General features: G+C 69.3%; 61 protein-coding genes (2 of these 61 only partly in view). 40 read left to right on the forward strand and 21 right to left on the reverse strand.

Annotated elements, in window-relative coordinates; genetic code table 11:
- The 3 genes from KLK06_RS51680 to KLK06_RS51690 form a co-directional block, all read right to left on the reverse strand.
- A protein-coding gene (locus KLK06_RS51680; protein WP_214643232.1) for an ABC transporter substrate-binding protein crosses the window boundary here: on the reverse strand, window positions 1-1,043 show its 5' portion. It extends 205 nt beyond the left edge of the window; 1,043 of the gene's 1,248 nt are visible here — the first part of the coding sequence; its start codon is at window positions 1,041-1,043; the stop codon falls past the left edge of the window.
- Between the two features lie 25 nt (window positions 1,044-1,068).
- A complete protein-coding gene (locus KLK06_RS51685; RefSeq protein ID WP_214643233.1) occupies window positions 1,069-2,511 on the reverse strand; it encodes an aminobutyraldehyde dehydrogenase in 1,443 nt (480 codons plus the stop codon).
- Between the two features lie 241 nt (window positions 2,512-2,752).
- The gene (locus KLK06_RS51690; protein ID WP_214643234.1) at window positions 2,753-3,991 is read right to left on the reverse strand and encodes a CdaR family transcriptional regulator; all 1,239 of its coding nucleotides are present in this window, start codon (window positions 3,989-3,991) and stop codon (window positions 2,753-2,755) included.
- A gap of 255 nt (window positions 3,992-4,246) precedes the next feature.
- On the opposite strand from KLK06_RS51690, the gene ureA reads away from it, so the two are divergent.
- The gene (gene ureA / locus KLK06_RS51695) at window positions 4,247-4,858 is read left to right on the forward strand and encodes an urease subunit gamma (RefSeq protein ID WP_214643235.1); all 612 of its coding nucleotides are present in this window, start codon (window positions 4,247-4,249) and stop codon (window positions 4,856-4,858) included.
- A gap of 5 nt (window positions 4,859-4,863) precedes the next feature.
- Window positions 4,864-6,534, forward strand: coding sequence for an urease subunit alpha (locus KLK06_RS51700; RefSeq protein ID WP_250907385.1), 1,671 nt, complete (start codon window positions 4,864-4,866; stop codon window positions 6,532-6,534).
- Between the two features lie 12 nt (window positions 6,535-6,546).
- Here KLK06_RS51700 and KLK06_RS51705 read toward each other — a convergent pair whose 3' ends face one another.
- Entirely contained in the window at window positions 6,547-7,314 is a 768-nt protein-coding gene (locus KLK06_RS51705; RefSeq protein WP_214643237.1) for a trans-aconitate 2-methyltransferase, read from the reverse strand.
- Window positions 7,315-7,414: 100 nt separating this feature from the next.
- Here KLK06_RS51705 and KLK06_RS62780 point away from each other — a divergent pair, with 100 nt between their 5' ends.
- Window positions 7,415-7,954 carry a CGNR zinc finger domain-containing protein gene (locus tag KLK06_RS62780; RefSeq protein ID WP_308168850.1) on the forward strand — a complete coding sequence of 180 codons (540 nt, stop codon included), beginning with the start codon at window positions 7,415-7,417 and terminating at the stop codon, window positions 7,952-7,954.
- Between the two features lie 9 nt (window positions 7,955-7,963).
- Here the strand turns inward: KLK06_RS62780 and KLK06_RS51715 are convergent, their stop codons facing one another.
- The gene (locus KLK06_RS51715) at window positions 7,964-8,890 is read right to left on the reverse strand and encodes a D-2-hydroxyacid dehydrogenase family protein (protein WP_250907365.1); all 927 of its coding nucleotides are present in this window, start codon (window positions 8,888-8,890) and stop codon (window positions 7,964-7,966) included.
- Between the two features lie 161 nt (window positions 8,891-9,051).
- Between KLK06_RS51715 and KLK06_RS51720 the strand changes: the two genes are divergently transcribed.
- The gene (locus KLK06_RS51720) at window positions 9,052-9,537 is read left to right on the forward strand and encodes a CHRD domain-containing protein (protein ID WP_214643240.1); all 486 of its coding nucleotides are present in this window, start codon (window positions 9,052-9,054) and stop codon (window positions 9,535-9,537) included.
- A 206-nt stretch (window positions 9,538-9,743) separates the two neighbouring features.
- On the opposite strand, the gene KLK06_RS62090 is transcribed toward KLK06_RS51720, so the two are convergent.
- Both KLK06_RS62090 and KLK06_RS51730 read right to left on the reverse strand, forming a co-directional pair.
- Window positions 9,744-10,103, reverse strand: a complete 360-nt coding sequence (locus tag KLK06_RS62090) for a ClpX C4-type zinc finger protein (protein ID WP_214643241.1) — start codon at window positions 10,101-10,103, stop codon at window positions 9,744-9,746.
- Between the two features lie 17 nt (window positions 10,104-10,120).
- Window positions 10,121-10,480: a hypothetical protein gene (locus tag KLK06_RS51730; protein ID WP_214643242.1), complete on the reverse strand. Its 360-nt coding sequence runs from the start codon at window positions 10,478-10,480 to the stop codon at window positions 10,121-10,123.
- Between the two features lie 332 nt (window positions 10,481-10,812).
- Between KLK06_RS51730 and KLK06_RS51735 the strand changes: the two genes are divergently transcribed.
- The 10 genes from KLK06_RS51735 to KLK06_RS51780 all read left to right on the forward strand — a co-directional run bounded on the left by KLK06_RS51735 (window position 10,813) and on the right by KLK06_RS51780 (window position 19,528).
- On the forward strand, window positions 10,813-12,639 hold the full coding sequence (locus KLK06_RS51735; RefSeq protein ID WP_214643243.1) for a glycosyltransferase family 2 protein: 1,827 nt from the start codon (window positions 10,813-10,815) through the stop codon (window positions 12,637-12,639).
- A 76-nt stretch (window positions 12,640-12,715) separates the two neighbouring features.
- On the forward strand, window positions 12,716-13,735 hold the full coding sequence (locus tag KLK06_RS51740; RefSeq protein WP_214643244.1) for an energy-coupling factor ABC transporter permease: 1,020 nt from the start codon (window positions 12,716-12,718) through the stop codon (window positions 13,733-13,735).
- Between the two features lie 29 nt (window positions 13,736-13,764).
- Window positions 13,765-14,520 (forward strand): cobalt ECF transporter T component CbiQ, encoded by a 756-nt coding sequence (gene cbiQ / locus KLK06_RS51745; protein WP_214643245.1) that lies wholly within the window; start codon window positions 13,765-13,767, stop codon window positions 14,518-14,520.
- A complete protein-coding gene (locus tag KLK06_RS51750) occupies window positions 14,517-15,257 on the forward strand; it encodes an energy-coupling factor ABC transporter ATP-binding protein (protein ID WP_214643246.1) in 741 nt (246 codons plus the stop codon). Before cbiQ ends, KLK06_RS51750 begins: the two co-directional genes overlap by 4 nt.
- 117 nt (window positions 15,258-15,374) lie before the next feature.
- Entirely contained in the window at window positions 15,375-15,713 is a 339-nt protein-coding gene (locus KLK06_RS51755) for an STAS domain-containing protein (protein ID WP_214643247.1), read from the forward strand.
- Window positions 15,714-15,761: 48 nt separating this feature from the next.
- Window positions 15,762-16,535, forward strand: coding sequence for an SDR family NAD(P)-dependent oxidoreductase (locus KLK06_RS51760; protein WP_214643248.1), 774 nt, complete (start codon window positions 15,762-15,764; stop codon window positions 16,533-16,535).
- A 6-nt stretch (window positions 16,536-16,541) separates the two neighbouring features.
- On the forward strand, window positions 16,542-17,306 hold the full coding sequence (locus tag KLK06_RS51765) for a crotonase/enoyl-CoA hydratase family protein (protein WP_214643249.1): 765 nt from the start codon (window positions 16,542-16,544) through the stop codon (window positions 17,304-17,306).
- A 103-nt stretch (window positions 17,307-17,409) separates the two neighbouring features.
- Window positions 17,410-18,027 (forward strand): rhomboid family intramembrane serine protease, encoded by a 618-nt coding sequence (locus KLK06_RS51770; RefSeq protein ID WP_214643250.1) that lies wholly within the window; start codon window positions 17,410-17,412, stop codon window positions 18,025-18,027.
- A gap of 74 nt (window positions 18,028-18,101) precedes the next feature.
- Window positions 18,102-18,662, forward strand: coding sequence for an RNA polymerase sigma factor (locus KLK06_RS51775; protein WP_214643251.1), 561 nt, complete (start codon window positions 18,102-18,104; stop codon window positions 18,660-18,662).
- The gene (locus KLK06_RS51780) at window positions 18,659-19,528 is read left to right on the forward strand and encodes a hypothetical protein (RefSeq protein ID WP_214643252.1); all 870 of its coding nucleotides are present in this window, start codon (window positions 18,659-18,661) and stop codon (window positions 19,526-19,528) included. Before KLK06_RS51775 ends, KLK06_RS51780 begins: the two co-directional genes overlap by 4 nt.
- Here the strand turns inward: KLK06_RS51780 and KLK06_RS51785 are convergent, their stop codons facing one another.
- Window positions 19,529-20,065, reverse strand: coding sequence for a TIGR00645 family protein (locus tag KLK06_RS51785; protein WP_250907366.1), 537 nt, complete (start codon window positions 20,063-20,065; stop codon window positions 19,529-19,531).
- 133 nt (window positions 20,066-20,198) lie between these two features.
- Between KLK06_RS51785 and KLK06_RS51790 the strand changes: the two genes are divergently transcribed.
- Entirely contained in the window at window positions 20,199-20,573 is a 375-nt protein-coding gene (locus KLK06_RS51790) for a BlaI/MecI/CopY family transcriptional regulator (protein WP_214643254.1), read from the forward strand.
- Here the strand turns inward: KLK06_RS51790 and serC are convergent.
- Complete coding sequence (gene serC, locus KLK06_RS51795; protein WP_214643255.1) at window positions 20,552-21,661, reverse strand: phosphoserine transaminase; 1,110 nt, start codon at window positions 21,659-21,661, stop codon at window positions 20,552-20,554. The genes KLK06_RS51790 and serC overlap by 22 nt on opposite strands.
- A gap of 410 nt (window positions 21,662-22,071) precedes the next feature.
- Between serC and KLK06_RS51800 the strand changes: the two genes are divergently transcribed.
- Window positions 22,072-22,212: a hypothetical protein gene (locus KLK06_RS51800; RefSeq protein WP_214643256.1), complete on the forward strand. Its 141-nt coding sequence runs from the start codon at window positions 22,072-22,074 to the stop codon at window positions 22,210-22,212.
- Between the two features lie 53 nt (window positions 22,213-22,265).
- Here KLK06_RS51800 and KLK06_RS51805 read toward each other — a convergent pair whose 3' ends face one another.
- Window positions 22,266-23,372 carry a citrate synthase 2 gene (locus KLK06_RS51805; protein ID WP_214643257.1) on the reverse strand — a complete coding sequence of 369 codons (1,107 nt, stop codon included), beginning with the start codon at window positions 23,370-23,372 and terminating at the stop codon, window positions 22,266-22,268.
- A 176-nt stretch (window positions 23,373-23,548) separates the two neighbouring features.
- Between KLK06_RS51805 and pdxH the strand changes: the two genes are divergently transcribed.
- The 5 genes from pdxH (at window position 23,549) to KLK06_RS51830 (ending at window position 29,475) form a co-directional block, all read left to right on the forward strand.
- Entirely contained in the window at window positions 23,549-24,202 is a 654-nt protein-coding gene (pdxH, locus tag KLK06_RS51810; protein WP_214643258.1) for a pyridoxamine 5'-phosphate oxidase, read from the forward strand.
- A gap of 10 nt (window positions 24,203-24,212) precedes the next feature.
- A complete protein-coding gene (locus KLK06_RS51815) occupies window positions 24,213-25,448 on the forward strand; it encodes an MFS transporter (RefSeq protein WP_308168852.1) in 1,236 nt (411 codons plus the stop codon).
- Between the two features lie 185 nt (window positions 25,449-25,633).
- Window positions 25,634-26,338 (forward strand): metal-dependent transcriptional regulator, encoded by a 705-nt coding sequence (locus KLK06_RS51820; RefSeq protein ID WP_214643259.1) that lies wholly within the window; start codon window positions 25,634-25,636, stop codon window positions 26,336-26,338.
- Window positions 26,339-26,461: 123 nt separating this feature from the next.
- Window positions 26,462-28,681 carry a SpoIIE family protein phosphatase gene (locus KLK06_RS51825; protein ID WP_214643260.1) on the forward strand — a complete coding sequence of 740 codons (2,220 nt, stop codon included), beginning with the start codon at window positions 26,462-26,464 and terminating at the stop codon, window positions 28,679-28,681.
- Between the two features lie 17 nt (window positions 28,682-28,698).
- Entirely contained in the window at window positions 28,699-29,475 is a 777-nt protein-coding gene (locus tag KLK06_RS51830; RefSeq protein WP_214643261.1) for an alpha/beta fold hydrolase, read from the forward strand.
- On the opposite strand, the gene KLK06_RS51835 is transcribed toward KLK06_RS51830, so the two are convergent.
- A complete protein-coding gene (locus tag KLK06_RS51835) occupies window positions 29,472-29,840 on the reverse strand; it encodes a hypothetical protein (RefSeq protein WP_214643262.1) in 369 nt (122 codons plus the stop codon). The genes KLK06_RS51830 and KLK06_RS51835 overlap by 4 nt on opposite strands.
- Window positions 29,841-29,899: 59 nt before the next feature.
- Here KLK06_RS51835 and KLK06_RS51840 point away from each other — a divergent pair, with 59 nt between their 5' ends.
- Window positions 29,900-30,289, forward strand: a complete 390-nt coding sequence (locus tag KLK06_RS51840; RefSeq protein ID WP_250907369.1) for a MarR family winged helix-turn-helix transcriptional regulator — start codon at window positions 29,900-29,902, stop codon at window positions 30,287-30,289.
- Here KLK06_RS51840 and KLK06_RS51845 read toward each other — a convergent pair.
- The 3 genes from KLK06_RS51845 to KLK06_RS51855 form a co-directional block, all read right to left on the reverse strand.
- Entirely contained in the window at window positions 30,286-30,447 is a 162-nt protein-coding gene (locus KLK06_RS51845; protein ID WP_214643264.1) for a hypothetical protein, read from the reverse strand. The two genes, KLK06_RS51840 and KLK06_RS51845, sit on opposite strands and share 4 nt — an antisense overlap.
- 40 nt (window positions 30,448-30,487) lie before the next feature.
- Window positions 30,488-31,087 carry a hypothetical protein gene (locus KLK06_RS51850; RefSeq protein WP_214643265.1) on the reverse strand — a complete coding sequence of 200 codons (600 nt, stop codon included), beginning with the start codon at window positions 31,085-31,087 and terminating at the stop codon, window positions 30,488-30,490.
- 254 nt (window positions 31,088-31,341) lie between these two features.
- A complete protein-coding gene (locus tag KLK06_RS51855) occupies window positions 31,342-32,487 on the reverse strand; it encodes an acyl-CoA dehydrogenase family protein (protein ID WP_214643266.1) in 1,146 nt (381 codons plus the stop codon).
- 160 nt (window positions 32,488-32,647) lie between these two features.
- On the opposite strand from KLK06_RS51855, the gene KLK06_RS51860 reads away from it, so the two are divergent.
- Both KLK06_RS51860 and KLK06_RS51865 read left to right on the forward strand, forming a co-directional pair.
- The gene (locus tag KLK06_RS51860) at window positions 32,648-34,006 is read left to right on the forward strand and encodes a hypothetical protein (RefSeq protein WP_214643267.1); all 1,359 of its coding nucleotides are present in this window, start codon (window positions 32,648-32,650) and stop codon (window positions 34,004-34,006) included.
- On the forward strand, window positions 34,003-34,776 hold the full coding sequence (locus tag KLK06_RS51865; protein ID WP_214643268.1) for a class F sortase: 774 nt from the start codon (window positions 34,003-34,005) through the stop codon (window positions 34,774-34,776). The genes KLK06_RS51860 and KLK06_RS51865 overlap by 4 nt, the downstream gene beginning before the upstream one ends.
- 273 nt (window positions 34,777-35,049) lie before the next feature.
- On the opposite strand, the gene KLK06_RS51870 is transcribed toward KLK06_RS51865, so the two are convergent.
- Window positions 35,050-35,325 (reverse strand): hypothetical protein, encoded by a 276-nt coding sequence (locus KLK06_RS51870; protein ID WP_214643269.1) that lies wholly within the window; start codon window positions 35,323-35,325, stop codon window positions 35,050-35,052.
- Between KLK06_RS51870 and KLK06_RS51875 the strand changes: the two genes are divergently transcribed.
- The 4 genes from KLK06_RS51875 (at window position 35,324) to KLK06_RS51890 (ending at window position 38,764) form a co-directional block, all read left to right on the forward strand.
- Entirely contained in the window at window positions 35,324-35,782 is a 459-nt protein-coding gene (locus KLK06_RS51875) for a hypothetical protein (protein ID WP_214643270.1), read from the forward strand. The two genes, KLK06_RS51870 and KLK06_RS51875, sit on opposite strands and share 2 nt — an antisense overlap.
- Before the next feature lie 5 nt (window positions 35,783-35,787).
- Window positions 35,788-36,540, forward strand: a complete 753-nt coding sequence (locus KLK06_RS62785; RefSeq protein WP_308168854.1) for a class F sortase — start codon at window positions 35,788-35,790, stop codon at window positions 36,538-36,540.
- Between the two features lie 25 nt (window positions 36,541-36,565).
- Complete coding sequence (locus tag KLK06_RS51885) at window positions 36,566-37,546, forward strand: hypothetical protein (RefSeq protein WP_214643271.1); 981 nt, start codon at window positions 36,566-36,568, stop codon at window positions 37,544-37,546.
- A 72-nt stretch (window positions 37,547-37,618) separates the two neighbouring features.
- A complete protein-coding gene (locus KLK06_RS51890) occupies window positions 37,619-38,764 on the forward strand; it encodes an acetyl-CoA C-acetyltransferase (RefSeq protein WP_214643272.1) in 1,146 nt (381 codons plus the stop codon).
- A 135-nt stretch (window positions 38,765-38,899) separates the two neighbouring features.
- On the opposite strand, the gene KLK06_RS51895 is transcribed toward KLK06_RS51890, so the two are convergent.
- The 3 genes from KLK06_RS51895 to KLK06_RS51905 form a co-directional block, all read right to left on the reverse strand.
- On the reverse strand, window positions 38,900-39,037 hold the full coding sequence (locus KLK06_RS51895) for a hypothetical protein (protein WP_214643273.1): 138 nt from the start codon (window positions 39,035-39,037) through the stop codon (window positions 38,900-38,902).
- 252 nt (window positions 39,038-39,289) lie between these two features.
- Entirely contained in the window at window positions 39,290-39,901 is a 612-nt protein-coding gene (locus tag KLK06_RS51900) for a TetR/AcrR family transcriptional regulator (protein ID WP_214643274.1), read from the reverse strand.
- Window positions 39,898-40,329 carry a hypothetical protein gene (locus KLK06_RS51905; protein WP_214643275.1) on the reverse strand — a complete coding sequence of 144 codons (432 nt, stop codon included), beginning with the start codon at window positions 40,327-40,329 and terminating at the stop codon, window positions 39,898-39,900. Before KLK06_RS51905 ends, KLK06_RS51900 begins: the two co-directional genes overlap by 4 nt.
- 109 nt (window positions 40,330-40,438) lie before the next feature.
- Here KLK06_RS51905 and KLK06_RS51910 point away from each other — a divergent pair, with 109 nt between their 5' ends.
- The 4 genes from KLK06_RS51910 (at window position 40,439) to KLK06_RS51925 (ending at window position 44,295) form a co-directional block, all read left to right on the forward strand.
- The gene (locus tag KLK06_RS51910; RefSeq protein WP_214643305.1) at window positions 40,439-40,981 is read left to right on the forward strand and encodes an RNA 2'-phosphotransferase; all 543 of its coding nucleotides are present in this window, start codon (window positions 40,439-40,441) and stop codon (window positions 40,979-40,981) included.
- Between the two features lie 90 nt (window positions 40,982-41,071).
- Window positions 41,072-42,616: a serine hydrolase gene (locus KLK06_RS51915; protein WP_214643276.1), complete on the forward strand. Its 1,545-nt coding sequence runs from the start codon at window positions 41,072-41,074 to the stop codon at window positions 42,614-42,616.
- 3 nt (window positions 42,617-42,619) lie between these two features.
- Window positions 42,620-43,648 carry a histidine kinase gene (locus KLK06_RS60980; RefSeq protein ID WP_214643277.1) on the forward strand — a complete coding sequence of 343 codons (1,029 nt, stop codon included), beginning with the start codon at window positions 42,620-42,622 and terminating at the stop codon, window positions 43,646-43,648.
- Window positions 43,645-44,295, forward strand: coding sequence for a response regulator transcription factor (locus KLK06_RS51925; RefSeq protein WP_214643278.1), 651 nt, complete (start codon window positions 43,645-43,647; stop codon window positions 44,293-44,295). Before KLK06_RS60980 ends, KLK06_RS51925 begins: the two co-directional genes overlap by 4 nt.
- On the opposite strand, the gene KLK06_RS51930 is transcribed toward KLK06_RS51925, so the two are convergent.
- Window positions 44,284-44,763: an Lrp/AsnC family transcriptional regulator gene (locus tag KLK06_RS51930; protein WP_214643279.1), complete on the reverse strand. Its 480-nt coding sequence runs from the start codon at window positions 44,761-44,763 to the stop codon at window positions 44,284-44,286. The genes KLK06_RS51925 and KLK06_RS51930 overlap by 12 nt on opposite strands.
- Window positions 44,764-44,843: 80 nt before the next feature.
- On the opposite strand from KLK06_RS51930, the gene KLK06_RS51935 reads away from it, so the two are divergent.
- From KLK06_RS51935 to KLK06_RS51955, 5 genes are all read left to right on the forward strand, one after another.
- Complete coding sequence (locus KLK06_RS51935; protein ID WP_214643280.1) at window positions 44,844-46,031, forward strand: APC family permease; 1,188 nt, start codon at window positions 44,844-44,846, stop codon at window positions 46,029-46,031.
- 100 nt (window positions 46,032-46,131) lie between these two features.
- A complete protein-coding gene (locus KLK06_RS51940; RefSeq protein ID WP_214643281.1) occupies window positions 46,132-47,994 on the forward strand; it encodes an acyl-CoA dehydrogenase family protein in 1,863 nt (620 codons plus the stop codon).
- A 188-nt stretch (window positions 47,995-48,182) separates the two neighbouring features.
- Window positions 48,183-49,442: an extracellular solute-binding protein gene (locus KLK06_RS51945; RefSeq protein WP_250907371.1), complete on the forward strand. Its 1,260-nt coding sequence runs from the start codon at window positions 48,183-48,185 to the stop codon at window positions 49,440-49,442.
- Window positions 49,443-49,512: 70 nt separating this feature from the next.
- Entirely contained in the window at window positions 49,513-50,397 is an 885-nt protein-coding gene (locus KLK06_RS51950) for a carbohydrate ABC transporter permease (RefSeq protein ID WP_250907372.1), read from the forward strand.
- Entirely contained in the window at window positions 50,397-51,281 is an 885-nt protein-coding gene (locus KLK06_RS51955; RefSeq protein WP_250907373.1) for a carbohydrate ABC transporter permease, read from the forward strand. The genes KLK06_RS51950 and KLK06_RS51955 overlap by 1 nt, the downstream gene beginning before the upstream one ends.
- Before the next feature lie 91 nt (window positions 51,282-51,372).
- Here the strand turns inward: KLK06_RS51955 and KLK06_RS51960 are convergent, their stop codons facing one another.
- Window positions 51,373-52,107 carry a bifunctional 2-polyprenyl-6-hydroxyphenol methylase/3-demethylubiquinol 3-O-methyltransferase UbiG gene (locus KLK06_RS51960; RefSeq protein WP_214643282.1) on the reverse strand — a complete coding sequence of 245 codons (735 nt, stop codon included), beginning with the start codon at window positions 52,105-52,107 and terminating at the stop codon, window positions 51,373-51,375.
- A 108-nt stretch (window positions 52,108-52,215) separates the two neighbouring features.
- Between KLK06_RS51960 and KLK06_RS51965 the strand changes: the two genes are divergently transcribed.
- Complete coding sequence (locus KLK06_RS51965) at window positions 52,216-52,773, forward strand: RNA polymerase sigma factor (RefSeq protein WP_308168855.1); 558 nt, start codon at window positions 52,216-52,218, stop codon at window positions 52,771-52,773.
- Entirely contained in the window at window positions 52,760-53,512 is a 753-nt protein-coding gene (locus KLK06_RS51970) for a hypothetical protein (RefSeq protein WP_214643283.1), read from the forward strand. The genes KLK06_RS51965 and KLK06_RS51970 overlap by 14 nt, the downstream gene beginning before the upstream one ends.
- Here the strand turns inward: KLK06_RS51970 and KLK06_RS51975 are convergent.
- The gene (locus KLK06_RS51975) at window positions 53,501-54,520 is read right to left on the reverse strand and encodes an adenosine deaminase (protein WP_214643284.1); all 1,020 of its coding nucleotides are present in this window, start codon (window positions 54,518-54,520) and stop codon (window positions 53,501-53,503) included. The genes KLK06_RS51970 and KLK06_RS51975 overlap by 12 nt on opposite strands.
- Before the next feature lie 68 nt (window positions 54,521-54,588).
- Here KLK06_RS51975 and KLK06_RS51980 point away from each other — a divergent pair, with 68 nt between their 5' ends.
- Window positions 54,589-54,863, forward strand: partial view of a SigE family RNA polymerase sigma factor gene (locus KLK06_RS51980; RefSeq protein WP_214643285.1) — the 5' portion only. Its footprint extends 226 nt past the window's final position; the window shows 275 of its 501 coding nt (coding positions 1-275); its start codon is at window positions 54,589-54,591; the stop codon falls past the right edge of the window.

Raw genomic sequence — 54,863 nt, forward strand, 5'->3', positions numbered from 1 at the left:
GTGCCGGACTCGATCACTTTGAGCACCTTGTCGCGGTCGAGGCTGCCGGCCTTGCGCACCGCCTCGGCCCACAGGTGCCAGCCGTTCCACTCGGAGACGGCCAGGTCGGTGATGTAGGCGTGCTTGGCGCCGTAGGCGGCCGCGTACTTCTCGCGGAACGCCTTGTTCGCCGGGTTGTCGAGCTCCTGGTAGTAGTTGTAGGAGGTGACGATGCCCTTGGCCTCCGCCGGGCTGAGGATCTCCTGCTCGTTGCCGAGCCCGAAGGACGGCGAGACAATCTTGATCTTGGCACCCAGCCCCTTGGCCGCGAACTCGCGGTAGAACGGCACGTGGTTCGAGCCGACCAGGACCGACACCACCACGTCGGGGGCCTCGCGCTGGATGTTGTTCAGCACGGCGCCGAAGTCGCCGCTGTCCAGCGAGACGAAGTCCGTGCCGACGACCTTGGCGCCGTACTGGGCGGCGTACTTCTGGATCCACTGCGTGGAGATGCGGCCGTAGTTGTAGTCCGCGGCCACGACGTACATCTTCTTGCCGAGGTTGGCGGCCGCGTAGTTGATCAGCGGGTCGAGGAACTGCGAGGCCGTCTCGCCGGTGATCACCTGGTTGCGGTCGCAGACGCCGCCCTCGTAGAGGCTGTTGTAGAAGTACAGGGTCCGCGTGCGCTGCAGCGCGGGGCGCATGGCCTCGCGGGAGGCGCTGGTGATGCCGCCCATCACGACCGCGGCCTCGTCCTTGGTGGCCGCCTGGCCGGCGTACTCGACGTTCTTGTCCGTCTGCGACTGCGAGTCGTACGCGACGAGCTTGAGCTTGCGGCCGAGCACGCCGCCGGAGGCGTTGATGTCGTCGACGGCCAACTTGGCCACGTTCGACTTCGGTGTGCCGTAGATGCTCAGCGGGCCGGTGAGGTCGAGGATCGAGGCCACCGGGATGGGGCCGTCACCCGGCTTCCCGGCGGCGTTCCCCGCGCAGGCGCTGGTGGTCAGCAGGACGGCGGTGGCCAGGATCGCGGCGCGCCGGCCCGATGCGGATAGTGGTGCCACGTGGATCTCCCAGAAGGTGCGCGGGTCAGGCCGGGTCGGTGTTGGTGCTGGTCATGACGTACTTGAGCCGGGTGTAGTCCTCGAAGCCGAGCTGCGAGAGGTCCTTGCCGTTGCCGGATTTCTTGAAGCCGCCGTGCGGCAGCTCGGCGAGGATCACCTGGTGGCAGTTGATCCACACGGCGCCGAAGTCCAGCCGGGCCGAGACCCGCGTGGCCCTGCCGTGGTCGTTGGTCCAGAGGCTGGAGGCCAGCCCGTACTCCACCCCGTTGGCCAGCGCCAGCGCCTCCTCCTCGGAGCCGAACGGCTGGACGGTCACCACCGGGCCGAAGACCTCCTGCTGGACGATCGCGTCGTCCTGCCGCACACCGGCGACCACGGTGGGCGCGTAGAAGTAGCCGTCGCCGGGCAGCCGCTTGCCGCCGCCGACCACCCGCGCGTGTCCGGGCAGCCCGTCCACGAAGCCGCTCACCCGCTCAAGCTGGGCGGCGCTGTTCAGCGGGCCGAGGAACGCGGCGGTGTCCTCCGGCGGCCCGACCCGGGTGTCACGGGCGGCGTCGGCCAGCGCCGTCACCAGCGCGTCGTGCACCGTGTCCTGGACCAGCACCCGGGTGACGGCGGTGCAGTCCTGGCCGGCGTTGAAGAAGGCGGCGTCGGCCAGCGCGCGGGCGGTGCGGGCCACGTCCACGTCGTCGAAGACGATCGCCGGGGCCTTGCCGCCCAGCTCCAGGTGGAGGTTCTTCAGCGTCGGCGCCGAGGCGGCGGTGATCTCCGAGCCCGCGCGGGTGCTGCCGGTGAAGGCGATCATGTCCGGGCGCGGGTGCGCCACCAGCAGCCGGCCGGTGTCCCGGTCGCCGCAGACCACGTTGACCACGCCGGGCGGCAGTACGGCGGCGCACAGCCGGCCCAGCAGCGCGGCCGTGGCCGGGGTGGTGTCGGCCGGCTTGAGGACCACGGTGTTGCCCGCGGCCAGTGCGGGCGCGAGCTTCCAGACGGCCATCATCAGCGGGTAGTTCCACGGCACGATCGCGGCCACGACCCCGATCGGCTCCCGCCTGACGTGTGCGGTGTGGCCTTCGGCGTACTCGCCGCCCGCGGGGGCGTTGAGCAGCCGGGCGGCGCCCGCGAAGAAGCGGAACTGGTCGGCGCTGCGCAGCACCTCGATGACACGGGTGGTCTCGCGCGGCTTGCCGGTGCCGCGTACCTCGGCCTCCAGCAGCTCCTCCGCGTGCTCCTCGATCGCGTCGGCGATGCGCAGCAGGGCCCGCTGCCGCTCGCCGGGCGTGGTGGTGCTCCATCCGGGCAGCGCCGCCGCCGCGGCGGCCACCGCCCGGTCGACGTCGGCGGCCCCGGAGCGCGGGGCGGTGCCGTACACCGTGCCCGTGCTGGGGTCGACGAGGTCCATCCGGGCCCCGTCGGCCGCTTCCGCCGGTTCGCCGTCGATGACGTTGCGTATCTCGATCGGGCGCATGCTGCCTCCAGCGCTGAGTGATTCGGAGTCGGCCACGGTCGCCGCCGGGCCGGGGTTCCCGCCGGATCGGGGATCGGGTCCGCGCGGGGGTGACGTGATGGGTGGCGGGTCCGGGGACCCGCTTACCGTGCTCGGCCGTCAGGCCGCCGACCTCCCGCATGGCAAAGCCTGGTCGAGAGGGGTCGGCGTGAGCAATGGATGACTGCCCGCCGTCGGGCGCGCCCGCTTGGGCGAACGCACATCAGCGCGGGAAGGAGGGCCCGTCGGGCTGGGTCGCGGGGGATGCCGCGTGCTGTCCGGCGGCCTGCGGAGTGTCCCGGTACCGCAGCGCTTTGAGCGCCACCACCAGGATCGCCGCGTCCCTGGGCCGGGTGAGCGAGAGGTCGCAGAGCTGCTCGACCCGGCGGAGATGGTTGATCACGGTGTTGCGGTGCCGGTACAGCCGCCGGGCCACCTGGGCCGTCGTCCCGTCGGTCTCCAGCCAGCCGTGCAGCGTCTCCAGCAGCCGCTCGCGCTCGCTCTCGGGCAGGGCGAGCACCGGAGCCAGCACGCCGAGGGCCAGCGTGCGGGCCGCGCCCACCTGGTCGGACAGCAGCGTCTCGATGACCAGCTCGCGCGAGTCGTGCACCCGGCCGCCGTCGGCTCCGCGCAGGGCGGCCCTGGCCAGCGAGGTGCCGGACGGGAAGGCGTACAGGTCGGGGGTCATCGGGGCGACCGCCGCGACCCGCTCGGGGTGCCCGGCGACCAGTTGGTCCAGCTCCGTACGTGCCTGGGCGGACCAGAGCGTCACCCCGACCATGTCCAGGCCGAGCGGGATGACATGCGCGGGTGCGCCGAGCGCGCGCCAGCGCATCTCCAGCCGGTGCGCGATCTCCTCGGGCAGCCGGGCGGCCATCACCAGCAGCCGCCGGTCGGGCGGCAGTTGCAGGGCCTCGGCGGCGTCGGAGACCAGGCGCGCGGACGGCTCGGTGGCGTAGGCGAGCGCGGTGAACGCCTGGGCGCGGCGGGCCATCCGCTCACGGTCCAGCGCCACCTCCTCATGCCGGTATCCCTGGGTGATCGCGGTCATGGCGTCGTCCAGCGCCGCCCAGACGCGCAGCGCGCCGGTGGCGATGACCGCGGCCGCGTGCTCGGCCGGCTGCGCCTCGCTGGTCAGCGCGTTCCAGACCACGGTGAAGTCCATCCGGATGGCACGCAGGACGTCCTCCAGCGGCACGCCCTGACGCAGCCGGCGGCGGCCGACCGCGAACGCGCGGGCCGTGGCGCTCTCCGACAGCGGGCGGCCGATGAGCGCGTCGAGCACGATGTCGAGCACGTTGCGGCCACTGGCGGCCAGATCCTCCCGGGGAACGAGGGTCAGGTAGCTCGGCACGGAGTGCACGATGTGGCCGTTGACGACATCGGCGAGCTCGTCCCGGCGAGCCAGCAGCCGCTCGCCGGCCTGCCGAACCAGCTGCTCGGTGATGTCATCGGTCAACATTCGTGCATCTTACCTGCGGCTTTTCGGCGGTCTTGCTGAGTTTTTCTGTCAGATGCGGAGGGCAGGCGATGAGCAGTTGCACATCAACCGGACATCTGCCCGGTGCACGCGACCATGGTTCGGGCATGTCGGGCGGGCCTAGCATCGCAGCGACGCCCGCCGCGGCAGGGCCGGCCGTACAGAGCCCCCGTCTGGCGCCTGCCCCACTCGTGGCGCACGATTCGCAGGGGCACTCTCGTGAAGGGGCGCTGAGGAATGCATCTGACACCCGCGGAACAGGACCGGCTGACCGTCTTCACCGCCGCCGAACTGGCCCGCAGACGACGGTCCCGGGGACAGCCGCTGTCCGCCCCCGAGGTCGTCGCGCTGATCACCGACGAGGTGCTGGAAGCGGCCTGGTCCGGTACGTCGATGGCCGGGGCGATCACCGCCGGGCAGGAGGCGGTGGCCGCGCACGACGCGCTGCCCGGCGTCCGCGCCCTGGTCCGGCACGTCGAGGTCGAGGCGCTGTTCCCCACCGGCACCGCGCTGGTCGTCATCGAGGATCCCCTCGGTGCCCCGGACGGGGACTCACCCGGCGCGGTCATGGTCGCCACACCGCTGATCACGCTCAACGCCGATCGCCCGTGCATCGAGCTCCCGGTGACCAACAGCGCCGAGGTGACCGTACGCGTGTCGTCGCACTACCCGTTCTGGGAGGTCAACCAGGCGTTGCGGTTCGACCGGGCGGCGGCCACCGGCTTCCGGCTGGACGTGCCCGCGGGCAGCAACGTGGAGTTCCCGCCGGGGGAGACCCGGCACGTACGGCTGGTCGCGCTGGGCGGCAAGGCCAGCGCGCCCCGCCTGCTGCTGGAGGAGAGCACGTGAGCACCATGGACCGCGCCACCTACGCCGTGTTGTACGGCCCCACCACGGGCGACCGGGTACGGCTGGCCGACACCGGCCTCGTGGTCGAGGTGGAGCACGACGACACCGAGCCCGGGGACGAGCTGCTCGGCGGGTGCGGCAAGACCGTGCGCGAGGGCCTGCTGGCCACCAGCCGGCCCGGCGACTCGCAGCTCGACCTGCTGGTGAGCAACGTGCTGCTGCTCGACCCGCTGCTCGGGGTCCGCAAGACCAACATCGGCGTCAAGGACGGGCGGGTCGTGGCCGTGGGCCGGGCCGGCAGCCCGGACGCGGTGAGCGACCTCGACCTGATCGTGGGCCCGCACACCACGATCATCCCGGCCGAAGGGCTGATCGCCACCCCCGGCGCGGTCGACTCACACGTCCACCTGTCCAGCCCGGCGCTGCTGGACGGGGCGTTGTCCGCGGGCGTCACCACGATCGTCGGCATGGGTGTCGGCGGTGCCTGGGACGTCGGCGTCAACCCCGGGCGGCACCTGCGGCTCATGGTCGAGGCGTGGCGTGACGTACCGCTGAACGTCGCCTTCCTGTCCCGCGGGTCGGCCACCGAGCCGGCCCTGCTGGAGCAGGCGCTGCTGGCCGGCGCGGGTGGGTTCAAGGTGCACGAGGACTTCGGCGCCCAGCCGACGGTGGTCGACACCTGCCTGTCCGTCGCCGACCAGCTCGACGTGCCGGTGGCCCTGCACACCGACTCGCTGAACGAGTCCGGCCTGCTGTCCGACACCCTCTCGGCGACCCGGGGCCGGACCGTGCACGCCTATCACGTGGAGGGCGGCGGCGGTCACCCCGACCTGCTGGAGATCCTGGCCCACGCGCACGTGCTGCCGTCCTCGACCACGCCGACGATCCCGTACACGGTCAACACCGTGGACGAGCTGTTCCCGATGACCATGACCGTGCACCGCCAGCAGTCGCTGTCGCCCGGCGACGTCGAGACCACCCGCAGCCGGATCCGCGCGCACGCCATCGCCGCGGAGAACGCGCTGCACGACATGGGCGCGGTCAGCATCATCAACTCCGACGCGATGGGGATGGGCCGCGTCGGGGAGACCCTGCGGCGCACCTGGCAGCTCGCCGCCCAGGCCAAGGCGCAGCTGGGCGGCACGGCGGGCGCCGACAACGAACGCGTGCTGCGCTTCCTGGCCAAGGTGACCGTGAACCCGGCCATCGCGCACGGCCTGGCCCACGACGTGGGCAGCATCGCGCCCGGCAAGCTGGCCGACCTGGTGCTCTGGCATCCGGCCTGGTTCGGGGCCAAGCCGGAGCTGGTCCTCAAGTCCGGCTTCGTCGCGTGGGGGGTGAGCGGGGCGGGCACCGGCTCGACCCGGCTGGCCCAGCCGCGCCGCTACCGGCCCTTCTTCGGCGGCACCGGCGGCGCGCCCCGGTCACTGGCCACCGTCTTCGTCGCGGCCGAGGCACTGAACGACACCCGGGCCAGGCAGTCCCTGGTGTCCGGCGTCGGCTACGCGGCGGTGTCCGGCGCGCGCGGACTCACCCGCGCGCACATGGTCCGCAACTCCGCGGTGCCACACGTCCACGTCCCCCGGGACGGCTCCGCCGTACTGGTCGACGGCCACCCGGTCGGCCTGGCCCCGGCCCAGTCACTCCCCCTCACCCGCCTCCACCACCTGGCCTGACCCGGCCGGGCATCAGGTGCGGACCGCGCAGAGGAGGCGGTTGTTGCCGCGCTGCCACAGGGTGCCGACCTCGGCGAAGCCCGCCTGGCGCAGGGCCTCGACGTGCTGGGACAGCAGGCCGGACTCGGTGCCGCTGTGGGCCGCGCCCGCGGTGGTGCGAGCGGTACGGGCGTCGTTGAGCTCGGTGAAGGCGGGCTCGGTGGCGATCGCGTCCCACCACTGCCGCCAGTCCTCCGGGCGGTCGCCCGCGAACACCCGGTCGGTGTGGCGGTCGTGGATGGCGCGTTCGAGACGGGCGATGGCCGGGGTGGCGTCGTCGTCGGAGTCGAAGTGGTCGCCGTTGAGCAGCAGCCCGCCCGGCCGCAGCACGGTGACCAGGTCGGCGTACAACTTCCGGAGATCCGGTACGGCCAGCCAGTGCAGCGCGGTGGTGCTCACCGCGACATCGGCCGGGCGGTCCAGGCGCAGGGACTCCGTCCAGCCCGGCGTCCGCAGGTCCACGTCGACGAAGCCGAGCTGCGGGTACGCCGCCCGGCCGAGACCGAGCAGCAGCGGGTCGGCATCGACTGGGATCACCGTGGCCTTGGGCAGCCGCTCCAGGAGGCGGGCGGACAGCGAACCCGGCCCGCAGCCGAGGTCGATGACCAGCGGGTCGGGGCGGCCCAGCGCCTCGACGGCGTCGATCAGCGCGGTGAAGCGCTCCTCACGGTCGGGCAGGTAGCCCTCCTGCTGCCGGTCCCAGCGCGTGATCCAGTCGAGTGCGATCTCGTGAGTGAGCACGTCGTCTCCTTGTGACCATCGTTTAAGCTTTAGACAGTCACACGCTAAAGCATAGGATGTAACTGGTCAAGTGAACTTCAACAGTCACACGGACGCGGTCGTGAGAGTCGCCGTGTCGGTGGTCAACGCGCTGACCCCGGGCGAGAGCCGGGGGCGCCCCTGGCCGGCACCACGCGATCTGGCCGCCACCGCCACCGAGGTGCTCCGCGCCATGTACCCCACTCATCCCGAGGTGACCGAGGCGGAGGCGGGCGAGTACGCCGAGATCGCGGCGCGCCTGCGCGCGGTCTTCCAGGCCGTCGCGGATGACGACATCGACACGGCGGCGACTCAGATCAACAGCCTGCTCGACGAGTCGCGCGCCCGGCCGATGCTCCAGCGGCACGACGGCGAGCCATGGCACCTCCACTTCCACGGCACGGGCGGCACCCTGGCCGGTGACTGGGCGGCGAGCTGCGCCACCGGGCTCGCGATCGTGCTCGGCGGCGAGTTCTCCGACCGGCTCGGCGTGTGCACGGCGCCGCACTGCGACCGGGTCTACGTGGACGTGTCACGCAACGGCACGCGCCGCTTCTGCTCCACCGCCTGCCAGAACCGGGTCAAGACCGCGGCCTTCCGGGCCCGCGGAAAGGTCACGTGAGCGGGCAGATCACGTGAGCAGCCGCACCGGGGCGCCCGCGAGGAACGCCTCGATGTCGGCCACGGCCTCGCGGAAGTAGGTGCGATAGTTGCCCTGCGTGACGTAGCCGAGGTGCGGCGTGGCCAGGACGTTCGGCAGCGTGCGCAGCGGATGGTCGTCCGGAAGCGGCTCCTGATCGAAGACGTCCAGCCCGGCGCCGGCGATGCGGCCCTCGGACAGCGCCTCGATCAGGGCGGCCTGGTCCACGATGGCCGCCCGCGAGGTGTTGACCAGATAAGCCGTGCGACGCATCAGCGCCAGCTCAGGAGCGCCGAGCAGCCCGCGGGTCCGGTCGCTCAGGACGAGGTGGATCGACACGATGTCCGACTCGGCCAGGAGCGCCTCCTTCGTGGCCGCGTACCGTACGCCCAGCTCACCCGCCCGATCGGCGGTCAGATTGCGGCTCCAGGCGACGACGTCCATGCCGAAGGCGCGGCCGATGGCGGCCATCTGGGAACCGATCTTGCCGAGGCCGAGCAGGCCGAGGGTGCTGCCGCGCAGGTCCAGGCCGATCGTGTGCTGCCAGGGGCCGCCGGCCCGCAGGGCGGTGGCCTCGGGGACCAGGTGGCGGGCCAGGCCGAGGATCAGCGCCCAGGTCAGCTCGGTTGGGGGCACCGAACTGCCGCCCGTGCCGCAGACCGTGACGCCGTGGGCGCGGGCGGCGTCTAGGTCGATGGAGGCGTTGCGCATGCCCGACGTGATGAGCAGGCGGAGGTTCGGGAGCCGGGCGAAGAGCTCGGCGGGGAACGGGGTGCGTTCCCGCATGATCACCACGATCTCGTGCTCGTGGATGGCCCGGACGAGGTCGTCCTGGGTGGCGAAGTGCTCGCGAAAGCTCGTCGCCCGGACCGGCGCCCAGTCGGCCAGGCCCAGTGCGATATCCTGGTAATCATCCAATACAGCACAGCGCAGCATAAATGCGGATATTACCGGCGCTGTCCCCGGCAGGCACAGGTCGCTTGCCGTGATGCCACTTCGCCCTAACTTCGCCGTCCTGGCATATCGCCACATACGTGCGGAAGGGTGTCCTGAAGTCTGATGGGAGAGGAAATCATCCCATGCGCAGACCGTTGGCAGCCGCCACCCTCACAGCAGCGGCCCTCATCACCATCTTCGTCGCCCTTCCCGGCGCGGCGAACGCGAGCCCGGCCGGCGCCGCCGACCGTGCGCACCGCGTCTTCATGAACGGTAGGCAGGAGGTGCCCGGCCCCGGTGACCACAACGGGATCGGGGTCTTCACCTACCAGGTGAAGGGCTGGGAGCTCTGCTACACCATCTCCGACCGCCACATCAAGCCGGCCACGGCCGCCCACATCCACAAGGGCAAGAAGGGCGTGGCGGGCCCGATCGTCGTCACGCTGAAGACCCCGACCAAGGGCTTCGCGAAAGGCTGCATCAAGGCGGTCAAGCAGGAGAACAAGAAGAACGCCGCGCTCGTCCTGACGCGGAGCGAGCTGCACGGCATCGTCAACTCACCGCAGCGGTATTACGCCAACGTGCACAACAAGAAGTTCCCCATGGGCGCCATCCGCGGCCAGCTGTGACCCCCTGCTCCAGCTCCCCGGTGCGATGCGGGGAGCTGGAGCCCGTTCAGCCGGTGGACAGGCTTTCCGCTTCCTCGTGCAGTGCCACGATGAGGATCAGCTCCAGGTGGAGCTCCGCCAGATCGGGCGCCGCGAGGCTGTCGAGGACATGCATGATGGGCCTCCCTCTAGCAAGGACGTCCCATCAGTCACAGGGGTTTACCAGATCATTCGCGGAAGCGTTCCCAGGCGGACTGCCGCGTCATGCTGAGCGAGGCGCCGATGCGCTCCCAGCTGACGTTCTTGGTGCGCAGGTGCCGCACCCAGTCGTGGAGATTGTCGTCGATCTGCGTCTGCACAGTGACGATCTTGGGGAGGTGGTCGAGGATCTGCTCCTCGCTCATGGTCTCCCACACGGGCAGGCGCGGCTCGGTGGAGGAGGCGAGCTGCTCCTGCTTGAGGATCTCGGCGCACAGCCCCACGCACTCGTCGCAGATGTGCACGCCGGGTCCGGCGATGAGCTTGGTCACGTCGGCGCCGCTCTTGTGGCAGAACGAGCAGCGCACCTTTTCCTTCCAGTCAGGCATGGCCTGACGGTAGCTCGTCAGGTCACGCCTGACAAGCCCGTGAGTCGATCTCTCTCCATCTGCGCCTGCATGATCTCCTGCCGCTCCTCGTTGATCCTGCGGCAGATCGTCACGTACGCGTTCAGCACCTTGCAGTAGGCCTGACGCGCCTCGTCGAGCTGGGCCGCGCGGATGACGATCCGCTCGGGGTCGCCCTGGATCTCGGCCTCGGTGAGCAGCGCCCGCGCCTCGTCCACGATCTCTTCCGCCCTGATCCGCGTACGGCGAAGCAGGGCGGAGCATTCGTAGAGCTCTCCCAGCCGCGCCGAGGAGACGATGAACTCCGCAGCGTGTACGGCCGAGCCGCTCACCCTGGGCCCGCGAAGATCGGATCCCACTCTCGCCACCTCCCCGGTCAAGGTTGCCTCACTGTAGACGCGCCACCCCTTCCGGTGGATCACCTGGCGCGACGTGGGGGTACCGCATCCTTCCCTTGGGGGAGGTTCTCTCCTCCCGAGTGGGAAAACAGCGTCCCTGAACCCCATTCGGTCTTGCCGGATTGCGGTAATAGGCGGTCCCACCTGCACTTATGTGAAGAGTGCGATGAATCTTCGGTCTGCGGAAGAGCTGCGGATGAAGAGACGAGATCGGCCACGCGACCCCCGCCCGCCATCACATACTGAAACGACGTGACAGCGGATTGTGACGGCTGAGGGGCGCGCTTGTGGCAATGGCGACATCGAACGGCGACGAGGACGCGGTGGACGTCAGCGTCATCATCCCTGCCCACAACTGCCGGCAATACCTCGACCGGTGCCTCACCGCGGCACTGGTCCAGCGGATCAGGAAAGAGATCATCGTCGTCGACGACGGGTCGACCGACGGCAGCGACGAGCTGCTCGACCTCTACGCCACCTACCACAAGGGCAGCGTCAAGGTCGTCAGCATCGCCGGCTCCGGCGGCGCCGGGCGGCCGCGCAACGTCGGCATCGAGCACGCCACCGGCCGCTACGTCTTCTTCTGCGACGCCGACGACTACCTGGGCCCCGAGGCGCTCGAACGCATGGTCGCCATGGCCGACCGCAACGGCTCCGACATCGTGCTCGGCAAGGTCGTCGGGCACGGCAGACGCGCTCCGATGTCGATGTTCCACCGCGGCGCCGAGCGGGCCGAGCTCGGTGACAGCGCCGTCTACAACAGCCTGAGCTGCTTCAAGCTGTTCCGCAGGGAGATGCTGATCAGCCACGGCATCAAGTTCGGCGAGGGGATGCTCGTCGGCGAGGACATCCACTTCACCGTGCACGCCTACTGCCACGCCAAGGTGATCTCCGTGGTGGCCGACTACGACTGTTACCACCTGGTCGCCAGGGCCGACGGCAGCAGCATCATGCAGCAGCCGGGCAGCCGCGACCCGCGCGGCTGGCTCACCATGATCCGCGGGCCGATCCAGCTCATGACCGAGCACGTCCCGCCGGGGCCGCTCCGCGACCACCTGCTCCGCCGGCACTTCAGGCTCGACGTGTTCGAGCAGCTCGGCGCGCCGTTCCTGGAGGCGGACGAGGTGCAGCGCAAGGAGATCGCGCAGGAGGTGGCCGCGCTCTGCGACAGGTGGATGACGCCCGGCGTCCACGTGCGGCTCAGCCGGACCGACAAGCAGCGGCTCACCGCGCTCGGAGACATCAACCGCCTGGTACGACTGGCCGAGATCGAGGGCGCCGCCGTACGCCGCCGGCTGACCGGCCTGCGCTGGGAGGCGAACCGGCTGGTCGTGACGGGGATCGCCGGGCTCGACGGCATGCCGGAGCACGACGGGGTCGCGGTGGTGCTGCGCGCCCGCAACGTGCGCGGGCAGGAGCTGATCGTGCCCGCCGAGCGCGACGGCGCCGCGTTCGCCGCCCGCATCGACGTGGCCGCGCTCGACTCGGGCATCTGGGACCTGCGGGTGGCCGTCGAGATGGAGGGCGTGGTCAGGTACGGCCGGCTCGGCGCCGACCGCGACGGCCGCGTCACCCGGCCGGCGCCCCGGCTCATCGGCGCCGTGGTGGCCCTGCCGTACTTCACCAGGGACAACGGCAACCTCAGCATCGACGTCGGCGGCCACCTGATGACGGTGCCGGGCCGGGCCAGGATCCACCGGACACGGTGGACGCTCGGGCGGCGGCTGGTCATCGACGGCGAGGTCACGGTCGTCGGGGCCGTCCCGGCGGCGTCGGCGATCAGCCGGCTCGTATGGCGCGAGCGGCAGACGGGCAACGAACGGGCCGAGCGGGTGGTCGCGCTGCCCGGCGGCGGGTTCGCGGCCCGGCCTGCGATGGGCAGGTTCGCGCCGGGCATCTGGGACGCCTATCTGGAGGTCGAGCTGGGCGGTCCGCCGGCGAGGTTCCGGATCGAGACCGACGCCCAGAGCGTCGCCGCGCCGCGCCGGCTGTGGGGCCGGTTGCGGGGCGGGGCCGTGGTCAGGAGCGTGCGCCCGTACGCGACCTCGGGCAAGGGCCGGCTGAGCACGGTGGTGCGCCGGATGACGACCCGTACGGCCTTCCGTAAAATCCTCGGCTAATTGCCATCTATGTGCAGGTGCAAGTTGATGTCTTAAGCTAGGCACGTTGCTGCACCGCTTGATGAAGGGCTTTGTCGTGCACGTACCTGATGGCTTCTTCAACGCGGCCGTATCCGTGTCCGCCGGGGCGGTCGCCGCCGCCGGCCTGGCGGTCTGCCTGCGCGGAGCCCGGCGCGAGCTCGACGACCGGACCGCGCCCATGGCCGGGCTGGTGGCCGCGTTCATCTTCGCCGTCCAGATGCTCAACTTCCCCGTCGCCGCGGGCACCAGTGGTCATCTGCTGGGCGGGGCGCTGGCCGCCATCCTTGTGGGGCCCTATACGGGCGTGCTCTGCATGGCGGTGGTCCTGCTGGTGCAGTGCGTGTTCTTCGCCGACGGCGGCCTCACGGCGCTGGGGATCAACATCACGATCATGGGCATCGTCACCGTGGTGGTCGGCTGGGGGGTCTTCCGGCTGGTCGCGAGGCTCACCAAGAGCAGGGGCGGGGTGACGGCGGCCGCGTTCGTCGCCGCGTTGGTCTCCGTACCGTCTGCCGCGCTGGTGTTCTCGGCGCTGTTCTGGGTCGGCGGCACCGCGCCGATCGAGGTCTCCGCGGTGGCGATCGCCATGGGCGGCGTGCACGTGCTGATCGGCATCGGCGAGGCCGTCATCACGGCGCTGACCGTCGGCGCGGTGCTGGCCGTCCGGCCCGACCTCGTGTACGGCGCGCGCGGGCTGACCAGATCCCTCGTCCTGAGGGGTGCCGACGGAACGATCGCCGGAGAGCCGGTCACGGTGGCCGCCGAGGAGACGGCCCCCGCCCGCGCCTCGGTGAAGCCGTTCCTGCTCGTCGGCCTCGGCCTGACGCTGCTGCTGGCCGGGATCGTGTCCTTCTTCGCCTCCTCCAGCCCCGACGGGCTGGAGGCGGTCGCCGAGAACAAGGGCTTCCTCGGCCAGGCCACCGGCCACGTGTTCGGGAGGTGGGCGCTGGCCGACTACGGTGAGGTGGGCGGCATCCCCGTGGGGATCGCCGGGATCATCGGCGTCGGGCTCGTGCTGCTCATCGCCGGCGGCGTGGCCTACGCGGCCCGCAGCCGAGCAAAAGTCCGGGTCTGAGCGAATGAACGGGAGACGGTGAGTAGCGGGTGGGCGCTGGGCACCATCATCAGCTCTACCTGGCGGGGGACTCGGTCGTGCACCGGCTTCCGCCGCAGTGCAAGCTGCTGGCCGTCGCCGCGTTCGCCATCGTGGTGGTGGCGACGCCGCGGGAGCGCTTCTGGGCGTTCGGGCTCTACGCGGTCCTGCTCGCGGGCGTCGCCGTGGCCGCCAGGGTGCCGCTGACGTACGTGCTGCGGCGGATGGCGGTCGAGCTGCCCTTCGTGCTGTTCGCCTTCCTCATTCCGGTGATCGGGATGGGGGAGCGGACGACCGTGCTGGGGGTCTCGCTGAGTGTGGCCGGGCTCTGGGCCGGCTGGAACATCCTGGCCAAGGCGACGCTGGGCGTGGTCGCCTCGATCCTGCTCGCGGCCACCACCGAGCCGCGGGTCATCCTCATCGGGGCCCAGCGGCTCCGGCTGCCCAGCCTGCTGGTGCAGATCGCGATGTTCATGCTCCGCTACATGGACGTGATCATGGATGAGATGCGGCGGATGCGGGTCGCGCGGGAGTCTCGTGGCTTCGAAGCCCGGAATTTCCGCCACATTCCGGTGATCGCCCGCTCGGCGGGCGCCCTGTTCATCCGCTCGTACGAACGCGGTGAGCGGGTGCACCTCGCGATGCTCAGCCGCGGCTATTCCGGGCGGATGCCGATGATGGACGAAATTTCGGGATCTGTTGGGCAGTGGGCCACGGCCCTCGCCCTGCCGGCCGTGGCTCTAGCCGTACTAGGACTCTCGCTGTGAACTCTCTGGAAGTGAACCGGCTCGCCTACGCCTACCCCGATGGGACGCAGGCCCTGTTCGGCGTGGACTTCGCGATCCGGCGCGGCGAGCGCGTCGCACTGCTCGGCCCGAACGGCGCCGGCAAGACCACGCTCGTCATGCACCTGAACGGCATCCTCACCGCCGGGCACGGCTCGGTGAGCGTGGCGGGCACGCCGGTGCGCAAGGACACGCTCAAGGAGATCAGGCAGCGCGTCGGCCTGGTCTTCCAGGACCCGGACGACCAGCTCTTCATGCCCACGGTCAGGGACGACGTCGCGTTCGGCCCGGCCAACTCGGGCGTGGCCGGCGAGGAGCTGGAGCGCGCGGTCAAGGGCGCGCTGGAGCGGGTCGGCATGCTGGAGGTCATCGACCGGCCGCCGCACCACCTGTCGTTCGGTCAGCGCCGGCGGGTGGCCGTGGCGACCGTGCTGGCGATGGAGCCGGAAATCCTGGTGCTCGACGAGCCGTCGTCCAACCTCGATCCGGCCGCGCGCAGGGAGCTGGCCGAGATCCTGCGCTCGCTCGACGTGACCGTGCTCATGGTCACCCACGACCTGCCGTACGCGCTGGAGCTGTGCGAACGCTCGCTGATCCTGTCCGACGGAGTGATCGTCGCGGACGGGCCGACCCGGGAGCTCCTGGCCGACTCCGAGCTGCTCGCCCGCCACCGCCTGGAGCTCCCTTACGGCTTCGCCATCCCCGCGGCGGCCGAATAAGGCGGATCGCGGCCGGACTTTTTCGGGTTCTGGCCCCGTACATCAAAACCATCCGAGTTTGTGCATGCCCGGTATCCGGGGATGTCGAAGTACAGTGGCTCATCGAGGAGGGGCCAAATGAAGCTGCGGCTTGCGCGACACGCCCTGGGTGATGCCGTGGTGGTGGCCGTTGAGGGGGAGCTTGACCTGTTCACGGCGCCGTTCCTCCGCGACGAGGTCCGCGACGCCATCAAACAGGACGGCGCCTGGCTGGTGCTCGATCTCCAGCAACTGTCGTTCATGGACTCCAGCGGGCTGTCGGTGCTCATCGAGGCATGGCGGCTGGCCACGGGCGAGGGCGGCGGCGTGTCACTGGCCGCGCCACAGGCCCCCGTCGCCCGCATCCTGCGCACGACCGGGCTCGACCGGCGGATCAAGGTATATTCCGATGTCGACACGGCTGTAGGCGAGATTTAACCCACCCCGAGTAGAACTTCATTCGGTTGGCGGGTTAGGGTCCCGGATATGGACGTGAACGGATCTGCAGCAATCATCTCCGGCGGGGCCAGTGGCCTCGGCGAGGCGACGGCCCGCGAGCTCGCGGGTCACGGCGCCACAGTGGTCATCGCCGACCTCAACGAGCAGCGCGGCAAGGCCATCGCCGACGAGCTCGGCGGTGTCTTCGCCAAAACCGACGTGACGGACGACGAGCAGGTGCAGGCGGCCGTCGACGCGGCCGTGGCCACCGGCAAGCCGCTGCGCGTCGTGGTCAACAGCGCGGGCATCGGGTGGGCCGAGCGCACCGTCAACCGTGACGGCGCCCCGCACAACCCGGCCTCCTTCCGCAAGGTGGTCGAGGTCAACCTGATCGGCACGTTCAACCTCATGCGCGTCGGCGCGGCGGCGATCGCCAGGACCGAGCCGGTGGACGCCGACGGGCAGCGCGGTGTGGTCGTCAACACCGCCTCCGTCGCGGCGCTGGAGGGTCAGACCGGGCAGCTCGCCTACTCGGCCTCCAAGGGCGGCATCGTGGGCATGACCGTGCCCGCGGCGCGCGACCTGGCGGCCATCGGGGTGCGGGTGAACACCGTCTGCCCGGGGATCATCGACACCCCGATCTACGGCTTCTCGGCCAACGCCGACGAGTTCAAGGCCAAGCTGGTGGCGCCCGTGGTGTTCCCCAAGCGCATGGGACGGGCCGACGAGTTCGCGCACCTGGTCAGGTCGCTCATCGAGAACGACTACATGAACGCCGAAGTCGTCCGCTTCGACGGCGGCATCCGCTTCCAGCCCAAGTGAGGTTCCGTGTCTGACGAAGTGCTCGTCGAAGAGTCCGACGGCGTCGCCGTGATCACGATCAACCGGCCCGCCGCGCGCAACGCCATCAACGGCGCGGTGGCCCGCGGCATCGCGGCAGCCCTGGACACCCTGGACGCTCGCCCCGACATCTCCGCCTATGTCCTGACCGGCGCGGGTGGCTACTTCTCCGCGGGCATGGATCTCAAGGGCTTCCTGTCCGGCGACTTCCCGGTGGTCGAGGGCCGCGGCTTCGGCGGCCTGGCCGAGTCGCCGCCCAAGAAGCCGATCGTGGCGGCGGTCGAGGGCTACGCGCTCGCGGGCGGCTTCGAGCTCGCGCTGTCGTGCGACGTGATCGTGGCGTCGTCGGAGTCCAAGTTCGGCCTGCCGGAGCCCAAGCGGGGGCTCGTGGCGGGCGCGGGCGGCATCATGCGGCTGCCGCGCCGGATCCCGTACCACATCGCCATGGAGCTCGCCCTGACCGGCGACCACTACCCCGCCTCGCGCCTGTACGAGCTGGGGCTGGTCAACCGGATCACCCCGGCGGGCGAGGCGCTGGAGGGGGCGCTGGAGCTGGCCCGCAAGATCGCCGCCAACGCCCCGCTGGCGCTCGCGGCCACCAAGCAAGTGATCATCGAGTCGCAGGACTGGTCGCTGGAGGAGATGTTCGCGAAGCAGGGCACGATCATCAGCCCGGTGTTCAGCTCGAAGGACGCCATGGAGGGCGCGGCGGCCTTCGCCGAGAAGCGCGCTCCCCAGTGGAAGGGCGAGTAGCCCTTTTCCCGGCCCCCTCCCCTGTTTGGGAGGGGGTTTCCTTAGCGCACGCATAAGTTCTTCTGCGTACGGTAAAGAAGGAGACTGCTAGCGGGAGGGGCGCATGAGCGACAATACGAGGTCCGCGTACGAGTCCGCCAAGCGCCGTGCGGGCAGCCTCCTCACCGGTGCGCTGAGCGCGGCCTTCGTCATGGTCGTGATACTCGGCGTGATGTGGGCGGTCGAGGTCGTCGACTTCACGATGAACGGCAGCCTCGACCGGGAGTTCGGCATCGTCAGCCTGGAGCCTTCGGGGCTCCTGGGCATCTTCTTCGCCCCGTTCCTGCACGTGGGCTTCGGTCACCTCATGGCCAACTCGCTGCCGCTGCTGATCCTGGGGTTCCTGGCCGCGTTACGCGGGATCGGGCGGTTCTTCGCGGCCAGCCTGCTGATCATCGTGATCGGCGGGATCGGCACCTGGGCCACCAGCGGCCTCGACACGGTCACGGTGGGCGCAAGTGGGCTGGTGTTCGGATATTTCGGGTATGTGCTGGCCCGCGGGATATTCGACCGGCGCGTGTTCGACATCCTTATCGGCATCGGGGTGGCGATCGTCTACTACTCGATCCTGTGGGGGCTGCTGCCCAACCAGCAGGGCATCTCGTGGCAGGGCCACCTGTTCGGCCTGCTGGGCGGCGTCCTCTCCGCCTGGGTGCTGCGCCGCAAGCGCGAAGTGCTGTAGGACGGCATTTCCCCCTGATCGGGGTGAAATGCTGACACGGTCTCAGACATGTAAGGGGTGTCCGCAATCCCCGCATGAGGAGGCCACCATGGGAATCGCTGGTGGGTGACGACCGGAGACGCCGGTTCGAGGCCATGTATGCCCAGACATACGAGCCGATTCTCGGATATGCCATGCGCCGCTGCGCGTCCCCCGAGGACGCGGCGGACGCGGTGGCCGAGACGTTCGCCATCGCCTGGCGCCGTGTTGACGTGCTGCCGCCTGACGCTGAGACCAGGCTCTGGCTGTACGGCATAGCCAGGAACGTCCTGGCCAACCACCGGCGCGGCCGGGTCAGGCGGCAGTCCAGGAGCGTGGAGCTCGACGCCGACCTCGCCGACCTGTACGCCTACTCGCCCGAGGGCAGCGTCGAACTGGGCGCGATCGCGCAGGCGTTCAAGGAGCTGCACGAGGACGACCGGGAGCTGCTGTCCCTGGTCGCCTGGGAGGGGCTGGATCACGCCCAGCTCGCCAAGGTCCTCGACTGCTCGCGCAACGCCGTACGCATCCGGCTGCATCGCGCGCGCAAGCGCTTCGCCAAGGCGCTGGCCAGGGCGGGCGTCTCCGTCAACCGTGTCACCGTGGAGTCCATATGAACGAGTTGAGGCAGCTCGCCAGGGTCCGGGACGAGCAACTGGCCGGTCAGGCGTCCGGCGCGGGGGCCCGTGCGCTGCTGGCGGCCATCGTCGTCGAGGATCCGGGCACGGAGGATGCCGGGAGCCGGGCGCCGAGATCGCGCCGCACCCGCCGCCTGGTCGTGGGGCTGGTCGCCACCGCCGCTCTCGCCATCGTGGCCGTCATGGGCCCCACTCTGCTGGAGCGGGACGCCACCTCGTACGCGAACGCGGCCATCGACATCGAGCTGCGGGGTGACGAGTACGTCGCCAGGATCAAGGACCCGTTCGCCGACCACGCCCTGTACGCCGAGGCGTTCCAGGCGATGAGCCTGGACATCGGCATGGAGCTGATACCCGCCTCACCGACCCAGGTGGGCAACATCGTACGCATGGGATTCGCCGGCACCACCATGGCCGACACGCTCGGCGGCGGCCTGGAGCCGGAGGGATGCACGATCGGTCACGAAGGCTGCTTCCTCACCGTCACGGTGAGCAAGGGATTCAAGGGCCGGGGCGTCTTCTACCTGGCCCGGCCGGCCAAGCCCGGCGAGAGGTACCAGGCTTCCGGGGAGGCCGGTAGGAAGGGCGAGATGCTCGAAGGCTACGACGCCGACGGGCGGACCGTGGGCAAGGTCGCGGCCGAGGCGCACCGGCGGGGGCTGCGGGTGGTCTTCCAGATCATCGAGCCGCACCCGGACGGCCACGGCTTCTCCCTGAGCCGGGATCAGTCGGCCAAGGTCGGCGACCACTGGTATGTCTGGGCCGCCGAGCCCGAGCAGGTCGGCACGGTGAGACTGCTGGTCACGGAGAAGCACCTCCGGAACAACCCGGTCACCGGCAAGTAGCTAGGAGGGATGCACGCGTTCGGCCGGGGAGGATGAGAGCAGACGATCTATCAGTGCCAGGCCGATGGCCGAGAGGACGAAGGCCAGGTGGATGATCGTCTGCCACATCATCTTGCTGTCCGGGATCGTCTGGGCCTTGATGAACGTCTGCAGCAGGTGCACCGACGAGATGCCCACGATGGCCGTCGCCAGCTTGACCTTGAGGACGTTCGCGTTGACGTGGGACAGCCACTCTGGCTCGTCGGGATGCTCGTTGAGGTTGATGCGCGAGACGAACGTCTCGTAGCCCCCGACGATGACCATGATGAGCAGGTTGGAGATCATCACCACGTCGATGAGGCCCAGCACCGACAGCATGACCGTGACTTCCATGTCCGTCTGGGCGCCGTGGAGGACGCCTTCGATCAGGTGCCAGAGCTCGACCATGAACTGCCACACGTACACGCCCTGGGCCACGATGAGCCCGAGATAGAGCGGGACCTGGAGCCAGCGGCTGGCGAACATCAGGTAGCCCAGGCCATTGGGCCGCCTGCTCATACTCATCCGGTATAACCCCCGTCACATGACGATATATCCGCTCAACTGGGCGGAAGGAAGATCAGCCCCGTTCGCGTGCGTGGGCTTTTTCGGGAAGAATGTTTCCTAACTCACCTAGCCGGAGGTTGGTCAGTTGGCGAAGCTGGGGTCCCTGGAGCGCGCGATCATGGACGTGCTGTGGGATGCCGGTAAGCCGATGCGGGTGCGCGAGCTGCTCGCCACGCTCAACGAGGAACGCGAGCTCGCCTACACCACGGTGCAGACCGTCGCCGAACGGCTGGTGAAGAAGGGCCTGCTCGTCCGCACGCCGTACCGGAACGCCTTCAAGTACGCGGCCGCCTACTCCAGGGACGAGCACGTCACGCGGCTCATGCTGGAAGCGCTGGCGGCCAGCACCGACCGGCTGCCGGTGCTGGCGAGGTTCGCGCAGAGTGTCGAGGAGGAGGACGCCCTGGCCCTGCTGGACGAGCTGTCGCGCCGGACGGGTCAGAGACGCTCGACCACGTAGTCGACGCAGACCGTCAGGGCCTCGACGTCGGCCGGGTCGATGGCCGGGAACATCGCGACGCGGAGCTGGTTGCGGCCGAGCTTGCGGTAGGGCTCGGTGTCGACGATGCCGTTGGCGCGCAGCGCCTTGGCCACGGCGGCCGCGTCCACGTCGTCGGAGAAGTCGATCGTGCCGACCACCTGCGAGCGGAACTCGGGAGCCGCGAACGGCGAGGTGTAGGAGGTCTTCTCGGCCCAGGTGTAGAGGCGCTGGGCGGAGTCGGCGGTGCGGGCGGTGGTCCAGGCCAGGCCGCCGTTGCCGTTCATCCAGTCGAGCTGGTCGGCCAGCAGGAACAGTGTCGCCACCGACGGGGTGTTGTAGGTCTGGTCCTTGCCGGAGTTGTCGATCGCGACCGGCAGGCTGAAGAACTCGGGCACGTAGCGGTCGGTCGCGGCGATCTCCTCGACCCTGGCCAGGGCGCGCGGGGACATGAGCGCGATCCACAGGCCGCCGTCGGAGGCGAAGCTCTTCTGCGGGGCGAAGTAGTAGACGTCGGTCTCCTCGATGGACACGGGCAGGCCGCCCGCTCCAGAGGTGGCGTCCACGAGCACCAGCGAGTCATCGGAGCCGACGCGCTCGATCGGCATGGCCACGCCGGTCGAGGTCTCGTTGTGGGTGAGCGCGTAGACGTCGATGCCGTCCTCTGCCACCGCGGCCGGGTAGGTGCCCACCTCCGACTTGATCACCGTGGGCTCGCCCAGCCAGGGCGCCTTCTTGGCGACGGTGGCGAACTTCGAGGAGAACTCACCGAACGACAGATGCTGGGACCGCTCCCGGATGAGCCCGAAGGAGGCGATGTCCCAGAACGCGGTGGTGCCGCCGTTGCCCAGCACGACCTGGTAGCCCTCGGGGAGCGAGAACAGGTCGGCGAGGCCGGCGCGTACGCGGCCGACCAGGTTCTTGACCGGCTTCTGGCGGTGTGAAGTGCCCATGAGACTCGCGCCGGAGGCGGCGAGAGCGGCCAGTTGCTCGGTGCGAACCTTCGAGGGCCCGCAGCCGAAACGGCCGTCGACGGGCTTGATGTCAGCGGGAATCACGATGTCAGCCACCTGACCAAGGGTACTTACCCGTGAAGGTTGCCTGGACCCGGGTCCGGATGGTGAGAAAGGATGAATCATTTCCACTGATCATTCGTTGGACCAGCGGCACAGATGAGCACCGGCTGGAGGAGCGTCCGGATGGCCGATCTGCGGAGTGTCGTCGAGGGGTTGATTCGCCGGCGACAACTTCCGCCACGGTCGCCGGACGGCGCAGCTCATCACCAGGCTCGCCGGGCAGGACCAGCACGTGATGGGCGTGATCGGCCTACCCCGCAGCGTGGCGGGCGTCAGCCAGGCGATCGAGGAGCCGGGGCGACATCCTGTACCGGCTCACCCGAGGGGTCTGGAACGGATCCAGCGGGAAGATCGACTTCGGTACCGCCGATCTGCACACCCCCGTCGGCAAGGCCGTCTCGATCATGAAGGTGGACGTGGAGCAGGCGGGCCGCCCGAAGCCGGTCGTCCGCTGCGGCTCGCTGGACGCCACCGAGGCGCCCCCGAAGAGCACCGTGTGCGACGGCCTGCCCGACACCGCCGACTCGCCGCCCTCCATCAAATGAAGTACGGCTGCCGCATCGGGATGCGGCAGCCGTACAGAATCGGGATCGAGGCGTCAGATGGTGCCGACGACCTCGGAGGCGCCGGGCACGTCGCTGAGCGGACGCGACGCCGGGCCGATGTACTTGGCACTCGGGCGGACCAGCCGGCCCGTGAGCTTCTGCTCCAGGATGTGCGCGGCCCAGCCGGCCGTACGGGCGCAGGTGAACATCGAGGTGAACATGTGCGAGGGCACCTCGGCGAAGTCCAGCACCACGGCCGCCCAGTACTCGACGTTCGTGGCGAGCACCCGGTCGGGCTTGCGCGCGTGCAGCTCCTCCAGAGCGGCCTGCTCCAGAGCGGCGGCGACCTCGTAACGAGGCGCGTTGAGCTCCTTCGCGGTACGGCGCAGCACCCGCGCGCGCGGGTCCTCGGCACGGTAGACCCGATGGCCGAAGCCCATCAGCCTGCTGCCCTTGTCGAGCTCGCTCTGCACGTACTTCTTGGCGTCGCCCAGGTGCTCGACGCCTTCGATCATGTGCAGCACCCGGGCCGGAGCTCCGCCGTGTAGCGGGCCGGACATGGCGCCGACCGCACCGGAGAGCGCGGCGGCCACGTCGGCGCCGGTGGAGGCGATGACCCTGGCGGTGAACGTGGAGGCGTTCATGCCGTGCTCGGCGGCCGAGGTCCAGTAAGCGTCGATGGCCTTGACGTGGTTGGGGTCGGGCTCGCCACGCCAGCGGACCATGAACCGTTCGACGATGGTCTTGGCCTCGTCGACGCGGCTCTGCGGCACCATCGGCAGGCCGAGGCCGCGCGCCGACTGCGCCACGAAGGAGAGCGCCATCACGGAGGCACGCGCGAGCTGGTCGCGGGCCTCTTCGTCGCTGATGTCCAGGAGCGCCTTGAAGCCGTAGGCCGGGGCCAGCATGGCCAGCGCGCTCTGGACGTCTACGCGGATGTCACCGGAGTGAACAGGAATGGGGTACGGCTCCGCCGGGGGCAGGCCCGGCTGGAACTTGTTGTCGACCAGCAGGCCCCAGACGTGCCCGAAGGGGACACGGCCGACCAGCTCCTCGATGTCGACACCCCGATAGCGAAGGGCGCCCCCTTCTTTGTCCGGTTCCGCGATCTCGGTCTCGAAAGCTACAACGCCCTCGAGGCCGGGTTTGAAGTCGGACATTCTCGGCCGCCTCCCTTTCTTGCCATGTTCCGGCAATGCCTTGATGTCGAGATACCGGCGGGTCAATTTAACCCCCTACCCGCCCGTGGTCCGTCTCCGGACCCGCCGGAACGTGAAAGCCGCTGGTAGGGAGTGTTGTGTGGGATCTGCCACCAAGCGCGCAAGAATACCGTCTCGTGGATGGAACCTCGCGCCCGCCCGCGCTGGCGGGGCTTCGCCGTACCTATGAGGGCGAGCCGCTGCTCGAAGCCGATCTCGCCCCCGATCCGATCACCCAATTCGCCATCTGGTTCCAGGAGGCGCTCGCCGCCGGCCTGCCGGAACCGAACGCCATGGTGCTGGCCACAGCCTCGGCTGGCGGCCGGCCGAGTGCCAGGACCGTGCTGCTGAAGGGCTACGACGAGCACGGATTCGTCTTCTACACCAACTACGAGTCGCGCAAGGGCCGCGACCTGGCCGAGAACGCCCGCGCGTCGCTGCTGTTCCCCTGGCACCCGATCCGCCGCCAGGTACGCGTCGAGGGCACGGTCGTGCGGCTGTCGAACGAGGAGTCGGCCGACTACTTCAACTCCAGGCCGTACGGCTCGCGGATCGGGGCCTGGGCGTCACGCCAGTCCGCGGTCGTGCGGTCCAGGGAGGAGTTGGACGCCCGATACGAGGAGCTCGCCGCCCGATGGCCGGAGGATCCGCCCGTGCCCGACTTCTGGGGCGGATACCGGGTCAGCCCGCTGGAGGTGGAGTTCTGGCAGGGGCAGCTTGACAGGATGCATGACAGGCTCCGCTACCGGCGAACCCGCCCTGGGTGGGCCCTGGAGAGACTTGCCCCTTAATGTGCCTTAAGTGGCAATCGGGGAGCTGGTCAAGCGTCATCTCATAGACATACGGCCGCTGGCCGTTCCCACCTACCGCCGGCTCTGGTCCGGTCAGGCCATCGCCAACATCGGCATCGGAGTGACCGTCGTCGCGGTCAGCAAGCAGGTCTGGGACCTCACCCAGTCCTCCTTCTGGGTCGGCCTGCTGGGTCTGGCCAACCTGATCCCGCTCCTGGTGTTCGGGCTGTGGGGCGGGGCGTTCGCCGACGCGGTCGACCGGCGCCGGCTGCTGATCACCAGCTCGCTCATCTCCTGGGGCGCGACGCTCTTCATCCTGGCGCAGGCCCTCCTGGGGCTGGGCAACGTCTACCTGCTGCTGCTCGCCTCGGCGGTGAGCGCCACCGGGTTCGCCATGACCTCGCCCGCCCGCGGCGCGATCATCCCCAGGATCCTGCCCGCCGAGCTGGTGCCCGCCGCCAACGCGCTGAACTCGCTGGTCTACGGGTTCGGCGCGATCGTCGGGCCGATGATCGCGGGCGTGCTGCTGGCCTGGCAGGGCTACCCGCTGGCGTACGGGGTCGACGCCGTCCTCTTCACGGCCAGCCTGTACGCCTCCATCCGGCTGCCCGAACTGCTTCCCATGGGGGAGATCCAGCGGCCCGGCTGGCGGTCGGTGATCGACGGGCTGCGCTACATCGCGACCGGGCCGGTCCTGCTGATGTCGTTCGTCGTGGACATCATCGCGATGGTGTTCGCCCTGCCAAGGGCACTGATCCCGCAGGCCGTGGCCGAGCGCTTCGACGGCTCGCCGATCGCGCTCGGCTGGCTGTCGGCCGGCATGGCCATCGGCGCGGTGCTCGGCGCGCTCGGCTCCGGCTGGCTGGGCCGCGTACGCCGCCAGGGGGTGGCTCTGACGGTCACGATCGCCCTCTGGGGCCTCAGCGTGGCCGCGGCCGGGTTAGCCCAGCAGCTGTGGCTGATGGTCGTTCTGATGGCCGTCGGCGGGGTGGCCGACATGGTCTCGTCGGTCTGGCGGCAGTCCATCCTGCAGTTGCACGCTCCCGACGAGATGCGCGGGCGGATGCAGGGGGCGTTCATGGTGGTCGTGGCGGGCGGCCCGCGCCTGGGCGATCTGCGGGCCGGCCTCACCGCCGTGTGGTTCGGGATGACCTGGGCGTGGGTGGGCGGCGGCCTGGCGTGCGCCATCGCGGTCCTGGTCGTCGGCCTGTCGGTGCCCAGCTTCCGGAACTACCGGGCCGGTTAGCCGTACCCGCGGACGGGCCTCGCCCCGGCGGTCGAGCCGGTCGGGAAGGAACTGGGTCGCTCCGGTGTTGTCGTCCTTCACCCTCGCCGGTCGTTCTCCCCATAGGGTTCCGAGTGACTTCTGTGCCCGTAGCGGACGGGTCCAGTCCCTGCCCTGACCGGCGTAGCATTCAGATGGGAGGAGCCTTGACCGCACACGGCCTGATCGACACCACGGAGATGTACCTCCGCACGATTTTCGAGCTCGAGGAGGAGGGCATCGTCCCGCTGCGCGCGCGCATCGCGGAGCGGCTCCAGCAGAGTGGTCCCACCGTGAGCCAGACAGTGGCCCGGATGGAGCGCGACGGCCTGGTCCGCGTCGAGGGTGATCGCCACCTGTCGATGACCGAGCTCGGCCGCACCCTGGCCACGCGCGTCATGCGCAAGCACCGCCTCGCGGAGTGCCTGTTGACCCAGGTCATCGGCTTGCCCTGGGAAGAGGTGCACATCGAGGCGTGCCGCTGGGAGCATGTGATGTCCGAGTCCGTGGAGACCCGCCTGGTGACGCTGCTCGACAACCCGACGGTCTGCCCGCACGGCAATCCGATCCCGGGTCTGGGCGAGCTCGGGGCCAGAGAGCCCATAGAAGGCGGCCCAGACCTCTTGACATCCATGTCCGACCTCGCCGGACCCAGAGATATACCCGTAGTCGTGCGGCGAATTAGCGAACAAGTGCAAAGCGATCCTGCTGTGATGCTTAAACTCAAGCAAGTTGGGATACAACCCGGACGCGAGGTGACGCTCGCGGCGAGCGACGACGGTGTGCGGGTGACAGGTGACGGTGACGCGAACGACACTCTCGCGGAGCTTCCGCGTGACGTTGCCGCGCATGTTTTCGTCTCCAGACGCTGACTCGCCCGCTACTCCTTGGTTGAATCCCTATTGGGAGGCCCTCCACTCCCCGCTGGTCAACACTGTTGCAGGAGTGCCCGTGGTTCGCTTTGCGCACATGCCCTCCCTAGGAGTGGTCTCCGGATGAAGCGTTGGGGGGATCTGTCGCAGGACGAGACTGATCAACTGGCGGCCGAATCCGTACTTGATCATGCGGAGATGGCGGTCGTCGTGACCGACCGTTTCAGCAATCTCCTCTATTGGAATCCGTTCGCCGAGAAGCTCTTCGGGCGCCCCTCGAAGTCGTCACGTGACACCTCGATGCTGTCGCTCGGCATCATGGAGAAGGACCACCCGCTCGCCATCGAGCTGGCCAAGCACGTACTTAAGGGCGGCGTGTGGGAGGGCACCTTTGACGTGCGGCGGGGTGACGGCACGATCGTCTATGTGCGCGCCCAGGCCGTGCCGCTGCGCCATCCCTCCGGGTCGGTGACCGGCATCGTCGTCACCGCCCGCGAGGCGCTGCGCAGCAACGAACGGGAGAAGGACCGCTTCGGCCTGCTGGAGCGCATCGGCGAGCGGCTGGCCGGCTCGCTGTACGTCGAGGAGACGCTCAAGCGGGTGGCCGAGATGCTCGTCCCGCAGTTCGCCGACCACTGCTTCATCGAGTTGATGGAGGGCGACCGGCTGGTCCGCCGGGTCTCGCAGCACGTCCAGGGATGGAGCCCGCCGCCCGGCACCTGGAAGCCGATCGGCGCGGAGATCCGCTACCCGGCCAGCCACTACGCCGACACCGCGCTGCGCCGCCAGGAGACCATCCTCGTCGAGGACTTCGCCACCAGCAGCTTCCCCTCGCCGAGCGAGGGCAGCGCCAAGCTGTGCGGCGAGGTCGGCATGACCTCCGCCATCGTCGCCCCTCTGTGCGTGCGCGGCGAGACGCTCGGCCTGATGTACCTCGGCCTGTCCAACCTCACCGACCGCCGCAGCCCCCACTACGACGCGTTCGACCGCGACTTCGTCGGCGCCATCGCCACCCGGGTCGCGCTCGCGATCGACAACGCGCTGCTGTTCGAGGAGGAGCGGCACACGGCCGAGTCGTTCCAGAAGCACCTGCTGCCGCGGGCGCTGCCCCAGCTCGACGGCCTGCAGATCGCGGTGCGCTACTACCCGGCGGCGCCGCTCGCCTCCCACGGCCAGGGCATCCAGACCCAGGTCGGCGGCGACTGGTACGACGTGATCCCGCTGTCGGCCGGTCGCGTCGGCATCGTCATCGGCGACGTGGAGGGCCGGGGCGCCAAGGCCGCGGCCATCATGGGCCAGCTCAGGGCGGCGCTGCGGGCCTTCGCTCAGGACGACAAGTCACCGGCCGACATCCTGGCCAGGCTCGACGAGTGGACCCGCATCATCGCCGATCCCGAAAAGGACGACAGCGGCGCCGACATCAGCGTCCCGCCGATCGTGACCTGCCAATACCTCGTCTACGACGCCTGGTCGCGGCAGCTCTCGTTCGCCAACGCCGGCCACGCGCCGCCGCTGCTGCTGGTCGACGGCCAGTGCGTCGAGCTCGACATCGAGGAGGTCGGCCAGCCGCTGGGCGTACGCGCCAAGGGCCTGCACGCCGACCTCGTCTACAAGGAGGAGACCCGCACGCTGCCGCCCGGCGCGGCGCTGCTCCTCTACACCGACGGCCTGGTCGACCGCCGCCCCGGCCGCGACGGCCGGATGCCGACCGACGCCGAGACGCTGGGCGTGCTCTGCGAGAAGCTGGCGAAGATGGCCGACGCCGAGGTGGAGCGGGTGGCCGACGCCGCGACCGTCGCGGTGCCCGGCGAGATCGACGACGACATGGCGATCCTGGTGGTCCGGTCGAGCCAGTCGGACCTCGACGTCGAGGAACGCACGTTCCCGGCACAGCCGATCATGGTCGGCGAGGCGCGCCGGATGGCCTCCGAGGCGTTCGGCGGCTGGAACGTCCCCGAGGAGCGCGCCGAGCTGGCCTGCCTGCTCGTCTCCGAGGTCGTCACCAACGTGGTTCTCCACGCGGCCCACGCGGGCGTGCCACGCAGGGAGCTGGTCGTCGAGGGGCCGCCGCTGCCGTTCGAGGAGTCCTGGGACGTGCCCGGCTTCGAGGACGAAGTGGTGGGCGACAAGGAGTTCACGCTGCGGCTGCGCCGGGGCGAGGAGTCGGTCTGGGTCGAGGTGTTCGACCAGGACCTGCGCCTGCCGCGGATCCGGAGCGCGGGGGAGAACGACGAAGGCGGACGCGGCCTTTACCTGGTGGACCAGCTCGCCAGGCGCTGGGGGTCGCGACCCACCAGGGAAGGCAAAGCCGTCTGGTTCGAGATTCCCACACGTAGCCGCTGAGTGGTTGACTCGAGGCCATGGAGCTGGCCTATGAGCGTCGCGGCACCGGCGCGCCGCTGATCCTCATCCATGGCATCGGCCACCACTGGCAGGCGTGGCTGCCGGTCATGGACCGCCTCGCCGCCTCGCGTACCGTCATCGCCATCGACCTGCCCGGTTTCGGCGTCTCGCCCGGTCTGCCCGATGCCATTCCCTACACCGCGGAGTCGCTCGCCGACGCGGTCGAGTCGTTCTGCGCGCTGCTCGGCGTGCGCGATCCGCACGTCGCGGGCAACTCGCTCGGCGGTTACGTCGCGCTGGAGCTGGCCTCGCGCGGCGTGGTCACGACGGCCACCGCGCTGTCGCCCGCGGGTTTCTGGTCGCGCTCCGAGCTGCTGTACTGCCAGGCGGTGCTGCGCGCGCTGCGGGCCACGGCCAGGTCGCTGCCGCCGGAGCAGGCCGTCTGGCTCGCCGAGAACCCGATGGGCCGGGCCCTGTCGGCCGGGCTCCTGGTGGCCCATCCATCCCGGATGTCGCCGACGGCCCTGATCGCCGCCACCCAGGCTCTGGCCGCTTCGTCCGGCTTCGACGAGACGCTGGAGGCGTTCTCCGGCGTGATGCCGCCCGCGCCGCCCAAGTCGCCCATCACGATCGCCTGGGGCGAGCACGACCGGCTGCTGCTGCGCCGTCAGGCCGTGCGCGCCGCCAGGTGGTCGGGGCAGCGGGTCAAACTGCTCAAGGGCTGCGGTCACGTGCCGATGAGCGACGATCCGGGGCTGGTGGCCCGGGTGCTGCTGGAAGGCAGCGGCGGTTAGGCGGCTTCGAGGTTGGCGGCCATCTGGTTGAGCACGGTGAGGGTGGTCTGGAAGTCCTCCGTGCTGACGCCCTGGGTGGCCAGCCGCCGGTAGTCCTCCACGCGGCCGATGACCGCCGCGTGGACTGCCTTACCTTCTTCGGTGAGGGTGGTGCCGTTGATCCATCCCCTGACCGTCAGCTCGCGCACCGCGTCGCCGGTGCCGTCGAAGGCATCCAGCGCCTCGTACGGGTCGTCGCCCTCGGATACGGCGTTGAGCGCCTGCCATTCGCGGCGCGAGAGCTTATGGTCGTGTAGCGCACGGCCCATCGTCTCCTCAAGGAGCGTGTGGACGTGCTTGAGCAGGTATCCGACTCTTCGATTCATGGATGTATAGTAGCAACTATATGTACTTTGACAATGATATTGCGGCAGTCGAGCGCGCCATGGTCGCGATCAGGCGCAGGCAGAGCAGGCGCGCGCTGGCGCGGCTGCAGGGCGCGCCGGGGCCGGAGTTCGAGGTGCTCGACGTGATCGAGTCCGCGGGCCCGCCCGTCACCGTCTCCACCGTCGCCGACGCGCTCTCGGTCGACCAGCCGAGGGCGAGCAGGCTGGTGGCGGCGGCCGTCGCGGCCGGCCTGGTCAGGCGCGAGGCGGACCAGGCCGACGGGCGCAGGGCGCTGCTCGTGCTGACCGACGAGGGCCGGTCAGCGCTGGAGCAGGCTCATCGCGGCAGGCAGACGGCGTTCGCCGGGGCCATGACGGGATGGTCGGACGCGGAACGCGCGGAGTTCGCGCGGCTCCTCACCCGCTTCGTCGAGGCGCTCCCCGGCTAGCGGAACGTCTGGCCATAGACGAGCAGCATGACGATGACGAAGACGATCATCACCCCGACATAGCCCACCGGCCCCAGGCGCAGCGCCCGGCGCACGCGGTTGAGGCCCCAGGCGAACAGCAACGCCAGGAAAACCAGCAGGATCAGGCCGCCGTCCATGCTGACCAGTATGCGGTGTCGGAGCCCTTCCCGCGCGGTGTCAGTTGGAGTTGCCGTGGCTGGCTGGCCAACCCTTGGTCTCCATCTTCGCCAGCCGGCGAACCGTGATCTTCTTCTTCGGCTCGGTCTCTCGGCTGTCCTCCGGCGCGATCTCTTCGGGACGCACGCAGCAGCGTCTGCGATTCTCGGTGTTTACCGGAGGATTTCCGACAATCCGGGCGGGCGTGGCGCGTGGTGGGCCGCCTGCGTACGTTCCCAGGGGGAGTACGGGGGTGGCGGCGACACGGTGGAAGCCGGTCCGGTGGTGAGGATCGCGTACAGGCCCTGTACGTCCCGCCGGTGGGTGGGATGTCTGGGGTGCCTGGCCCGCCGGACGCTTTCCCGTCCCGGGCGTGCCGGGTGCGGGGGCGGGCACCGTGCGCCGGTCGGGCACACAGCTGAACGTCTTGGTGCCGACGGCCAAAACGTCCAGATCCCGTGCATTCCACCGCTCGGCGACGATCCTGCCGGTCATCCTCCGGGTCAGCGCGGTCAGCCAGGCCACCCGCTCGGCCAGCACCGGCCCGGCCACCACCTCCCCACTCGCCTCCAGCACCGCCCAATGCCCGGTACAGGTCGCGGTCGCCACCAACGCCGCCATCCGCACCCGCCCCTCACCGGCACCCGAAACCCAGCACAACATCACGCGCACACGACGCTACACACCGTCACCGACAATTTCCGGCGCCGCCCACCTCATCGCTCGGCAATCCCGGCATGAAAACAGCCCGATCAGATGATCCGAAACAGCTCTGGCGGCTGCGCGGCCGACGCGTCCTCGACGTGGCCGGAGTCCAGCAGCGTCGTGACGAGGATGCTCCGGTTTTACCCGAGGACGCGTCATGCGTCCGGATTCTAGAACCCGAAGGACCGTCCGATGATCTCCTTCATGATCTCCGTGGTGCCCCCGTAGATGGTCTGGACGCGGCTGTCGATCCACGCCTTGGCGACCGGGTACTCCATCATGTAGCCGTAGCCGCCGTGCAGTTGGAGGCAGCGGTCAATGACCTTGTTCTGGAGCTCGGTGGTCCACCACTTGGCCTTGGCGGCGTCGACCACGGTCAGCTCCTTGGCGTTGAGCGCCAGGATGCACTTGTCCACGTAGTGACGGGCGATCTCCGTCTCGGTGGCCAGCTCCGCCAGGACGAACCGGGTGTTCTGGAAGGACCCGATGGTCCGCCCGAAGGCCTGGCGGGACTTGCAGTACTCGATGGTCTGCTCCAGCACGACCTCCGCCGCCGCGACGGCCGCCACCGCGATGGACAGGCGCTCCTGGGGCAGGTTGTTCATGAGCTGGAAGAAGCCCTGGCCCTCTTCGGCGCCGAGCCGGTTGGCCACGGGGACGCGGACGTTCTCGAAGAACAGCTCGGCCGTGTCCTGTGCCTTCATCCCGATCTTGTCGAGGTTGCGGCCGCGCCCGAACCCCTCCATGCCCCGCTCGACGACCAGCAGCGTGGTGCCGCGCGCGCCCGCCCCGGGATCGGTCTTGGCGACCACCACGACGAGGTCGGCGTTGATCCCGTTCGTGATGAACGTCTTCTGCCCGTTGACCAGGTAGTGATCGCCTTCGCGGACCGCGGTCGTCCTGATCCCCTGCAGGTCGCTCCCGGCGCCCGGCTCGGTCATCGCGATCGCCGTGATGAGCTCGCCGCTGACGAACCCGGGCAGCCACCGCCGCTTCTGCTCCTCGTCGGTCAGGTCGACGAGGTACGGCGCCATGATGTCGTTGTGCAGGCCGAATCCGAGCCCTGACGCGCCGTGCCGGATGATCTCCTCGACGATGACCGCGTTGAACCGGAAGTCGGTGACACCGGCGCCTCCGTACTCCTCCGGGACGGAGAACCCGAACATGCCGATCTCCCCGGCCTTCTTCCACACCTCACGCGGGACGACGCCGTCCTTCTCCCACTGGCCGTGGTGGGGTGTCACTTCACGGGCCATGAACTCGCGCACGGTCTCCTGGAAAAGCAGGTGCTCTTCGTCGAAGAGGTCTCGCCGCATCAGTCGCCTCCAAGCTGGGTGGGTGTGCAGAACAGAATACGATTCTGTTGCGGGTTTTCTAGAGGCGGACACGGGTTCATCACAAGTGCCGATAGTTACGGTGTTCGGCGGATATCGACCCTAAGATCGACCTTCGGCTTAGTGTTGATCGGAGTGTGCCGTGAGTCGGTTGCGGAAGGCGTTGATCGCCGCATCGGTCGGCATGGCGGCATCAGCCGCGTTCGTGGTGACATCCACTCCAGGCGAGGCGGAGTCATCGCTCGTCGCGAAGTATCTCTGCACGGGTGGTGTCGCCGGTTCGGGCGTGCAGCTGGAGGCCACGATCACGCCCAGGCTGACCGAGGGCGGTTTGCTGAATGTCGGCTGGGCGCTCAAGTATCAGAGCACTCGCCGGTTCGGATCGCCCGGGTTCTTCCCGGCGGGTTCCACGCTCAACCTCGAAGGCGTGGTCGACATCACCGGCGCCTGGACCGGCCAGCTCCGGCCGAAGGGCAGCAAGGACCAGGCGGACCTCGTGCCCGGCGACCAGCTCGTGCTCCCCGACGGCCTGTCCGACGCCGGCTCCGTGCAGCGCTCAGGTACCGTCCGGGTCAAGCCGGCCGCGCTGGTCGTCCGGTTCAAGCCCGCTGAGGGGGAGGTGATGGTCAACAACCACAAGAGCGTCATCTCGTACACCCCGGACTGGAGCCGGATCCACACCGAGGAAGAGTTCGGCGACCACCTCTACGACCTGCACACGACCAACACGAAGGACGGGGTCGCCAAGCTGAGCTTCACCGGCACCCAGGTCGCCTACATCAGCAGGCGCGAGCGGGACCTCAGCGAGGTGCGAGTGCTCCTCGACGGCGACACCGTGACCGACGGGCTGGTCGAGCCGGGCAAGGACCGCGACGGCACCCCGATGACCGGCACCCGGGCCCAGGAGGTCCTCTGGGAGTCGCCGGTGCTCGACTACGGACCCCACACGATCGAGGTCGTCAACACCGAGGCCAAGACCGCGTACGTGGACGCCTTCAAGGTGACCACCGGCAACCTGGACGAGCCGCCGACCCACAACCAGGCCACGTGCACGCTGCAGGGCGACCCCGGCGCCATCGAGGTGACGGTGCCCGGCGCCACCCCCAACTCGCCGACCCCGACCCCGACGCCCACGCCCACGCCGACGCCCACGCCCACCCCGACCCCCACGCCGAGCGGCTCGGTCACCCCGTCGAGCACCCCGACGGTCTCCTATCCGAACGTGAACCCGGGCATCGACCGCAACCTGGTGAGCGTGGTGCCGGGCAGCGTGAGCAGCGGTGCGGCGACCCCCAAGCCGACCACGACCAAGACCAAGTACGTCAAGGCGCAGGTGGCCAAGACGCCCAAGGGCGGAGTGGACTCCGGTGTGGCGCCGGAGCCGGGACGCGGGTCGTACGGGCTGATCGCGGGCGGCTCCCTGCTGCTGATGGGGAGCGTCACAGGAGGGCTGGTGCTACGGCGGCGCAAGGCCGGGCACACCGGAGGAGTTGAGTCATGACCGAGCAGAAGCCGCTGCTGAACAGGGCACTTCCCGGGCTGCTGATCGCCGGGTCGCTGGGCGGGGTGGGCGCCATCATGGTCGGCCTGCTGTCGCTGGCGCCGACCGTGGACGACGGTTCGGGTCCCGGGCCGCAGGCCCAGCCGAGCACGGTTCAGATCCAGAACGCGGCGGGCGCCTTCGTCCTGCCGCCGACTGTGGGCCCGGGCGGCAAGAACGTGCCGCTCACCCCGGCACGCCTCGACGCCCCGCCGCCGCTGGCCGCCGCCCCGGTCGTCGCACCGATCCCGCCGGCCAAGACCAAGGCCACGAAGGCGGCGCCGGTCCGCATCAAGATTCCGAAGATCAAGGTCAATGCCACGATCGGCTCGGTCACCGTCGACATCAAGGGCAACCTCACCACCCCGCCGCTGTCGAAGCCGAGCCTGACGGGCTGGTACAAGTTCTCGCCGGTCCCGGGCGAGCTGGGGCCCGCGGTGATCAACGGCCACGTGAGCACCACGAAGGGCGCGGCGGTGTTCTACCGGCTCTCCGAGGTGGCCAAGGGGGACCAGATCTACGTGTACCGGTCGGACAAGAAGGTGACGCGGTTCACTGTCAGTGGGGTCGAGCAGGTCAGCAAGTCCTCGTTCCCGACCGCTCGCGTGTACGGGAACACGAAGAACGCGCAGCTCAGGCTGATCACTTGCGGGGGCGTCTTCAACAAGACGGCCCACAGCTACACGGACAACATCATCGTGTACGCCACCCTGTCCAAGAAGAAGGGGTGAGGCGGGCAAGTGCTTGCTTGTAGGGTTTACGGGAACTTCACAGGGACAGTTCGTATCATCTCTACCTAACCGTGACCAACGGCTGGGATTCTGATACGCCTGTTGATACTGCGCTGAACGGAGAAGGACAGTGCTGACGTCCAAGGCGAGGCACCGCCTCGCCCTCAAGGCATCTGGCCTGGCCGTAGCGGGTGCAGGTATTTTCTGGGTCGTTCCGGCGATGGCCGCTATGGCAACGCCGGTTGAGAATCGGTATGTCTGCACTCCGGTCGCTCAAGTAGCGCCTACGAGTGCACCGACGATCACCGTGCCGTTCAGCATGGAGATGGCGACTCCAACACTGGCGGTCCCACACGTCGCCGCCACAGTTAGCTGGCGCGTCGTGCAGCCCGCCACATCGCCGCTCGCGGCGCCCACGGCGATCACGCCTACAGCCACCTTCGCCGCAGAGGCGACCATCACGCCAACCGGAAGCCCCATCCCTTCGGGCCAAGTCCTGGCCACCGGGGCGACGACCGTGACGACCACGATCGCTTCAGGTGCGCCCATGCCGATTCCCACCATGGCGATCGTGGTGACTCCCACTGTGGCGGGAACCGTCGCCATCAAGGGGGACGCGTTCGCGGTCAAGGTCAACAACGCTGCGTGGTACAACTGTGCCCCCCAGACCGCGGGTGGTGGGCCCTCCGCGAACCTGGTCGTCGCGACCGGCACCCCCACCGGCACCCCGACCAGCAGCTCCACCCCCAGCACCACCCCAACGACCACCCCCACCAGCTCGTCCCCCAAGCCCACCAAGACGCACACCATCACCGTCACCAAGACGCCCACGGCGACGAAGACCACCACCAAGAGCTCCAAGACCCCCAAGGCCGGAGCCGACACAGGTGGTGGCGGTGACATGGGTCCCGACGGCAGGATGGTCGTGCTGACCGGATCCCTACTGATCCTCGCCGCCGGCGTTGGAGGACTTGTGCTGCGTCGCCGTACCATCACCAAGGGCTGACCGGCGTGGCTGGACAGTACCCCTACGGGGGTGAGCCGCCCCAGGACAGGGGAAGCACGATCCTCAGGTCGGTGCTGATCCTGGCCGCCGTGGCCGGGGTGGTGACCGTGGTGGCCGGGCTGCTGATCGTGCTCCGTGCGCCCGAGGAGTACGGCCTGGCCAGTCAGCGTGACACGCTGCCCGTCACCGTTCAGCCCGACGGCAAGGCCACGGGACAGCCGGCGCAGGCCCTGTTCAAGGCGGCCCCCACGGTGCCGCCGCCGTTGCCGCTGCCGACCCCGGCGCCCGCGATGCTGCCGTCCACCCCGCAGCGGATCGTGATCAAGCGGCTGGGGATCAACGCGCCGGTCGAGTCCGTCGGGCTCGCCAAGGACGGGACCATCCAGGTGCCGGCGGGCGACAACCCCAACCTGGTCGGCTGGTACCGCAACATGTCCACCCCCGGCGAAGCCGGTCCGGCGGTGATGCTCGGGCACAAGGACACCCGCACGCGCAGTGCCGTCTTCAGCCGCCTGTACGAGATCCGCAACGGCGACACCATCGAGGTCAAGCGGCAGGACCACACGACCGCCGTGTTCACCGTCGGCGGCGTGGAGCAGGCGAGCAAGAAGACGTTCCCCACCGAGCGGGTCTACGGCAACCGGGACAACGCCCAGCTGCACCTCATCACCTGCGGTGGCACGTACAACCGCAGCATCGGTCACTACACCGACAACATCATCGTCTATGCGACGATGACAAGCTCTTATCGAGGCTGAACGCGGAGGCGCGCGCATGGGCTGGATGGCTAAGCGGAGACTGCGTACTGGCCCGACGGCGGCCCTGCCCGCCAAACCGAGCCAGGCAGATCTTTTGCGAGTGGTACGGCTGGCCGACCCGGAGGCCCGCGAGGACGGCGGCGACATCGTGGCGGTGGACGTTCGCGTGCACGCCCCGGTCGAGGCCGAGCCCGAGTTGGTGGGCGGCGAGCTGGAACAGGTGTGGGCCTGCCGGGTGGTGGCGGAGGGACCCCTGCCGTTCGACTACTTCGACCGTTACCTGGCCGAGGGGATCGCCTTCCGCCTTGGCGGACTGGCCGTGTGCAGGGGAGAGGTGACCGATCCCGCCGACGACGACCGCGGCGGTCCGGCGGTGATCCTTCCGGTACGGCCGACTGCGGACGAACTGCGGGCGGTGCTGAGCCGCATCGACGGCGGCCACAAAGCCGAAATAGGCGACAGCGACGATGCCGCCGGCGACAGCGCCACGGAGGCTGCGACCGAGGACACCCCGACCGAGGACGCTGCGATCACCGACGTCGCGACCGCGGATGCGGATGCGGATGCGGGTTTGGGCGGCGACACCAAGCCCGACGCCGCGACTGCGGACGCCGACAGTGCTGCGGACGTCGACAGCGAAGCCGAGTCCGAGTCTGAGGCCGACGCCACGACAGCGGACACCGATGGTGACGCGGATGCCGACGCAGAAGCCGAGGCCGAAGCGGTTGCCGAGGTAGCCGCTGCCAGCGGTGACGCCACCCAGGACGATTTCCTCTACACGGTCGGCGACATACGGATCCTCGTGGTCCCGGAGAAGGGCCGCCCGCCCGCCGTACAGGAGCTGCTGCCCTTCGCCACCGAGCTGACCGCGATCGAGCTGCGCGGCGACGACCCCGAGAAGGTCGGCGCGCTCGCCCTGCGCCTGTCGGACGAGCTGAACGGGCTGATCGTGGACCGCTGGCGGTTCCGGATCGACGCGGTGGAGGACCTTCTGCCCCCGGGGTGACGGGGCGCAGAGCATCGTTCTGTTGTAGTCTCTCCCTAATAACCGAACAATGCTCGGTTTCAGGAGGGCACTGTGGCAGAGGCGTACATCGTCGGGGCGGTCCGTACCCCGGTCGGCAAGAAGAAGGGCGGCCTTTCCACCGTCCACCCCACTGACCTGGCCGCTCATACGCTGAAGGCGCTGATCGACCGCACCGGCGTCGACCCCACCGCGGTGGAGGACGTCATCATGGGGTGCGTCATGCAGTTCGGCCCCCAGAGCATGGACATCGCGCGCAATGCCTGGCTCTCGGCGGGACTGCCGGAGACCACGGCCGGTGTCACCATCGACCGGCAGTGCGGCTCCTCGCAGCAGTCGATCCACTTCGCGGCGCAGGGCGTCATGTCCGGTACCCAGGACCTGGTCGTGGCGGCCGGGGTCGAGTCGATGAGCATCGTGCCCATGGGCTCGTCGATCACGGCCGCGCTGGAGAAGGGCATGCCGTTCCCGTTCGGCGACATGTGGGTCGAACGGTACGGCAAGCAGGAGATCTCGCAGTTCCGCGGCGCGGAGCTGATGTGCGAGAAGTGGGGCCTCAAGCGCGACGAGCTGGAACGGTACGCCTTCGAATCCCACCAGCGGGCCGCCAAGGCCATCGCGAACGGCTACTTCAAGGACCAGATCGCCCCCATCAACGACGTCTCCGACGACGAGGGTCCGCGGGCGGACACGACGCTCGAGAAGATGGCCGGGCTGAAGACGCTCAAGGAAGACGGCCAGATCACCGCCGCCACGGCGTCGCAGATCTCCGACGGCTCGGGCGCGGTGCTGATCGCCTCGGCGCAGGCCGTGAAGGACCACGGGCTGACCCCGCGCGCCCGCATCCACCAGCTCGCGCTCATGGGTGACGACCCGGTGTTCATGCTGACGGCGCCGATCCCGGCGACGCGGCAGGCGCTGCGGAAGGCGGGGATGTCGATCGACGACATCGCCGTCACCGAGATCAACGAGGCGTTCGCGCCGGTGCCACTGGCGTGGATGAAGGAACTCGGCGCCGACCCGGCCACCGTCAACCCCAACGGCGGCGCCATCGCCCTGGGTCACCCGCTGGGCGGGACGGGCGCGATCCTGATGACCAAGCTGCTGCACGAGCTGGAGCGCACGGGCGGCAGGTACGGCCTCCAGACCATGTGCGAGGGCGGCGGCCAGGCCAACGTCACCATCATCGAGCGCCTCTGACCCGGCAGCCCGCTACCTGGTCCTGACGCGACGGTGCCCCGGCTCCTCGAACGAGGGGCCGGGGCACCGCGGGGAGTGCGGCGTGCCCATGGCGTCGGGTCGCGCGCCGCACGTACTACCATCCCGGGTAGTGGACTAGCGTCCCTTGGACGGGATCCGCCTGGGCGGCGCGATGGGCCGCTGCGGCATCCTCGGCATCTGCCGGGGAACCGGCGGGGTCTCCTGTCCCGGGAGGTTCTTACCGTTTTTCTTCTTGCCTGAACGAACTCGCATGAGGAAGCTCCTTTACGAAACTCACGACGCGGCCCGGGGCCGGTCGACAAGCTCAGCTGCCGCGTCTGGATGAGATCGGCGGGTGTGCGCACCGCCGGACGGGATGCCGAATTACAGGTAAAGGCGCATGTCATCGACCCTATGCGTCGTCCACCGCCGATCGCAACTGATTTATTCGCCCGCTCTTTGGTCGGCTCCGTCGTGTGTCCGTATGGGGCTGCCGGCGGATGGCCTGCCCCGCCGATCCCGTGGTCAGTGTTCTTGGCCGAGCTGCCCCTCGAACCCCGAAACCATGGCCCGCAGCCCCGCCTCGAACCACTGATCGTAAAACGCCACCGCCGCCATGCCGTTCAGTCTTGGGGGATCGGTGCCCGGTGGGGTGCCGACCTGGGCCAGGGCGTGGCCCAGGACGTAGACGGCGATCGACTGGATGGCGGTGAGCGCGTCCTGACGCGGAATCCCCGCCGCCCCGAACCGGTCCAACAGCCCGGCCAGCAGTTCCAGCCCCAGATCGATGTCCACCGGATGGGTCGCCAGCAGTGGTACGGCTTGCGGATGGCCGAGCAGCATCCGCCGGTAGGCCCCCGCGAACCGGCCGAGCGCCTCGGGCCACGGCGTGTCCGCTTCGAGGTCGATCACGGCTTCGGCGAACAGGTGATCGACCACCGCGGCGAGCACCGCGTCCCGGTTCGGCAGGTGGCGATACAGGGACATGGCCGAGACCCCGAGCTGGGTGCCGAGGCGGCGCATGGTGAGCGCGTCCAGCCCTTCGGCGTCCAGTACGTCGATGGCCGCGGCCACGATCCGTTCGCGGGTCAGGACGGCCGGGCGTCCCCTGCCGCGCCGGGCTCCGGGCTCGTTCATCCATCCAGGGTAACGATCAGCGTGGTGGCCAGCATGAGCACGGACAGAGCGCCCACCACCAGGTGCTGAACGTCGATCACCACATCATGCCCCGCGGCCGGCAGGATCTTGAGCGTCCGGCTGTACTCGCGCCGGTAGGTCTCCCGCTGCGCGGCCGTACCGCCGCCGAAGTAGGGAAGCCACCAGCTCACCACGTGTCCGCCGACTATGAGCACGCAGAGCGCGGTGGCGGCGATCAGCGACCAGGTCTGGTGCAGTGCGACCCCGGCCGCGATCAGTAACGGGAACGGGTAGTTGACGCAGGCCGCGAGCAGGCGCTGGCCGACGTTCCCGGGCCGGAGGTCGTTCAGCGGGAACATCGGCACCCACTCGGTCACGACGAGCCAGCCGAGCCAGACGAACGGGACGATGATCGCGATGGTGGTCATGGTGCTTACCTCCCGATGGATTTTGAGTACGTTGTAAGCTTACGTAGTACACAAAATGGCTGCAATAGGGTTGCCGGAGATCGGGTCGCTGGGACATGCTCGGGAGATGATGGACGACCGGAGGCTGGTGCGGATCTCGAAATACCTGGCCAAGCACCTACGCCACGAGCCCGAGCGGATCGGGATCGAGCTGGACGAGCGCGGCTGGGTGGAGGTCGACGTCTTCCTGCGCGCCGCCGCCTCCCACGGGTTCCCGATCGACCCGGCTGACCTGCAGCGGGTCGTGGCAGGCAACGACAAGCAGCGGTACGCCCTGGAGAACGGCAGGATCCGGGCGAACCAGGGCCATTCCATCGAGATAGACCTGGACCTGCCGGTGGCGGCGCCGCCCGCGTACCTCTACCACGGCACGGTGGCGCGGAGCCTGCCCGCGATCCGAGCTGAGGGCCTACGGCCGATGAACCGCCACCACGTCCACCTGTCGCCCGACCGCGAGACGGCCACGCGGGTGGGAGCTCGGCGGGGCAAGCCGGTGGTCCTGTCGGTGGACGCCGGGGCGATGCACGAGGCCGGACACGAGTTCCGCGTCAGCGCCAACGGGGTGTGGCTGGTGGACGGGGTACCACCGACGTTCCTCCGCTTTCCGGACTGACGCTTCCGGACTGACGTCAGACTTTCGTCAGGGGTAGTCCTGGACGGTCGGCGGATCTTTTCCCGCCCGTTGATTTCTACCGTCGTCACCATGAAACCCAAGCTCATCGGCACCCTCGCCGCGGCGACGGCGCTGATCGCCGCGCTGTCCGCACCTGCCGCCGCCTCAACCGTGCAGGCCGCCACCTCGATCGGCCGGGGAGCGTCGACCGCCGAACTGACCCCGGCCGCCATCGACGCCTACCTCGGCAAGGTCATGGATGCCACCGGCCTGCCGGGTATATCCGTCGTGGTCACCCACAACGACCAAGTGATCCACGCCGCCGGTTACGGTCAGGGCTCCGACGGCAAGCCCGTCACCGCCGACACCCCCATGCGGGTCGCCTCTCTCAGCAAGTCGTTCACCGCCATGGCCGTGCTGACGCTGGTCGACGCGGGCAAGATCCAACTGGACAAGCCGGTCGCCCAGCAACTGCCCGGCTTTCACATGGCGGACCCGCGCGCCACGACGATCACCGTACGTCAACTGCTCGACCAGACCTCCGGCCTGTCCGACACCACCCTCGACATCAACGCCCTGGAGGAGACCACCTCCCTCGCCCAGTACGTGGACCGGCTCAAGACCGGCACGCTCGCCACCGACCCCGGCACCCACTGGGCGTACTGCAACGTCAACTACGACCTGGCCGCCCGCCTGGTCGAGGTCGCCGGCGGCCAGAGCTTCGACGACTACCTGAAGCAGCACGTCTTCGCGCCGCTCGGCATGACCCACAGCGCCCTGCGACAGGAGGCGGTCCGGCCGTCGGACGGCTACAACTCGGTGTTCGGGGCCTGGGTGGCGCGTCCCGAACTGCCCGGATTCCTCGACGGCAGCGGCTCCGGTGGCGTCATCACCACCGCCGCCGACATGGGCGCCTGGCTGGTCACCCAGAACGGCAAGGGCAAGCAGCTCGTCACACCCCAGAGCCTGCGGACCATGCACACCCCGTCGAAGATCGGCGACTACGCCATGGGGTGGAGCCTCGACGGCGACACCAAGCTGCTCGTGCACTCCGGCAACCTGTTCACCTACACCGCCGTCGAAGCAATCTCCCCCGAGACCGGCTACGGCTTCGCGGTCATGACCAACAGCGCGGCCCTCACCGACGAAACGTACGCCGTCGCCACCGGTCTCCTCGCGATGGCCGAGGGGCGGACGCCCGAGTTGCCCGGTGGCGGGCGGCAGACGTCCGAGCTGGTGCTCGGCCTTATCGGGCTGGCAGCGGCCGGGCTGGGCATCATGGGCGTGCGGCGGTCAGGACGCTGGGCGGCCAGGCGGGCCGGGCGTCCCGGGTGGCGGATCGCGTTGCGGATGGTTCCGGTGCTGCTGCCGGTCGCGGTACTGGCGGCGTATCCGGACCTGATCTCGTTCATCTCGAACGGGCGGACGGTCACCTGGGCCCAGCTCACCTACTTCGCCGTGCCCATCACGATCACCCTGACGTTCGCGGCGCTGGCAGGCGTGGCCACGACGGTGATGCGGCTCGTCCGGCTGCGGGCAGGAAGCCGACGCGGTGCTGCGGGTCGTCCGGGTCGCGGGCAGTACGGCCCACGCTCTGGTCGCGGACCGCACGGCCATGCGCTCGATAGGGTCTAGCAGGTGAGAAACGGGGCGATTCTGGCAGTCGTCGCGGGGATCAGCCTGGTCAACGGGCTGCACCTCGACTACATCCCGGCCTGGCGGCAGTTGCTGTTCGTGGTGGTGGCCGTGGGCGCTTACCTGCACGGCAGGCATCTTCCGGTACGCCGGGACTGGCTGGTCCTGGGGGCGGTCGCGATACCCGGCATTGTGGCGCTGGGGGTGAACGTCTGGGACGGTGTGGGCGCGCTGATGGCCCTGGGGCTGTTCGCGGTGCTGCCCTGGTTGGCGGGGCGGTTCCGGCGGCAGCAGGCGGAGCTGGTCGAGGCGGGACGGCAGCGGGTCGGCCAACTGGAGCGGGAGCAGCAGTACACCGCCGAACGCGTCAAGCTCCATGAACGCGCTCGTATCGCCTCCGACATGCACGATTCGCTCGGCCACGAGCTGGCGCTGATCGCGCTGCGGGCCGGGGCCCTGGAGCTGGCCGCCGACATGAGCGAGGCGAACCGGGAGGCGGCCGCCCAACTGCGGGTCTCGGCGGTGACGGCCACCGACCGGTTGCGCCGTACCATCGGCCTGCTGCGGGACTCGGGCGGCGCCACGACGGACCCACCGGACGAATCGATCGAGGCGCTGGTGGAACGGGCTGTGCGGGCCGGCATGGCGGTGGCCCTGCGCCGCGACGACCGGTCGGCGGTCCTGCCGCCCCTGCTGGACCGGGCCGCGCACCGGGTGACGCAGGAGTCACTGACCAACGCCGCCCGCTACGCACCCGGCGCCGAGGTCCGGGTCACCATCGAACACAACGCCGGTACGCTCACGGTCACCGTGACCAACGCACCCCCGCCCACGATTCCCGCGCCCATCGGTGGTGGCGGTGGCACCGGGCTCGTCGGCCTGCGGGAACGGGTCCGGCTACTGGGCGGCACGCTGGAGGCCGGACCGACCGACGCGGCCGCACCGAACGTGGCGCCACATCCAGCCGCAGGTGGGTTCGCCGTGACGGCCCGCTTCCCCTGGCAGCCGTCCGACACAGGAGAAAGCGCATGATCCGAGTCCTGCTGGCCGATGACGAGCCCATGGTCCGAGCGGGGGTCAGGTCGATCCTGGCCACCGACCCCGGCATCGAGGTCGTCGCCGAGGCCGGAGACGGCCGGGAGGCCGTCGACCTGGCCCTCGCGCACCGGCCGGACGTGGCGATGCTCGACATCCGCATGCCCCGCCTGGACGGCCTGTCCGCGGCGGCCGAGTTGCGGGCCGTGCTGCCGGAGATGGCGGTGGTCATGCTGACCACCTTCGACGAACGCGAGTACGTGGCCAGGGCGCTCGAGGAGGGCGCGGGCGGTTTCCTGCTCAAGGCCGCCGACCCGCGCGAGCTGATCATCGGCGTCCGGGCGGTCGCGGGCGGCGCGGCGTACCTGTCGCCACGCATCGCCCACCAGGTCATCGCCGAGCTGAACGACGGCCGGCTCACCCGCACCACCACCGCCCGCAAGCGGACGGAATCCCTCACCCCGCGCGAACACGAGGTCCTGGCCCTCGTCGGCCGCGGCCTGTCCAACCAGGACATCGGCCGCGAGCTGTTCCTGTCGGAGGGCACGGTCAAGGCCCACGTCAGCGCCATCCTCCTGCGGCTGGAGGTGAACAACCGCGTCCAGGCCGCGATCATCGCCTACGAGGCGGGACTAATGACCTGACGCCATGCCGTCGTACGGCAGCAGGCCCGGCGCGGTGTTGTGCACCTGCTGGAAGATGACCGACGTACGGAACCCGGCGATCTCCCGCCGCTTGCTGAGCCGGTCGAGCAGGAAGGCGTGCAGGTGGTCCAGGTCCTGGACCGCCACGTGCAGCAGGAAGTCGTCCCCGCCCGCCAGGACGAACACGCTCAGCACCTCCGGCTGCTCGGCCGCTGACTGCTTGAACGTCTCGATGACGGTCCTGCTGAGCGGACGTACCTGGACGGAGACGAGCGCCTGGACGCTCCGGTTCAGTGCCGCCGGGGCGATGTCGGCGTGGTAGCCCCGGATGACCCCGCGCCGGGTCAGCGCGCGGACGCGTTCCAGACAGGTGGAGGGGGCGACGCCGAGCTGTCTGGCCAGTTCCCGGTTCGATTGCCGCGCATCCGTTTGAAGAAGTCGAATGATTCCCGAATCAAGTTCATCCACGGCGGCATTATCCCTCCAGAACCAATCAAACGTTCGCCAGCATCCGGGAAGCATCACGCATCCGACTAATTTCAGCTGATATGTCGGAACAAACGAAAGGTCGCCTGAGTGCCGGACAGGGCACGGCGATGCTGCTGGGCGGGGTGCTCGGACCGGGCATGCTGGTGCTGCCGCAACTGGCCGCCGAGGCCGCAGGACCGGCGTCGATCCTGGCCTGGGTGGGCCTGCTGGCGCTGAGCGCACCGGTGGCGATCACGTTCGCCACGCTCGGCGCCCGCTACCCGAACGGCGGCGGGGTGGCCGCCTTCACCGGCCTCGCGTTCGGCGGCCGGGCCGCCGCGGTGGTCGGCTGGTGGTTCTACGGCGCGGTTCCGCTCGGCATCGTGGCCGGCGCGCAGGTGGGCGCGGTCTACGTCGCCGCCACCCTGGGCGTGGACCAGACCATCGCCGCCGGCGCCCTGCTCGCCGCCGCCTTCCTCGCCAACGCCGCGGGCTTGCGCACCTCGGGACGACTCCAGGTGATCTTGGTGCTCCTCCTGATCGCGCTCCTGGCGACGGCCGTCGTCACCGCCGCGCCACACGCCAGCGCCGCGAACTTCACCCCATTCGCCCCGTACGGCATGGCAGGCGTGGTCTCCGCGGCCGGAGTGCTTTTTTTCGCCTTCGTCGGCTGGGAAGCCGCCACCCACCTGTCCGCGGAGATCGGCGACATCAGAAGGGCCACCACGGTGACCCTGCTCGTGATCGCCGTCCTCTACCTGAGCGTCTCGATCACCTCGATCGCCGTCCTGAGCCGCCCGGCCCCCATGTCCGCCCTGCTGGAGACCGGCATCGGCGCCGCGGCCGGTCCGATCACGATGGCCGCGGCCATCGCCCTCACCTTCGGCGCCATCAACACGTACATAGCCGGCGCCGCCCGCCTGGGCGCGTCCATGGCCGGCAACGGATCCCTGCCGTCCTGGTTCGGCAGAGGCGGCGCTCCTGGACAGACCCCGTACCGCAGTCTGGCCCTCCTGGCCGCCCTGACCGGCCTGGTCATGTTGTGGCCGGCGGACCTCGACACCCTCATGAGAGCCACCTCGGCCTGCCTGGCCGCGGTGACCACGGCGGGCGTGGCCGCGGCCATCCGAATCCTTCCGCCGGGAAAGCAGCGCAACACGGCCGTCGCGGCGACCGCCCTGTCATGCATAGCCCTGGCCTGCTGCGGCACATACCTGGCAGTGCCGGTGGCTCTATCCCTGATAGCCCTGCTGGCGGCAAAGCGGTAACGGGCGGAGGCCCGAATCCGGGTGCGGCGGGTAGCGGGCGACCCGTGCTTGCCGTAGAAGGAAGAGAAAGAGACCCCTCACCGAACGGAAGAGGGACGCGATGACCGACTACGCAAAGGCGAGAGAGCTCGGCGAGCAGGCCCGCGAGAAGGAGTGGACCCGCCCGAGCTTCGCGAAGCAGCTGTTTCTTGGAGACTTCCGCCTCGACCTGGTCTATCCCGCACCCACGCTGGCCGACGAGGCGACCAAGCGCGGGGAGGACTTCGTCAGAGCCGTCCGGCGGTATCTGGACACGCACGTCGATCCCGCCGCGATCGAGCGGACCGCGCAGGTGCCCGACGAGGTGGTCAAGGGACTGGCCGGGCTCGGGGCGTTCGGGATCACGATCAGTGAGGAGTACGGCGGGCTGGGTCTGCCGTACCTGTACTACTGCCGCGCGCTCATGCTCGTCGGGTCCTACTGCCCGGCGCTGGCCACGCTGCTGTCGGCGCACCAGTCGATCGGGGTGCCGCAGCCGATCAAGCTGTTCGGCACCGAGGAGCAGAAGCGGGAGTACCTGCCGAGGTGCGCGCGCGGCGAGGTGTCGGCGTTCCTGCTGACGGAGCCGGACGTGGGCTCCGACCCGGCGCGGCTGTCCACGACCGCCGTCAGGGACGGCGACGACTACGTGCTCGACGGCGTCAAGCTGTGGACGACGAACGGCGTGGTCGCCGACCTGCTCGTGGTCATGGCTCGCACCGGCAAGAAGATCAGCGCGTTCGTGGTCGAGGCCGACTCGCCCGGCATCACGGTGAAGCGGCGCAACGCGTTCATGGGGCTCAGGGGCATCGAGAACGGTGTCACCGAGTTCTCCCAGGTCAGAGTGCCCGCCAAGAATCTCATCGGGCGCGAGGGCGAGGGGCTGAAGATCGCGCTCACCACGCTCAACACCGGGCGCCTGTCGCTGCCCGCCACCTGCGCGGGCAACGCCAAGTGGGCGGTGAAGATCGCTCGCGAGTGGGGCAACGCCCGCGTGCAGTGGGGGCGCAAGATCGGTGAGCACGAAGCCGTCGCCACGAAGATCGCTTTCATCGCGGCCACCGCGTACGCCCTGGAGGCCGTCTGCGAGCTGACCAGCCGCATGGCCGACGACCAGCGCAACGACATCAGGATCGAGGCCGCGCTGGCCAAGCTCTACGCCTCCGAGCTGTCCTACCAGGTGCTCGACGAACTGCTCCAGATCAGGGGCGGGCGCGGCTACGAGACCGCCGAGTCGCTGGTCGCGCGGGGCGAGCGCGGGGTGCCGGTCGAGCAGATGCTGCGCGACTCGCGGATCAACCGGATCTTCGAGGGCTCCTCCGAGATCATGCGGCTGCTGATCACCCGCGAGGCGGTCGACGCTCACCTGTCGGCGGCCGGGGAGCTCATCAACCCCGACGCGTCCAGGAAGGAACGCGCGCAGGCGCTGCGGCAGGCCGGCCGCTTCTACGCCCGCTGGCTGCCGACCCTGGTCGCGGGCAGCGGCAACCTGCCCGCCGGCTACGCCGAGTTCGGCCCGCTGGCCGCCCACCTGCGCTTCGTCGAGCGGACCAGCAGGAAGCTGGCCCGGTCCACCTTCTACGGGATGTCCCGCTGGCAGGGGCGGCTCGAACACAAGCAGTCGTTCCTCGGCCGGATCATCGACATCGGGGCCGAACTGTTCGCCATGACGGCGGTCTGCGTCAAGGCCGAGGAGGACGCCCACGACCTGGGGCGGCGGCCGTACGAGCTGGCGGACACGTTCTGCCAGCAGGCGCGGCGGCGGGCGGAGGCGCTGTTCGCCAGGCTCTGGGACAACAGCGACAGCCAGGACGCGCGGCTGGCCCGCTACGTCCTCGAAGGCCGTTACACCTTCGTCGAGGAGGGCATTCTCGACCCGTCCATCGAAGGGCCGTGGATCGGATCGCCGCAGGGCGGGGAGAACGTACGGAGAAAGATCCTCTGACGCGCGGTCTAGACCGGTTGTGAGGTTTTTCGCGTCTTAGTGTTTTCAAACCGAGACCAACCGGTATAGACCAGACGCCAAATCGGGGCTTACTCTGACGCAAACGCGTTGAGCTGCGACTCACGCACCCGGCGGCTGGTACGGACCAGCGAGACCCGTCCGACGAGAAGGCGGTACTTTCGGTGAACATGAAACTTGTGGGCGGCGCCGCTCTCGGCTTGGCGACCGTGCTGGTCCTGTCCAGCTGCGGCTCGGGAGGAGATTCCAGGAGCACCCCGAAGTCCTCCGCCGGCGGCCCGGTGACGCTCAAGATGGTCGCCGCCGACTACGGCGACGGCCCGGGCAAGCCGAACTCGGGTGAGACGTTCTGGAAGGGCGTCGTGGACGAGTTCCAGGCGGCGAACCCGAACATCAAGGTCGACGTCCAGGTCATCAACTGGAACGACATCGACAAGCAGGTCGCCACCATGGTCCAGAACGGCCAGGTGCCCGACATCCTGCAGACCGGCGACTACTCCGGTTTCGTCAAGGACCAGCTCCTCTACAAGGTCGACGAGGTCCTGTCGCCGAACGTCTCCGGCGACATGCTGCAGAAGTTCGCCGACTTCGGCAAGGTCGACGGCGCCGCGTACGGCATCCCGTTCGTGTCCTCGGCCCGCGCCCTGTTCTACAACAAGGACCTGTTCGCGAAGGCCGGCATCGCCGAGCCGCCCAAGACCTGGGACGAGCTCAAGGCCGACGCCGAGAAGCTGAAGAAGGCCGGCGTCAGCCAGCCGGACGGCCTCGCGCTCGGGCAGGAGGAGGCCCAGGCCGAGTCGTTCCTGTGGATGCTCGGCAACGGCGGCGGCTACAAGGACGCCTCCGGCAAGTGGGCGATCAACTCCCCGCAGAACGTCGAGACGTTCAACTACCTGAAGGGCCTGGTCAACGCCGGTCTGACCACCCCGAACCCGGGCACCAAGGACCGCAAGACCGTCTGGGAGGACTTCGGCGCCGGCAAGGTCGGCATGGTCAACGGCGGCCCGATGTCCATCCCGATCTTCGACGCGGCCGGGCTGAAGAACTACGGCGTCGCGCCGATCCCCGGCAAGTCCGGCCCGCTCGACACCACGCTCGGCGTCATGGACTGGATCATGGCGTTCAACAAGAACGGCCACGCCGCCGAGATCAAGAAGTTCTTCGACTTCTTCTACACCGGCAGCGCCGCGCAGAAGATCAGCGACACCTACAAGCTGCTGCCCGTGACCAACGGCGGCATCCAGAAGCTGTCGGGCGACGAGAAGCTCAAGCCGTTCCTCGACGCGCTGCCCAACGCCAGCTTCTACCCGTTCCAGGACCCGAAGTGGGCCGAGGTGAACCCGCAGATCAAGCAGACCATCGGCGGGGCCGTCAAGGACGACCCGGCCAAGGTGCTCGGCGAGCTCCAGAAGACCGCCGAGGCCAGCTGACCCGTCGGGGGTCTGTACGGCCGGCGCTTCGCGTCTCGAGCGCCGGCCGTACCTTCATGGAAGGTTCCGCATGAAAAGGTTGCGCGCCCTGGAGCCCCTAGCCTGGGTCGGGCCTGCTGTCGTACTGATCGCGCTGGTCGTGCTCTGGCCGGTCGTCGAGATGATCCGCTCGTCGTTCCTGAAGATCAGCCGGTTCGGCGTGGTCCAGGGCGGGAACGGCGTGGCGAACTACGAGAAGCTGTTCGGTGAGAAGGACTTCTCGGACATCATGCTCCGTAGCGTGATCTGGGTGGTCGCGGTCGTCGCCCTCACCGTGCTGATCTCGCTGGCCCTGGCCCAGCTCTTCAACCAGCGCTTCCCCGGCCGCAAGGTGGCCCGCTGGGCGCTGATCGCGCCGTGGGCGGCCTCGGTGCTGATGACGGCGATCATCTTCAAGTGGATGCTCGACCCGGAGGTCGGCGTCATCAACCAGATCAGGTTCAAGCTCGGCCTGATCGACGCGATGGGCGGCGCCTCGGCCGACCAGCTCGGCGACGCCTCGACGGCGATGCCGTGGCTGATCTTCGTGGCGGTGTTCGTGTCGGTGCCGTTCACCACGTACGCGCTGCTGGCCGGTCTGGCGACGATCCCCGGCGACGTCTACGAGGCGGCCAAGATGGACGGCGCCACCCGATTGCGGACGTACTGGTCGATCACGCTGCCGCTGCTCCGGCCCGCCCTCACCGTCGCGGCGCTGATCAACGTCATGAACGTCTTCAACAGCTTCCCGATCATCTGGGCGATGACGCACGGCCAGCCCGGATACTCGACGGCGACCTCGACGATCCTGATGTTCATCCTCAAGGGCTCCAACATCGGCGAATCCGCCGCCATGTCGGTCGTCAACTTCGGCATGGTGATCATCCTGACCGCCATCTTCCTGAAGGTGTCCCGCTGGAACAAGGAGGTGGCGTGATGGCCGTCAAGACGGCGCCGACGCTGGCCACGCACCACCACGCCAAACCCCACCGCCAGCCCACGCACCGGATGCCCAAGCTCAAGACCGTGGTCGTCGCGGGCAGCGCGTACGTGATCGCGCTCATCTTCCTGTTCCCGTACGTGGTGATGCTGCTCACCTCGCTGCGTCCCCAGGAGACGCTGCGCGACGTGACGTTCTTCCCGACGCAGTGGGAGTGGTCGAACCTGGCCAACTTCTGGACCAGCGGCCTGGCCGGGAACCTCATGGTCACGCTCAAGGTGGCGGCGGGTTCGACCGTTCTGGTGCTGCTGGTGGCGCTGCCGGCCGCGTACTACTCGGCCCGGCACAACTTCAGGGGGCGCACGGCGTTCCTGATCCTGGTGCTGATCACCCAGATGTTCCAGCCGACGGCCATGCTGGTCGGCATCTACCGGGAGTTCTTCCAGTTCGGGCTGGTGGACTCGATCTGGTCGCTGATCCTGGTCAACGGCGGGTTCAACCTGGCGTTCGCGGTGTGGATCCTGAACGCGTACTTCTCCTCGATCCCGCGCGAGCTGGAGGAGGCGGCGTTCATCGACGGCAACGGGCGGTTCGGGGCGTTGTTCCGGATCACGCTGCCGCTGGCCATGCCCGGGGTCATCACCGCGCTGATCTTCACCTTCATCGCCGCGTGGAACGAGTTCGTGGTGGCGTTGACGCTCACCACGACACCGGCGAACCAGCCGCTGACGGTGGCGCTCAACTCGTTCATCGGTCAATACCAGGTGGACTGGCAGAACCTCTTCGCCGGCTCGGTGATCGCCACCATCCCAGTGATCATCCTCTTCGCTCTGATCGAGCGAAAGGTGGTGGGAGGTCTGACGGCGGGCTCCATCAAATAGCCGGCCGCAACAGCCATCCCCGCCCGGGCCCCTCCTCCACCGGCCCGGGCCCCTCAGCCGCCCCGCTCGTCGGTGGCGGCTGAGGTGGTTTCTACTGAGGTACGCGGGCGACGCAGAAGACGGTCTGGCCGAAGGGGGGCCGGATGAAACGCTCGATGAGCCGCGTGGCCGGGACCACCGTCCGGTCATAGATCTTCACGAGTCGCGGATCCGGGTAGCCCACGCCGCCCCGGCGGACTGCCGCCCACCAGGCGATGCCGCCCAGGAAGTTGATCGGCTTCAGCACCTCGGCCTCCAGCCCCGCCTTGGCGACCGTCGCGCCCAGGGTCTTGGGGGTGTAGCGCTGGACGTGCCCGACCTTGCGGTCGAAGTCCCCATAAAGCTGCATGTAGCCGGGCACCCAGATGATGATCCGCCCACCGGGCTGCGTGACCCTGGCCAGCGAACGCAGCGCCTCGGCGTCCTCCTCGATGTGCTCCAGGACGTTCATCAGCACGACGGTGTCGACCTTGTCCTCAAGCGGGATCTCGGTCGGCAGCCCGAACTGCAGCACGCTGATGTCGTCGCGCCCCTCGAAGCGCTTGCCGAGCTGCTCGACGCAGTAGGGGTCGAAGTCGCTCACCACGAGCCGGTCAAGACGCGGCAGGAACTGCTCGGCGAAATGTCCCAGCCCAGAGCCGATCTCCAGCATCGAACGACCGACATGCGGGGCGACCATGTCGAACTCGTACTGCCGATAGTTCTTGGCCTCGTCCCCACCTAGGTGGTTCTCCAGGGCCTCGTCGCCGGCCGCCGGTTGTACTACACGGTCATACCCAGAAGACATAGTGCCGTTCCTTCGAAGGGCTCATGGATTTGCCCGAGTCTAATGCCCCAACAGCGCCGATGGTCACCTGATACGCCAACCGCCCTTCCCTGAACCCCCTTGAATGCGGTGAAATCTGACTCGTTCATGGACGACGACGAGGCGATCCGCCGCTCGCTCGCCGGTGACCTGTCCGCCTACGAGGCGCTGGTCGCCCGCTACAGCGCGCTCGCGCACCGCACCGCCGCGATGCTCGGGGCGGGGGACGAGGCCGAGGACGTGGTGCAGGAGGCCTTCGTCAAGGCGTTCAGGCACCTGTCGTCCTTCCGCAGGGACGCCCCTTTCCGGCCGTGGCTGCTGCGGATCGTGGCCAACGAGACGCACAACCTGACCCGCTCGCGCGGGCGCAGATCCGAGCTCGCCGTACGTCTCACCGCCACGGCCGACGTCACGGCCCCCGACGACCCGGCGGGCTCGGCCGTCGCCACCGACCGGCGCGCCCGCCTGCTGGAGGCGGTACGCCACCTGCCCGAACGGGAACGCCAGGCGGTCGTCTGCCGGTACTTCTTACAGCTGTCGGAAGCGGAGACCGCCCAGGTGCTCGACTGGCCGCTCGGCACCGTCAAGTCCACTACGCATCGCGGCCTCGCGAGGCTCAGGGAGGAGGTGGGCAATGAGCTCGCATGACCCCTTCGACGACCTGACCGCCGAACTCACGGCCCTCGCCGACTTCCTCGACGTCCCCAACCCCCCGCCGGACGACGTGGCGGCAACCGTCCGCGCCCGCCTGGAGCCCACCCCAGCCACGCCAGAGGCGTCCCGGCGGCCTCCGGCGCAACGTAGGCGGCGCGCCAGATGGCGGATCGTGACAGCCATCGTCCTCGTCGTCATAGCCATCACGGCCGCCACCCCGCAGGGCCGCGCCGCCGTGCGCGCGATCCTCCATTACGCCAGCATCGAGCTACGCCTGAGCGACTCCACCCCCCGACCCGTCACCACCCCCACTCCGCTGCCGGGCGAGCACTCGGTGGCCCCGGCAGACCTGGCCAAACAGGTGAAGTTCCCCATCAAAACCCCCACCGCGCTGGGCACCCCCGAGCGCGCCACGGTGAGCGACAACGGCCGCGTGGCGTCGATGTTCTGGCCGGGTGGCATCCGCCTGGACCAGTTCGCCGGCACGCCCAGCCCGTACTTCTTCAAAACCCTGGGCCCACCCTGGCCCGAGGACGTCCAGGTCGCGGGCGTCACCGCCTGGTGGCTCGGCGGCTCGCACCCCCTCGGCTACATCAAGCGCGAGGACGGCACGTCGGTCCCCTTGCGCCAGGCCGAACCCACCCTCATCTGGCAGTCCGGCACCACCGGCTACCGCCTGGAAGGAGCCGGCACCAAGGAGCACGCCGCCGAAATAGCCGCCTCACTCCGGTGAGGCCAGCCAATCGTCGATCTCCTTCAGCAGCTCCTTGCGCACGCCCTCCGGCGCCGTGGACGCCTTGATCGACTGCCGCGCCAGCTCGGCGATCTCCGCGTCGCCGAAGCCGTAGACCTCCCGCGCCAGCTCGTACTGCCGCAACAACCGCGCCCCGAACAGCAACGGGTCATCGGCCCCCAACGCGATCGGCACCCCCGCGTCGAACAACCTGCGCAACGGCACGTCCGCCATCCGCTCGACGACACCCAGACCCACGTTGGAGGTCGGGCACACCTCGCAGCAGATCTGCCGCTCGGCCAGCCGTTCCATCAGCCACGGATCCTCCGCCGCCCGTACCCCGTGCCCGACGCGATCCGCGTCGAGGTCGTCCACGCACTGCGCGACGCTACGGGGCCCGAGCAGCTCACCCCCATGTGGTACGGCCAGGAGCCCGGCGCGCTTGGCGATGCGGAACGCCCGCTCGAACTCCCGGGCCGCACCGCGACGCTCGTCGTTCGACAGCCCGAACCCGACGACCCCCTTGCCCAGGTATTGAGCCGCGAGCCTGGCCAGCGTGTTGGCGTCGAGCGGGTGCTTGGTGCGGTTGGCCGCCACGATCACCGCGATCCCGATGTCCGACCGAGCGGCGGCCTGGGCGGCGGCGTCCAGCATGAGCTCCAGCGTCGCCGTCAGCCCGCCGAACCGCTGCGCGAACCCCGACGGGTCCACCTGGATCTCCAGCCACCGCGACCCGGCCGCCGCCTCGTCCTCGGCCGTCTCCCGCACCAGCCGGTAGACGTGCTCCGGCCGCCACAGCACCGACCTGGCGATGTTATACAGTCGCTGGAACCTGAACCAGCCGCGCTCGTCGGTGGCGCGCAGCTGGGGCGGCCAGTCCTGCTCCAGCGCGTCGGGCAGGTGCAGGCCCTGTTCGCGAGCCAGCTCGATCAGCGTCGTATGCCGCATCGAGCCGGTGAAGTGCAGGTGCAGATGAGCCTTGGGCAGCAGGTCAAGCGGGCGTGGCATTTCCATATCTTGCCACTCAACCTCTCCGGGCGTTCGCGCGTTGGGAGGGGCGAAAGGGGACCCCGCTCATGACGGATGAAGACGAAACGGCATTCGACGAGTTCCTTGCCGCACGCAGCACCTCGTTGTTACGCACCGCGATCCTGGTCTGCGGAGCCACCCACCACGACGCCGAGGACCTGGTCCAGCACGCCCTGGAGAAGGTCTACCGGCACTGGTCCCGGATCCGGCACGACAACCCCGAGGCGTACGCGCGGAAGGTCGTCGTGAACGCGGCGATCAGCCGGGCGCGGCGGCGGCGCGTCGTACAGGAGATCACGTTCGCCCGGCCGCCCGACACCGC

The sequence above is a fragment of the Nonomuraea sp. NEAU-A123 genome (assembly GCF_018603905.1).
Lineage (GTDB): Bacteria > Actinomycetota > Actinomycetes > Streptosporangiales > Streptosporangiaceae > Nonomuraea.

Excerpts from the sequence above, each read along its gene's own strand:
- KLK06_RS51685 (WP_214643233.1), bottom strand. The coding sequence starts at position 2,511 with ATGCGCCCGATCGAGATACGCAACGTCATCGACGGCGAACCGGCGGAA.
- KLK06_RS51690 (WP_214643234.1), bottom strand. The coding sequence starts at position 3,991 with ATGTTGACCGATGACATCACCGAGCAGCTGGTTCGGCAGGCCGGCGAG.
- ureA (WP_214643235.1), top strand. The coding sequence starts at position 4,247 with ATGCATCTGACACCCGCGGAACAGGACCGGCTGACCGTCTTCACCGCC.
- KLK06_RS51700 (WP_250907385.1), top strand. The coding sequence starts at position 4,864 with ATGGACCGCGCCACCTACGCCGTGTTGTACGGCCCCACCACGGGCGAC.
- KLK06_RS51720 (WP_214643240.1), top strand. The coding sequence starts at position 9,052 with ATGCGCAGACCGTTGGCAGCCGCCACCCTCACAGCAGCGGCCCTCATC.
- KLK06_RS62090 (WP_214643241.1), bottom strand. The coding sequence starts at position 10,103 with ATGCCTGACTGGAAGGAAAAGGTGCGCTGCTCGTTCTGCCACAAGAGC.
- KLK06_RS51735 (WP_214643243.1), top strand. The coding sequence starts at position 10,813 with ATGGCGACATCGAACGGCGACGAGGACGCGGTGGACGTCAGCGTCATC.
- KLK06_RS51755 (WP_214643247.1), top strand. The coding sequence starts at position 15,375 with ATGAAGCTGCGGCTTGCGCGACACGCCCTGGGTGATGCCGTGGTGGTG.
- KLK06_RS51760 (WP_214643248.1), top strand. The coding sequence starts at position 15,762 with ATGGACGTGAACGGATCTGCAGCAATCATCTCCGGCGGGGCCAGTGGC.
- KLK06_RS51770 (WP_214643250.1), top strand. The coding sequence starts at position 17,410 with ATGAGCGACAATACGAGGTCCGCGTACGAGTCCGCCAAGCGCCGTGCG.
- KLK06_RS51775 (WP_214643251.1), top strand. The coding sequence starts at position 18,102 with ATGAGGAGGCCACCATGGGAATCGCTGGTGGGTGACGACCGGAGACGC.
- KLK06_RS51780 (WP_214643252.1), top strand. The coding sequence starts at position 18,659 with ATGAACGAGTTGAGGCAGCTCGCCAGGGTCCGGGACGAGCAACTGGCC.
- KLK06_RS51785 (WP_250907366.1), bottom strand. The coding sequence starts at position 20,065 with ATGAGCAGGCGGCCCAATGGCCTGGGCTACCTGATGTTCGCCAGCCGC.
- KLK06_RS51800 (WP_214643256.1), top strand. The coding sequence starts at position 22,072 with ATGAAGGTGGACGTGGAGCAGGCGGGCCGCCCGAAGCCGGTCGTCCGC.
- KLK06_RS51805 (WP_214643257.1), bottom strand. The coding sequence starts at position 23,372 with ATGTCCGACTTCAAACCCGGCCTCGAGGGCGTTGTAGCTTTCGAGACC.
- KLK06_RS51825 (WP_214643260.1), top strand. The coding sequence starts at position 26,462 with ATGAAGCGTTGGGGGGATCTGTCGCAGGACGAGACTGATCAACTGGCG.
- KLK06_RS51830 (WP_214643261.1), top strand. The coding sequence starts at position 28,699 with ATGGAGCTGGCCTATGAGCGTCGCGGCACCGGCGCGCCGCTGATCCTC.
- KLK06_RS51835 (WP_214643262.1), bottom strand. The coding sequence starts at position 29,840 with ATGAATCGAAGAGTCGGATACCTGCTCAAGCACGTCCACACGCTCCTT.
- KLK06_RS51840 (WP_250907369.1), top strand. The coding sequence starts at position 29,900 with ATGGTCGCGATCAGGCGCAGGCAGAGCAGGCGCGCGCTGGCGCGGCTG.
- KLK06_RS51845 (WP_214643264.1), bottom strand. The coding sequence starts at position 30,447 with ATGGACGGCGGCCTGATCCTGCTGGTTTTCCTGGCGTTGCTGTTCGCC.
- KLK06_RS51850 (WP_214643265.1), bottom strand. The coding sequence starts at position 31,087 with ATGGCGGCGTTGGTGGCGACCGCGACCTGTACCGGGCATTGGGCGGTG.
- KLK06_RS51855 (WP_214643266.1), bottom strand. The coding sequence starts at position 32,487 with ATGCGGCGAGACCTCTTCGACGAAGAGCACCTGCTTTTCCAGGAGACC.
- KLK06_RS51865 (WP_214643268.1), top strand. The coding sequence starts at position 34,003 with ATGACCGAGCAGAAGCCGCTGCTGAACAGGGCACTTCCCGGGCTGCTG.
- KLK06_RS51875 (WP_214643270.1), top strand. The coding sequence starts at position 35,324 with ATGCCGATTCCCACCATGGCGATCGTGGTGACTCCCACTGTGGCGGGA.
- KLK06_RS51870 (WP_214643269.1), bottom strand. The coding sequence starts at position 35,325 with ATGGGCGCACCTGAAGCGATCGTGGTCGTCACGGTCGTCGCCCCGGTG.
- KLK06_RS51885 (WP_214643271.1), top strand. The coding sequence starts at position 36,566 with ATGGCTAAGCGGAGACTGCGTACTGGCCCGACGGCGGCCCTGCCCGCC.
- KLK06_RS51895 (WP_214643273.1), bottom strand. The coding sequence starts at position 39,037 with ATGCGAGTTCGTTCAGGCAAGAAGAAAAACGGTAAGAACCTCCCGGGA.
- KLK06_RS51900 (WP_214643274.1), bottom strand. The coding sequence starts at position 39,901 with ATGAACGAGCCCGGAGCCCGGCGCGGCAGGGGACGCCCGGCCGTCCTG.
- KLK06_RS51905 (WP_214643275.1), bottom strand. The coding sequence starts at position 40,329 with ATGACCACCATCGCGATCATCGTCCCGTTCGTCTGGCTCGGCTGGCTC.
- KLK06_RS51910 (WP_214643305.1), top strand. The coding sequence starts at position 40,439 with ATGGACGACCGGAGGCTGGTGCGGATCTCGAAATACCTGGCCAAGCAC.
- KLK06_RS51915 (WP_214643276.1), top strand. The coding sequence starts at position 41,072 with ATGAAACCCAAGCTCATCGGCACCCTCGCCGCGGCGACGGCGCTGATC.
- KLK06_RS51925 (WP_214643278.1), top strand. The coding sequence starts at position 43,645 with ATGATCCGAGTCCTGCTGGCCGATGACGAGCCCATGGTCCGAGCGGGG.
- KLK06_RS51935 (WP_214643280.1), top strand. The coding sequence starts at position 44,844 with ATGTCGGAACAAACGAAAGGTCGCCTGAGTGCCGGACAGGGCACGGCG.
- KLK06_RS51940 (WP_214643281.1), top strand. The coding sequence starts at position 46,132 with ATGACCGACTACGCAAAGGCGAGAGAGCTCGGCGAGCAGGCCCGCGAG.
- KLK06_RS51945 (WP_250907371.1), top strand. The coding sequence starts at position 48,183 with ATGAAACTTGTGGGCGGCGCCGCTCTCGGCTTGGCGACCGTGCTGGTC.
- KLK06_RS51950 (WP_250907372.1), top strand. The coding sequence starts at position 49,513 with ATGAAAAGGTTGCGCGCCCTGGAGCCCCTAGCCTGGGTCGGGCCTGCT.
- KLK06_RS51955 (WP_250907373.1), top strand. The coding sequence starts at position 50,397 with ATGGCCGTCAAGACGGCGCCGACGCTGGCCACGCACCACCACGCCAAA.
- KLK06_RS51960 (WP_214643282.1), bottom strand. The coding sequence starts at position 52,107 with ATGTCTTCTGGGTATGACCGTGTAGTACAACCGGCGGCCGGCGACGAG.
- KLK06_RS51970 (WP_214643283.1), top strand. The coding sequence starts at position 52,760 with ATGAGCTCGCATGACCCCTTCGACGACCTGACCGCCGAACTCACGGCC.
- KLK06_RS51975 (WP_214643284.1), bottom strand. The coding sequence starts at position 54,520 with ATGCCACGCCCGCTTGACCTGCTGCCCAAGGCTCATCTGCACCTGCAC.